The 57,671-nt window shown below is 68.6% G+C and carries 34 protein-coding genes and 3 tRNA genes (2 of these 37 only partly in view); 10 read left to right on the plus strand and 27 right to left on the minus strand.

Annotated elements, in window-relative coordinates; genetic code table 11:
- Positions 1–170, plus strand: partial view of a hypothetical protein gene (locus LZ009_RS11005; protein ID WP_275697976.1) — the 3' portion only. It extends 61 nt beyond the left edge of the window; the window shows 170 of its 231 coding nt (coding positions 62–231); the start codon falls outside the window, past its left edge; its stop codon occupies positions 168–170.
- Positions 171–194: 24 nt separating this feature from the next.
- On the opposite strand, the gene LZ009_RS11010 is transcribed toward LZ009_RS11005, so the two are convergent.
- From LZ009_RS11010 to LZ009_RS11050, 9 genes are all read right to left on the minus strand, one after another.
- Positions 195–270 (minus strand) — tRNA-Asn (locus LZ009_RS11010).
- Between the two features lie 54 nt (positions 271–324).
- Positions 325–400: transfer RNA gene (locus LZ009_RS11015), tRNA-Asn, on the minus strand.
- A gap of 56 nt (positions 401–456) precedes the next feature.
- Positions 457–1,569 carry an NAD(P)/FAD-dependent oxidoreductase gene (locus LZ009_RS11020; protein ID WP_275697977.1) on the minus strand — a complete coding sequence of 371 codons (1,113 nt, stop codon included), beginning with the start codon at positions 1,567–1,569 and terminating at the stop codon, positions 457–459.
- Between the two features lie 6 nt (positions 1,570–1,575).
- Positions 1,576–1,905 carry a ferredoxin FdxA gene (gene fdxA / locus LZ009_RS11025; RefSeq protein WP_275697978.1) on the minus strand — a complete coding sequence of 110 codons (330 nt, stop codon included), beginning with the start codon at positions 1,903–1,905 and terminating at the stop codon, positions 1,576–1,578.
- 65 nt (positions 1,906–1,970) lie between these two features.
- Complete coding sequence (locus LZ009_RS11030) at positions 1,971–3,239, minus strand: sulfate adenylyltransferase subunit 1 (protein ID WP_275697979.1); 1,269 nt, start codon at positions 3,237–3,239, stop codon at positions 1,971–1,973.
- Complete coding sequence (gene cysD, locus LZ009_RS11035; RefSeq protein ID WP_275697980.1) at positions 3,239–4,171, minus strand: sulfate adenylyltransferase subunit CysD; 933 nt, start codon at positions 4,169–4,171, stop codon at positions 3,239–3,241. Before cysD ends, LZ009_RS11030 begins: the two co-directional genes overlap by 1 nt.
- On the minus strand, positions 4,168–4,896 hold the full coding sequence (locus LZ009_RS11040; RefSeq protein ID WP_275697981.1) for a phosphoadenylyl-sulfate reductase: 729 nt from the start codon (positions 4,894–4,896) through the stop codon (positions 4,168–4,170). Before LZ009_RS11040 ends, cysD begins: the two co-directional genes overlap by 4 nt.
- 3 nt (positions 4,897–4,899) lie before the next feature.
- Positions 4,900–5,286, minus strand: coding sequence for a DUF934 domain-containing protein (locus LZ009_RS11045; RefSeq protein ID WP_430300267.1), 387 nt, complete (start codon positions 5,284–5,286; stop codon positions 4,900–4,902).
- The gene (locus LZ009_RS11050; protein WP_275697982.1) at positions 5,283–7,112 is read right to left on the minus strand and encodes a nitrite/sulfite reductase; all 1,830 of its coding nucleotides are present in this window, start codon (positions 7,110–7,112) and stop codon (positions 5,283–5,285) included. The genes LZ009_RS11045 and LZ009_RS11050 overlap by 4 nt, the downstream gene beginning before the upstream one ends.
- Before the next feature lie 225 nt (positions 7,113–7,337).
- On the opposite strand from LZ009_RS11050, the gene LZ009_RS11055 reads away from it, so the two are divergent.
- A complete protein-coding gene (locus LZ009_RS11055) occupies positions 7,338–8,072 on the plus strand; it encodes a response regulator (RefSeq protein ID WP_275697983.1) in 735 nt (244 codons plus the stop codon).
- A gap of 18 nt (positions 8,073–8,090) precedes the next feature.
- Here LZ009_RS11055 and mnmC1 read toward each other — a convergent pair whose 3' ends face one another.
- Complete coding sequence (gene mnmC1, locus LZ009_RS11060; RefSeq protein WP_275697984.1) at positions 8,091–9,191, minus strand: FAD-dependent 5-carboxymethylaminomethyl-2-thiouridine(34) oxidoreductase MnmC1; 1,101 nt, start codon at positions 9,189–9,191, stop codon at positions 8,091–8,093.
- Between the two features lie 6 nt (positions 9,192–9,197).
- The gene (locus LZ009_RS11065) at positions 9,198–9,470 is read right to left on the minus strand and encodes an oxidative damage protection protein (RefSeq protein WP_275697985.1); all 273 of its coding nucleotides are present in this window, start codon (positions 9,468–9,470) and stop codon (positions 9,198–9,200) included.
- Between the two features lie 119 nt (positions 9,471–9,589).
- On the opposite strand from LZ009_RS11065, the gene LZ009_RS11070 reads away from it, so the two are divergent.
- Together LZ009_RS11070 and LZ009_RS11075 are read left to right on the plus strand one after the other, a co-directional pair.
- Positions 9,590–10,612, plus strand: a complete 1,023-nt coding sequence (locus LZ009_RS11070) for a sulfate ABC transporter substrate-binding protein (protein ID WP_275697986.1) — start codon at positions 9,590–9,592, stop codon at positions 10,610–10,612.
- A 112-nt stretch (positions 10,613–10,724) separates the two neighbouring features.
- On the plus strand, positions 10,725–11,291 hold the full coding sequence (locus LZ009_RS11075; RefSeq protein WP_275697987.1) for an NADPH-dependent FMN reductase: 567 nt from the start codon (positions 10,725–10,727) through the stop codon (positions 11,289–11,291).
- Positions 11,292–11,403: 112 nt separating this feature from the next.
- Here the strand turns inward: LZ009_RS11075 and LZ009_RS11080 are convergent, their stop codons facing one another.
- Positions 11,404–12,054, minus strand: a complete 651-nt coding sequence (locus tag LZ009_RS11080; protein ID WP_275697988.1) for an FMN-dependent NADH-azoreductase — start codon at positions 12,052–12,054, stop codon at positions 11,404–11,406.
- 116 nt (positions 12,055–12,170) lie between these two features.
- Here LZ009_RS11080 and LZ009_RS11085 point away from each other — a divergent pair, with 116 nt between their 5' ends.
- Positions 12,171–13,082, plus strand: coding sequence for a LysR substrate-binding domain-containing protein (locus tag LZ009_RS11085; protein ID WP_275697989.1), 912 nt, complete (start codon positions 12,171–12,173; stop codon positions 13,080–13,082).
- A gap of 3 nt (positions 13,083–13,085) precedes the next feature.
- Here the strand turns inward: LZ009_RS11085 and glgA are convergent, their stop codons facing one another.
- From glgA to LZ009_RS11155, 14 genes are all read right to left on the minus strand, one after another.
- Entirely contained in the window at positions 13,086–14,543 is a 1,458-nt protein-coding gene (gene glgA / locus LZ009_RS11090) for a glycogen synthase GlgA (RefSeq protein ID WP_346730738.1), read from the minus strand.
- Positions 14,540–19,606: a malto-oligosyltrehalose synthase gene (locus LZ009_RS11095; protein WP_275697990.1), complete on the minus strand. Its 5,067-nt coding sequence runs from the start codon at positions 19,604–19,606 to the stop codon at positions 14,540–14,542. The genes glgA and LZ009_RS11095 overlap by 4 nt, the downstream gene beginning before the upstream one ends.
- Entirely contained in the window at positions 19,603–21,405 is a 1,803-nt protein-coding gene (gene treZ / locus LZ009_RS11100) for a malto-oligosyltrehalose trehalohydrolase (protein ID WP_275697991.1), read from the minus strand. Before treZ ends, LZ009_RS11095 begins: the two co-directional genes overlap by 4 nt.
- Positions 21,406–21,427: 22 nt before the next feature.
- Complete coding sequence (glgX, locus tag LZ009_RS11105) at positions 21,428–23,584, minus strand: glycogen debranching protein GlgX (RefSeq protein ID WP_275697992.1); 2,157 nt, start codon at positions 23,582–23,584, stop codon at positions 21,428–21,430.
- Positions 23,581–24,879 (minus strand): glucose-1-phosphate adenylyltransferase, encoded by a 1,299-nt coding sequence (locus LZ009_RS11110; RefSeq protein ID WP_346730739.1) that lies wholly within the window; start codon positions 24,877–24,879, stop codon positions 23,581–23,583. The genes glgX and LZ009_RS11110 overlap by 4 nt, the downstream gene beginning before the upstream one ends.
- A 24-nt stretch (positions 24,880–24,903) precedes the next feature.
- Positions 24,904–26,820 carry a 1,4-alpha-glucan branching protein GlgB gene (gene glgB, locus LZ009_RS11115; RefSeq protein ID WP_275697993.1) on the minus strand — a complete coding sequence of 639 codons (1,917 nt, stop codon included), beginning with the start codon at positions 26,818–26,820 and terminating at the stop codon, positions 24,904–24,906.
- Between the two features lie 150 nt (positions 26,821–26,970).
- Complete coding sequence (locus tag LZ009_RS11120; RefSeq protein WP_275697994.1) at positions 26,971–27,684, minus strand: ABC transporter ATP-binding protein; 714 nt, start codon at positions 27,682–27,684, stop codon at positions 26,971–26,973.
- Positions 27,677–28,435 (minus strand): ABC transporter ATP-binding protein, encoded by a 759-nt coding sequence (locus tag LZ009_RS11125; protein WP_275697995.1) that lies wholly within the window; start codon positions 28,433–28,435, stop codon positions 27,677–27,679. The genes LZ009_RS11120 and LZ009_RS11125 overlap by 8 nt, the downstream gene beginning before the upstream one ends.
- Positions 28,432–29,424, minus strand: a complete 993-nt coding sequence (locus LZ009_RS11130) for a branched-chain amino acid ABC transporter permease (RefSeq protein WP_275697996.1) — start codon at positions 29,422–29,424, stop codon at positions 28,432–28,434. The genes LZ009_RS11125 and LZ009_RS11130 overlap by 4 nt, the downstream gene beginning before the upstream one ends.
- Entirely contained in the window at positions 29,421–30,284 is an 864-nt protein-coding gene (locus LZ009_RS11135; RefSeq protein ID WP_275697997.1) for a branched-chain amino acid ABC transporter permease, read from the minus strand. Before LZ009_RS11135 ends, LZ009_RS11130 begins: the two co-directional genes overlap by 4 nt.
- A complete protein-coding gene (locus LZ009_RS11140; RefSeq protein WP_275697998.1) occupies positions 30,284–30,901 on the minus strand; it encodes a LysE family translocator in 618 nt (205 codons plus the stop codon). The genes LZ009_RS11135 and LZ009_RS11140 overlap by 1 nt, the downstream gene beginning before the upstream one ends.
- A gap of 131 nt (positions 30,902–31,032) precedes the next feature.
- Positions 31,033–32,220, minus strand: coding sequence for an ABC transporter substrate-binding protein (locus LZ009_RS11145; RefSeq protein WP_275697999.1), 1,188 nt, complete (start codon positions 32,218–32,220; stop codon positions 31,033–31,035).
- A gap of 173 nt (positions 32,221–32,393) precedes the next feature.
- Positions 32,394–33,962 (minus strand): benzoate-CoA ligase family protein, encoded by a 1,569-nt coding sequence (locus tag LZ009_RS11150; RefSeq protein ID WP_275698000.1) that lies wholly within the window; start codon positions 33,960–33,962, stop codon positions 32,394–32,396.
- A 116-nt stretch (positions 33,963–34,078) separates the two neighbouring features.
- Complete coding sequence (locus tag LZ009_RS11155) at positions 34,079–34,564, minus strand: flavodoxin domain-containing protein (RefSeq protein WP_275698001.1); 486 nt, start codon at positions 34,562–34,564, stop codon at positions 34,079–34,081.
- A 77-nt stretch (positions 34,565–34,641) separates the two neighbouring features.
- Between LZ009_RS11155 and LZ009_RS11160 the strand changes: the two genes are divergently transcribed.
- Genes LZ009_RS11160 through boxB form a run of 3 tightly spaced genes read left to right on the plus strand, consistent with a single transcriptional unit; the run spans position 34,642 to position 38,691 of the window.
- Positions 34,642–35,541: a helix-turn-helix transcriptional regulator gene (locus LZ009_RS11160; protein WP_275698002.1), complete on the plus strand. Its 900-nt coding sequence runs from the start codon at positions 34,642–34,644 to the stop codon at positions 35,539–35,541.
- 28 nt (positions 35,542–35,569) lie between these two features.
- Complete coding sequence (gene boxC / locus LZ009_RS11165) at positions 35,570–37,264, plus strand: 2,3-epoxybenzoyl-CoA dihydrolase (protein ID WP_430300272.1); 1,695 nt, start codon at positions 35,570–35,572, stop codon at positions 37,262–37,264.
- A 2-nt stretch (positions 37,265–37,266) separates the two neighbouring features.
- Positions 37,267–38,691 carry a benzoyl-CoA 2,3-epoxidase subunit BoxB gene (gene boxB / locus LZ009_RS11170; RefSeq protein WP_275698004.1) on the plus strand — a complete coding sequence of 475 codons (1,425 nt, stop codon included), beginning with the start codon at positions 37,267–37,269 and terminating at the stop codon, positions 38,689–38,691.
- Here the strand turns inward: boxB and LZ009_RS11175 are convergent.
- The gene (locus LZ009_RS11175) at positions 38,670–40,256 is read right to left on the minus strand and encodes a methyl-accepting chemotaxis protein (protein ID WP_275698005.1); all 1,587 of its coding nucleotides are present in this window, start codon (positions 40,254–40,256) and stop codon (positions 38,670–38,672) included. The genes boxB and LZ009_RS11175 overlap by 22 nt on opposite strands.
- Positions 40,257–40,416: 160 nt before the next feature.
- On the opposite strand from LZ009_RS11175, the gene LZ009_RS11180 reads away from it, so the two are divergent.
- Positions 40,417–40,493: transfer RNA gene (locus LZ009_RS11180), tRNA-Pro, on the plus strand.
- Positions 40,494–40,753: 260 nt separating this feature from the next.
- Positions 40,754–57,671, plus strand: the start of a protein-coding gene (locus tag LZ009_RS11185; protein WP_275698006.1) for an LEPR-XLL domain-containing protein. The gene runs 24,824 nt beyond the window's last position; 16,918 of the gene's 41,742 nt are visible here — the first part of the coding sequence; the start codon lies at positions 40,754–40,756; its stop codon lies beyond the right edge, outside the window.

The raw sequence follows: 57,671 nt of genomic DNA on the forward strand, positions 1-57,671 counted from the left end.
ACGACTGGGGTGGCTACCGCATCTACCTCGGGGAGCTCGAGCTGGCGAGCGGTCGCGACACCTTGAGCGCGCACGGCTCGCACCGCGCGCCGAACAAGCGCAAGGCCATCGGGGCGATGCACATCGCGAAGGAAGCGATCGAGAGCCTGCGCTTCATGCGCGAGTTCTGATCGATCGCGCGAGGCGGAAGGATTTGGCTCCCCGACCTGGGCTCGAACCAGGGACCTACGGATTAACAGTCCGGCGCTCTACCGACTGAGCTATCGGGGAATGGGTGTCGGCGATGAAAAGGCCCCGCACATTGCGTGCGAGGCCTTGTTGTTTTGGCTCCCCGACCTGGGCTCGAACCAGGGACCTACGGATTAACAGTCCGGCGCTCTACCGACTGAGCTATCGGGGAACAAGCCTTAGATTATATGCTGAATTCGGCGGGTTCCTGGCGAGCTCTGCCGTCGTTCAGTCGAAGACCGGCGTCTCCACGCCCAGCACCTTGTGCAGCTTGGGGCTGGTGGTCGTGTACTGCAGGTGGATCTTCTTGTCCGGGAAGATGAAGGGCGCGGCGGCGAAGGCAGCCAGCGCGCATTCGTGGAAGCCCGAGAGGATCAGCTTCTTCTTGCCCGGATAGGTGTTGATGTCGCCCACCGCGAAGATGCCAGGCACGTTGGTCTGGAACTTCTCGGTGTCCACCTTCAGCTGCTTGCGCTCGATGTCCAGGCCCCAGTCGGCGATGGGCCCGAGCTTGGGCGAGAGGCCGAAGAACACCAGCAGCTGGTCGGCCGGCACCACGCGCGTGACGCCGTCGCCACCGGTGACCTTCGCACCCGTGAGCACGCCGTCCTTCTCCTCGATGCCCGTGACCTGGCCGACGATGAACTGCATCTCCATCGCGTCGCACAGCTCGTGCATCTTGGCGACCGAAGCGGGCGCGGCGCGGAAGCCGTCGCGGCGGTGCACCAGGATCACGCTCTCCGCCTTGTTCGGGTTGCCGTCGTCGTTGCCGGCGCAGAAGTTCAGCGCCCAGTCGAGCGCGGAGTCGCCGCCGCCCACGATCAGCAGGTTCTTGCCCGCGAAGTCCGCCGGGTTCTTCACGCGGTACGCCAGCTGCGTGCCGTTGTACTTGTCCAGGCCTTCCACCTTGAGCTGCTTGGGCTCGAACGCGCCGACGCCGGCGGCGATGAAGATGGTCTTGGTGAGGAACTGCGTGCCCTTGGAGGTCTCGACGAAGAAGCGGCCGTCGTCCTGCTTCTGCACCACGGACACGGTCTGTCCGAGGTGGAAGGTCGCGCCGAAAGGCTCGATCTGCTTGAGCAGCGCGTCGGTCAGTTCCTTGCCGGTGCACACCGGAATGGCCGGGATGTCGTAGATCGGCTTGTCCGGATACAGCTCGATCGGCTGGCCGCCCGGATAGGCGAGCGAGTCGATGACGTGCGCCTTGATCTCCAGCAGGCCGAGCTCGAACACCTGGAACAGGCCGACGGGACCGGCGCCCACGATGACGGCGTCGGTCTCGATCGGGCCGTCATGCGCGGCGGCGGTCTTGATCACTTCTTCGTTGAGTTTGAGTTCCATAAGACTTTACTTGACCAGCTCGGACAGTTTGCCCGGCTTGTCCTTCCATTCTTCGGCGTCCGGCAGGGCCGGCTTGCGCTTGGTGATGCTCTTCCAGCCCGGCGCCTGCGCGAGCTCCACGTTGATCTTGATGAAGGCGACCTGGTCCGCCGGCACGTCTTCTTCCGCGTAGATCGCGTTGACAGGGCACTCCGGGATGCAGACCGCGCAGTCGATGCACTCGTCCGGGTCGATCACCAGCATGTTCGGACCCTCGCGGAAACAGTCCACGGGGCAGACATCCACGCAATCGGTGTATTTGCAGCGGATGCAGGATTCGGTGACGACGTGAGTCATTGTTCTACGTGAGGGTCGGGGAAACCCTTGATTTTATTTGCTTTTGCGCCCAGCGCCCGGAGAGTTCAGCGAACCAGCACCGCCCCGGAGGTTTTATGGGTCGCCGTGTCCACGAGCACCAGGGCCCCCAGCGTGCGCGAACGGGCATAGGGAAGGGTCGCCAAGGGCTCCTGCAGCGCCAGTTCGACGTGGCCGATGCCGTTGGGCTCCAGGTGGTCGGCGTCCTCTTCGGCCAGGGTATTCACGTCCAGCTTGTGCACGATGCGCTTGACCTTGGCCTTGACCCAGCGGTGGCCATGCAGCGCCCAGTAGACGCGGCCGGCCACCAGGGGCTCGTCGTCGAGCCAGGCGATGGTGGCGGAAAGTTCCCGCGACGGCGTGATCGCGCCGGGCGCCAGCAGCCAGTCGCCGCGCGAGACGTCGACTTCGCGGTCCAGGACGATGCCGGCGCTGTGGCGGGCGCCGATCTCGCCCGGCTGGCGCGCGTGATCGAGGACCTGCGCCACGGTGGCGGCCTGGCCGCTGGGCAGCACCGTGACCGGCATGCCGACCCGCGCTTCACCTGTGGCGACGCGGCCCCAGAACACGCGGCGGCCTTGCGAGGTGTCGGCGGACGACGAGAACTTCTCGACCCACTGCACCGGGAAGGCAAAGGCTTCGTCGGTCTCGGCCGGGGTCACGTCGAGTTGTTCCAGCACCTGCAGCAGCGAGGGGCCGTTGTAGGCGCACCAGCCCGGCTGGGCCTCGACCACGTTGTGGCCCTGGAGCGCGGAGATCGGCACGATGGCGCGGGCATCGACGCCGGCGGCTTCGGTGAAGGTCTCCAGCGCGGCACGGATGTTGGTAAAGGCCACGGTGGGGTCTTCCACCGCATCGAGCTTGTTGACGGCGAAGATGATGGCGGGCACGCGCAGCAGGTTGGCCAGCAGCGTGTGGCGGCGCGTCTGTGGCAGCAGTTCCAGGGCCGGGTCCTGCCACTTCAGCTTGGTCGCATCGACCAGCACCACGGCGGCGTCGGCGCTGGAGGCGGCCGTCACCATGTTGCGGGTGTACTGCTCGTGGCCGGGCGCGTCGCCGATGATGAACTTGCGCGCCGCCGTGGCGAAGTAGCGGTAGGCCACGTCGATGGTGATGCCTTGCTCGCGTTCGGCGGAAAGGCCGTCGGTGAACAGCGCCAGGTCGGCCTGGCCGGACTTCGACACCGAAGCCAGCTGGTCCTGCAGCACGGCGCGGCTGTCCACCAGCAGGCGGCCGATCAGCGTGCTCTTGCCGTCATCGACGGAGCCGCACGTGATGAACCGGAGCGCGGCGTCGTGATCCTTGGATGCGGTCATCAGAAATACCCGTCCTTCTTGCGCTTTTCCATCGAGGCTTCCGAGGTCTTGTCGTCCATGCGCGTGGCGCCGCGCTCGCTGACGTCGACGGTCAGCGTCTCGGCCACCACGTCGCTCGCATCGGCGGCGTCGCTGGCCACCGGGCAGGTGCAGGTGATGTCGCCCACCGTGCGGAAGCGCACCGTGCGCGTTTCCACCGTCTCGCCGGGCTTGGGCGGCGTGATGTCGGTCACCGGCACCAGCAGGCCGCGGCGCTCCACCACCTGCCGTTCATGGGCGTAATAGATGGACGGCAGCGCGATCCGTTCCCGCTCGATGTACTGCCACACGTCCAGCTCGGTCCAGTTGGAGATGGGGAAGACGCGGAAGTGCTCGCCCGGCTGCAGGCGCGTGTTGAACAGCGTCCACAGCTCGGGGCGCTGCGCCTTGGGCTGCCATTGGCCGAAGCTGTCGCGGTGGGAGAAGATGCGCTCCTTGGCGCGGGCCTTTTCCTCGTCGCGGCGCGCGCCGCCGATCAGCGCGTCGAAGCGGAATTCCTCGATGGCTTCCAGCAGCGTCACCGACTGGTGCACGTTGCGGCTTTCGTCGGGACGCGCCAGGCGCACCGTGCCGCGCTTCATCGAGTCTTCCACGCTGCGCACGATCAGCTCGGCGCCGAGTTCCTTCGCCCGGAAGTCGCGGAAGTCCGTGACCTCGGGGAAGTTGTGGCCGGTGTCGATCATCAGCAGCGGATACGGGATGCGGCCCTGGCCGAAGGCCTTCTCGGCGCACTTCAAGAGCACCAGCGAGTCCTTGCCGCCGGAGAACAGCAGGGTGGGGCGCTCGAAGGCGCCGGCCACTTCGCGCAGCACGAAGATGGCTTCCTCCTCCAGCGAATCCAGGTGGCGGTTGCTGATGCGCCCCAGCAGCTGGGGTTCGGTACGCGCGTTCATGCGGCGGCTTTCTCTTCGTGTTTCACGTGCAGGCCGCATTCCTTCGCGGCCTCGTCCTCCCACCACCAGCGGCCGGCGCGGAAGTCCTCGCCGAGGCTGATGGCGCGCGTGCAGGCCGCGCAGCCGATGCTGGGATAGAACTGGTCGTGCAGCGGGTTGTAGTCGACGCCGTGGGCGCCGATGTAGTGCCAGACGTCGCCCCAGGTCCAGTCGGCCAGCGGGTTGAGCTTCACGCGCTTCACGTCGCTGGTGTCGACCTGCGGCACGTCGGCGCGGGCGTTCGACTGCTCGCGGCGCAGGCCGGTGATCCAGGCCTTCTGGCCAGACAGCGCGCGCTCCAGCGGCTCCATCTTGCGGATGCCGCAGCAGGCCTTGCGCAGTTCGATGGAGCGGTACATCGCTTCCTTGCCTTCGCGGGCGACGAACTGGATCACGCTCTCGTTCACCGGGCGGTAGACCTCCACCGGCGCGCGCGACGCGGCCTGCGTGCGTTCCAGCAGCGCCAGCGTCTCGTCGTGGAGCATGCCGGTCTCGAGCACGAACACCGGGATGTCCAGCCCCAGGCTGTTGATCAGGTGCGTGATGACGACGTCCTCGGCGCCCAGGCTCGAGGCCTGCTTGACCGGCGCGAACTCGCCCGCGGCGCGGCGCAGCAGCTGCTGCGTCTGCGCCAGCTTCGCGTCGAAGTCCTTCGAAGGACGCGCGTGCAGGTCGATCGCACCCATCGCTCAGGCCCGGGCGAAGTGCGGCCGCTGTGCTTGCACGTCGGCCTGGTAGTACTCGGCAAAGCGCGCGAACTGGCGCTCGGCCTCGGCCGCGTCCTTGCCTTCCTTCAGCACGGCGCTGGAGAAGCCGGTGCGCTGCATCTGCACCAGCTGGTCGATCAGCACGTCGCCGGTGGCGCGGATGTCGCCGGCGAACTTGCGGCGGCGGCGCAGCAGGTAAGCCTGGCTGAACGCGCGGCCGTCGGTGAACTTGGGGAAATTCAGCTCGACGCGGTCCACGCCTTCGAGCTGCGCTTCCAGCACGTCGGCGTCGTTCGCGATCACCAGCACGTTCAGCTGGTCGGCCGGCACATCGGCCGCATGCAGGATCTGGATGGTGCGAACGGTCACGCGATTTCCCTTTCCACGAAGCGGGCGCCGTTGGCCGCGGCCTTGAAGGGCTCGTGGCCCACGCGCTTGAGCGTGGCGATGAAGTTTTCCAGCTTGCCGCCGGCGGCCGGCTGGCGCAGCTGGCGGTAGGTGTTGATCAGGGCCTCGATCACGCCGGCCACTTCTTCCTTGGCGAAGGACGGGCCGACGATCTTGCCGGGCGCCGCGGTGCCGCCGGCATGCGAGCCGTCGCCGCCGCCCAGCGTGATCTGGTACCACTCCTTGCCGTCCTTGTCGACGCCGAGGATGCCGATGTGGCCGGCGTGGTGGTGGCCGCAGGAGTTGATGCAGCCCGAGAAGTTGATGTCGATCTCGCCGATGTCCCATTCCTCGTCGAGGTCCTGGAAGCGCTCGGTGATGGCTTCGGCGATCGGCAGCGAGCGCGCGTTGGCCAGCGAGCAGAAGTCGCCGCCGGGGCAGGCGATCATGTCGGTCAGCAGGCCGATGTTGGCGCGCGCCAGGCCCAGCTTGCGGGCTGCGGCCCACAACTCGGGCAATTCGTCCTGGTGGACCCAGGGCAGTACCAGGTTCTGCTCGTGCGTCACGCGCGCTTCGCCGCTGGAGAAGCGCTCGGCCAGTTCGGCGATGGCGTCGAACTGGTCGGCCGTGCAGTCGCCGGGCGCCTGGCCCAGGCGCTTGAAGGACAGCACCACCGCGCGCAGTTCGGGGTTGCGGTGCGGCAGCACGTTGCGCTGCAGCCAGCGGTCGTACTGCGGGTCGGCTTCGGCGTCGGCGCGGATGATCTCGTGCACGCGGCGGGCCGCCGGGTCGCGCTGCGGGCGCGGCACCTGCGGGTCGACGAAATAGGCGGAGACGCGATCGACTTCGGCTTGCGTGATCGTGTGCGGCGCGCCGTCGATCTCGACGATCTGGCGGAATTCCTCTTCCACCTTGTCGATGTACTTCTGGCCCTCGGCCTTCACCAGGATCTTGATGCGCGCCTTCCAGACGTTGTCGCGGCGGCCGTACTGGTTGTAGACGCGGATGCAGGCTTCGAGATAGCTCAGGAGGTGCTGCCAGGGCAGGAACTGGCGCACCACGGTGCCGATGATCGGCGTGCGGCCCATGCCGCCGCCCACCATCACGCGGAAGCCCAGCTCGCCGGCTTCGTTCTTCAGCAACTGCAGGCTGATGTCGTACCAGCCTTGCGCCGCCCGGTCTTCCTGCGCGCCGTTGATGGCGATCTTGAACTTGCGCGGCAGGAAGGCGAATTCCGGGTGCAGCGCGGCCCACTGGCGCAGGATCTCGGCGAAGGGGCGGGGATCGGCGATCTCGTCGGCGGCGATGCCCGCGAGGTGGTCGGTGGTGATGTTGCGGATGGCGTTGCCGCTGGTCTGGATGCCGTGCATGCCGACGCCGGCGAGCAGCTCCATCACGTCGGCCGCCTTGGTGATCGGAATCCAGTTGAACTGCACGTTGGTGCGCGTGGTGAAGTGGCCGTAGCCGTAATTCAGCTTGGTCACCACCTGGCGATCGGTGCCGGGCACCGGGACGGGGCCCAGGGCCAGCTGCTTTTGCTGGGCTTCGGCCAGCAGTTCGGGCGTGGGCTGGTCGTACTCGCGGGCGATCTTGCCCAGCACGCGCAGCTGCGCGGCGGAAAGTTCGCCATAAGGCACCGAGATGCGGGCCATGGGCGCATAGCGCTGGATGTACCAGCCGTTCTGCAGGCGCAGGGGGCGCAGCTCGTCGTCGCTCAGGGTGCCGGCCTGCCAGCGTTCCAGCTGGTCGCGGAACTGCGCGGCCCGGGCCTGGACGAACTGGCGGTCGAATTCTGTGTATTGGTACATGGCGGCGTGAATGTGGTCGCGGGTTTTCCCTCGAGGGGGAGACTCTAGGGGGGACCCTTATGAATCCAAACGATTTTTTTCTTCACGCCTTATCTGGATAAGCTTATGCGCGAGGATTGGCGCGCCTTTCCGCCACGTTTCGCCGCCGTCGCGGATAAGCCCCTTTCGCAGCTCGGCAGGGCGCTTGCATAATGGGCAGGCAGTCACCAGCAAGAACAGGAAGGCATGGCGCAGCGGATCTACATCAAGGTCGTCGGTTTTTCCGACGAGGAGCGCCATGCGCTCAACACCTTGTTCCGCCTCTCGGAGCAGTGCCTGGTGATGTACCAGCTGTGGTCACCGACGGCCCGGGCTCCCGCCGGCATGGCCTTGCTCGATGGCGACAGCTACGAGGCGCGCCTGGAGGCCGAGTCGCCCCTGAACGGCAACATCCGGATGCTGTGGGTCGGCAGCGACGCGCCGCCGCAGGTGTGGCGCAGCCTGCCGCGTCCCTTTGCCTGGCCGGAGGTGATCGAAGCCATGGACACGGTGTTCCAGCCGGCGTCGGTGGACCTGGACCTGGACCTGCCCCCGCCGGAAGAAGACACCCGGCCGCACCGCCCGCCCAAGCTGGCGCTGATCGTCAGCCCCAGCCGCGACGAGCGCCTGTACATCCGCGCCCGGCTGGCGCTCGCGGGCCTCACGCAGGCCGACGAAGCCGAGACCGGCCAGGAGGCGGCGAACCTCGCGCGCGGCAAGCAGTACGATTTTTCGGTGGTCGATTTCCAGCTGCCGGACATGACGGGCTGGGACCTGCTGCGCCAGTTGAAGCAAGGCAAGAAGCCGATCGCGCACGTCGCATTGACCAAGTCGCAGCGCTCGTTTGCCGAGCACGTGCGGGCCTGGATGGGTGGGGCGGGGGCCTTGCTGGACAGTCCGCCGCATCCGCAGCGGCTGAACGCCTGGCTGCGGCGAATCTGACCGTGGTTCGGTGGGGCGCTATCGCGACCCCACCACCCGCCGCACATCGAGCGCAGCGGCCAGTTTTTCGTCCAGGGGCAAGGGCTCCCCTTGCACCCGCGCCGCAATCAACTCTCCGCAAAGCGCCGCGAAGGTCAAGCCGCGTGAGCCCATGGCGGTGCTCACCCACAGCCCGGGCTCCAGTTCGCCCACCAGCGGCCGGCGATCCTGCGAAGTGCAGCGCACACCGGCCCAGTCGCGCACCGCGCCGCGCTCGAATTGCGGCGCGAGGGCCTGACCCAGCCCAGGCAGCAGTTCGCGCAGCCGCACCAGGTTCGCCTCGCGATCTTCCGCGCGCGGCGTCGCATCCGCATCGCCCCGGCCATAGGTCGAGCCGCTGCACCAGGCCAGGCCCTCCGGCGTCGGCAAGCGCGGGATGAAGTGGCCGTGGCCATTGATGGCGAAAGGCGGCACGGCTTCGCTGGTGGCCGGGTCATGCAAGGACCACGAAACCTGTCCGCGCACTGGGTGCGTGGTGATGCGGCGGGCCAGCAAGGGCCCGCTCGCGTGCGCGGCAGCGACGACGACCAAGGGCGCCTGCGCCAGCAGAGTCCCGTCCGCGGTCCGCAACTCCCAGGCTTCGCCCGCACGCTCGATGGCGTCGACCGCGCAGCCGCCCCGGAAGCGCACGCCTTTCTGCGCAAGCCAGGCCCGCACCAGCGCCGCGGGGCGCACCCAGGCCGCGTTCTCGTGCCACCAGGCCGTGTCGCCGGGACCGAGCTGCGCGTGCGCGAGTTGTTCCGGGGTGGCCGCGCGCGTCCACGGCGCGAGACCCGCCTGGGCGGGCGGCGGCTTGTCGTTGCCGCGGCGGTGCTCGAGCACGCCGCAAGGCGCCCACTCACCAGGTTCCAGCAGTGCCTGGCATTCGCGCAGCGTGATGCCCACGCCGGCCCGGGTCAGGCGGGAGAGCAGGTTGTCGTCCAGGGATTGGTGCGGTGCCAGCAGTCCGGCGGGCAGGGCCGACGCGCCCGCGGCCGGAGCGTCGGCGGCATCCAGCACCTCCACCCGCCAGCCGCGCCGCGCCAGGCTTGCCGCCACGGCGGCGCCCGCCAGCCCCGCGCCGATCACCACGGCGCGCATGGCTGTTTACGCGCTGGGCGGCACGTAGCCGGCCGCGGTGTCCGCGCCGCTGCCGAAGAAGTGGTTCTCCATCTGCCGCTTCAGGTACTCGCGGGCCCGCTGGTCCGCCAGGTTCAGGCGGTTTTCGTTCACCAGCATGGTCTGCTGCTTGAGCCAGGCGGCCCAGGCTTCCTTGCTGACGTTTTCGTAAAGGCGCTTGCCCAGCTCGCCGGGGTACGGAGGGAAATCGAGGCCTTCGGCTTCGCGGCCGAGCTTGATGCAGTTGACAGTGCGCGCCATGGCGGGCTCCAGAAAGCGGTCGAAATGGGATGAGCTTATGCGGATATGCAACTGAGAACTCTGTCGTTCCCGTTGCGGCTCCGGGCTTCCAGAATGCGCCCACACCAACAGGACGCCTCATGAGCCAACGCCGCGACTTTATCAAGATTCCCCTCGCCATCGCCGTCGCCGGGGCCATGTCCCTGGCCGGCCTGCCCTCCATCGCGCAGCCGCTGCAGCTGCTCAACGTGTCCTACGACCCGACGCGCGAGCTCTACGCGGAGTTCAACCAGGCTTTCGCCAAGTACTGGAAGGGCAAGACCGGGCAGGACGTGAGCGTGCGCCAGTCGCACGGCGGCTCGGGCAAGCAGGCCCGATCCATCATCGACGGGCTGGAGGCCGACGTCGCCACTTTGGCCCTGGCCGGCGACACCGACGCGCTGGTCAAGCATGGCAACCTGCTCACGCCGGACTGGCAGAAGAAGCTGCCGCACAACGCCTCGCCCTACAACTCGACCATCGTGCTGGTGGTGCGTGCGGGCAATCCGAAGAACATCAAGGACTGGGACGACCTGGCGCGCCCCGGCGTCAGCGTGATCACGCCGAATCCCAAGACCTCGGGCGGCGCGCGCTGGAACTACCTGGCCGCCTGGGAATTCGCCAAGCGCAAGTACGGTGGCGACGCCAAGGCGAAGGAATTCGTCGCCAAGGTCTACAACAACGTGCCGGTGCTCGACACGGGCGCGCGCGGCTCGACCATCACCTTCGCGCAGCGCGCGCAGGGCGACGTGCTGATCGCCTGGGAGAACGAGGCCTTCCTGCTGGAGAAGGAGTTCGGCGCGAAGTTCGACGTGGTCGTGCCCTCGATCAGCATTCTGGCCGAGCCCGCGGTGGCCGTCGTCGACAAGGTGGTCGATCGCAAGGGCACGCGCGCGATTGCCGAGGAATACCTCAAGTACCTGTACAGCGAGGAAGGCCAGGACATCATCGGCAAGAACTTCTACCGGCCGGCCGCTTCGCAGAAGGCGCAGGCCAAGTACGCGAAGCAATTCCCCAAGTTGAACCTCTTCACCATCGACCAGGCTTTCGGCGGCTGGGCGAAGGCCGACAAGGAACACTTCGCCGACGGCGGCAGTTTCGACCAGGTCTATTCGCGGAAGTGACCATGAAGAGCTCGCCCGAGGCGGGCGTGCATGGTCATCCCCGCGCAGGCGGGGATCCAGACCCGCGCACGGCAAAAGGGAGAAGAATGTGCTTTTCCCACCGGAGAACTCCATGAGCTACAAGATCGCCGTCGTCGTCGGCAGCCTGCGCCGCGAATCGTTCAACCAGCAGCTCGCGCAGGCGCTGGCCAAGCTGGCGCCGCAGGGCTTCGAATTCGCGACCTCGCGCATCGACGACCTGCCGCTGTACAACCAGGACGACGACAAGGCGCAGGCGCCGTCGGTGATGCGGCTGAAGGGCGAGATCACCGCGGCGCAGGGTGTGCTGTTCGTGACGCCGGAATACAACCGCTCGATTCCGGGCGTGCTGAAGAACGCGATCGACCACGCTTCGCGGCCCTACGGCCAGAGCGCGTGGGCAGGCAAGCCGGCCGGCGTGATCGGGATTTCCGTCGGTGCGATCGGCACGGCGCTGGCGCAGCAGCACCTGCGCAATGTGCTGGCCTATCTCGACATGCCGACGCTGGGACAGCCGGAGATGTTCCTGCAGCACAAGACCGGCTTCTTCGCCGCCGACGGCAGCATTGCCGCCGACGACACGAAGCAGTTCCTGCAGAAATTCCTGGAGAAGTATGCGGAGTGGGTGAAGTACCACTCGGACAAGGTGGCAAACCGCTGAACCCGCGTCATTCCCGCGGGGGCGGGAATCCAGGGCTTCCAGAAGAGAAAAGCGGCCCGCGGGCCGCTTTCTTCGAACGCTCTGGGTCCCCGCCTGCGCGGGGATGACGGGGTCAGGCGCGGATCGCCGTAGCGCCTTCGTTCGCCGCCACGCCCGCATGCACGCCGATCTCGACATCGGCCGCGGCCAGCGCCTTGGCCTTCGCTTCCTCGCCCATCGCCACGCCTTCGGCACGCACGAAGCGCACGTCGGTCACGCCGAAGAAGCCGAAGACGGTCTTCAGGTAGCTTTCCTGGTGGTCCAGGCCGGACAGCGCCGGGTTGGTCGAGTACACGCCGCCGCGCGTCGACGCGACGATGATGGTCTTGCCGCCGGCCAGGCCTTGCGGGCCCTTCTCGGTGTACGTGAAGGTGCGGCCGGCTTGCGCCACGCGGTCGATCCAGGCCTTGAGCTGGCTGGGCACCGAGAAGTTGTACATGGGCGCCCCCACCACGATCACGTCGGCGGCCAGGAACTGGCTCACCAGCTTCTCGGAGATGGCGTTCTCGCGCTGCTGCACTTCGCTCAGGCCGGCGGCGTTGGGGCCCATGCGGAAGCCCAGCGAATCCTGGTTCAGGTGGGTGGGCGCCTCCAGCGCGAGGTCGAGGTGCTCGACGACGGTGCCGGGATGGCTGGCTTGCCACTGGGCGACCACGCGGCGCGTGAGTTCGCGGGAAACCGAGTTGGCGGCGAGCGGGCTGGAATCGATGTGCAGCAGTTTCAAGGTCTTCTCCTGAAGGGTGGTGCCGGATCGGCGCCATGGGAAGAATTGTGCGGCTGCAACGATGGATTGATAAGTCAGCGAAATCGGGTTAGATTGTTCTACCGATAGGACGATCCATGCAGGACCTCAACGACATGCTCTTCTTTGCCGAGGTGGTGGACCGCGGCGGTTTTGCCGCTGCGGGGCGCGCGCTCGGCCTGCCCAAGTCGCGGCTCTCGCGCCGCGTCGCCGACCTCGAAGCGCGGCTGGGCGTGCGCCTGCTGCAGCGGACCACGCGCAAGCTTTCGCTGACGCAGGCCGGCGAGATCTACCACCGGCACTGCGTCGCCATGCGCGAGCAGGCCGAGGCCGCCGACGAGGCGGTGGCGCGCGTGCAGACCGAGCCGCGCGGCACGGTGCGCATGACCTGCCCGGTCACGCTGGCGCAGACCACCATCGGCCCGATCCTGCCGCGCTTCCTGGCGGCGCACCCGCAGGTGCGCGTGGACATGCTGGTCACCAACCGCGTGATCGACCTGGTGCAGGAAGGCGTGGACATCGCGCTGCGCGTGCGCACCACGCTCGACGACAGCGGCACGCTGGTGGTGAAGAACCTGGGGCCCACGGGCGGCGCGCTGGTGGCGAGCCCGCAGCTGCTGCAGCGCTTCGGCCAGCCGGCCGCCCCGGAGGAACTCCGCAACCTGCCGACGGTGGCGATGTCGGCCGCGGACGGCCGCGCGAGCTGGCGGCTGGTCGGCCCCAAGGGCGAAGAGCACGACGTTCAGCACTTCCCGAGCTACACGGCCGACGACCTGCTGACCCTGAAGTTCGCGGTGCTGCAGGGGACGGGCATGTGCGTCCTGCCGGACTACATGTGCGCCGAGGAGTTGCGCAAGGGCGAGCTGGTGCCGGTGCTGCCGGGATGGGCCCCGCCGATGGCGCAGGTGCTGGCGGTTTTCCCTTCGCGCCGCGGGATGGTGCCGGCGATCCGGCGACTGCTCGATTTCATGGGGGAGAGCATCCGGGGCGAGAGCATCTGCCCGACGTGAGGATCACATGGCGGCGATCGCCTGTTCGTACACCGACAGGTACTCTTCCGCGCTGTCTTCCCACCCGAAGTTGCGCGACATGCCGTTCAACTGCAGCTTGCGCCACAGCGGCGGTTCCTTCCAGGTCCGCAATGCGCGCTGCAATGCATCGTCGAGGCCGGCGGCGTCGGCGGACTTCATGACGAAGCCGGTGCCGTTCGCCGGGTCTTTCGTGGCATCGGTGACCGAATCGCGCAGCCCGCCGACCGGTGCCACGATCGGCGGCGTCCCGTAAGCCTGGCTGTACATCTGGTTCAGGCCGCAGGGCTCGAAGCGCGAAGGCATGAGGAAGGCGTCGGCGCCGGCTTCGATCAGGTGCGCAAGGCCTTCGTCGAAACCCAGCGTCACCGCCACCTGCCGCGGATTCTGTTCCGCCGCCTTGCGCAAGGCCGCCTGCAGCTCCGGCTGGCCCTGGCCCAGCACCACCAGTTGCGCGCCGGCCGCCAGCAGCCTGGGCAGGGCAGCCAGCACCAGGTCGATGCCCTTCTGCTCGGTGAGCCGGCTCACGACGGCAAACAAGGGGGCACGCGGCTCCGCCGTCAGCCCGCTGCGCACCTGCAGCGCCTTCTTGTTCAAGGATTTCCCTTGCAGGCCGTCGCGCCCGAAGCGATGCGGCAGGAGCGCGTCGCTCGCGGGGTCCCAGGCTTGCGTGTCGATGCCGTTCAGGATGCCGCGCAAGCGCGCCGAGCGCGCGCGCAGGACGCCGTCGAGGCCGACGCCGTGCGCCTCGGTCTGGATCTCGCGCGCATAAGTGGGGCTGACCGCGGTGATCGCGTCGGCGAACTGCAGCCCCGCCTTCAGCATCGACAGCTGGCCCCAGAACTCCACGCCGTCCAGGCCGCGCCAGTGGTGCGGCACGCCCAGCAGGTCGGCGCTCTCCATGGGAAACACGCCCTGGAAGGCGAGGTTGTGGATCGTCATCACCGACGCCGCGGTTCGCTGCTGCAGCGGCAGCGAGCGCGCGAGCGCCAGGTAGAGCGGCGCGAGGCCGCAAGGCCAGTCGTTGCAGTGCACGACGTCCGCGGTCCACCCCGGCAACGGCGACTGCACCGTGCCCAGTTGCGCGGCCACGCGCGAGAGCAGGCCGAAGCGCAGCGCGTTGTCCCCATAGTCGTTGCCGCCCGCGTCGACGTAAGGGCCGCCGGCGCGCTGGTAGAGCGCGGGGCATGCCAGCAGCAGCAGCGTGACGCCATTGGGCGCTTTCACCGGCACCAGCTGCGCGGCGGGCCAAGGGCCATAGGCGGGCAGTTCGACGCCATCGCCGATCTCGCCGCTGACCTTCATGCCGCGGTACGCGGGCAGCAGCAGGTGGACGTCGTGGCCCAGCCTGGCGAGCGTGGCGGGCAGCGCGGCGCTGACATCGCCGAGGCCCCCGGTCTTGACGTAGGGCGCGCACTCGGGCGTCGCAAACAGGATCTTCATGCAGTCTCGGCTTGTGCCACCAGCACCAGGAAAGGAAGGCCGCCGGCGCCTTCGAAGAGCGCCTGCAGGTCCAGCGTCGCATCGGCCCCCGGCGTCGCTTCGGCGCCCGTCAGCCAGTTGCGCCAGTGGCGGAAGCGCCGCAGGTTGCCGCTTTCCAGGGCCAGCGTGAGCTGCGTGCCTTGCCAGAGCGCGGGCGACCAGCGGCTGTCCTCGCCCCGGCACAAGGTACAGGTCAGTCGCGCCGCCACCACCAGCACCGCCATGCCGTCCTGGACGCGGACATAGGCCACGGCGTGTTCGGCGGCATTGCCTTCCACCGGCACCTGCAGGTAGCCGCCTTCCCGGAACAGCAGCGCCTGCTCGCGCCGCAGCTGCAGCAGGCGCCACGTGACCAGCTGCTTGATGCGGCCGTCGGCCGCGTTGGTGTTCAGCCGGCGCCAGTCTTCGGCGCCGGGATAGCCATCGCGGTACAGCGCTTGCGCCTGCGCAAGGTCGCGCGCGAGCTGCGTGAAGTCGACGGGCCGGCGGTTGTCCGGGTCGACCAGGCTGAAGTTCCACTGCTCGCAGCCCTGGTACAGGTCCGGCACGCCGGGCGACGTCATCTTGAGCGCCAGCTGCGCGAGGCTGTTGCGGAAGCCGAAGGGCGCGACCTTGGCCGTGAACTTCTGCAGTTCGTCGGCGAAGGGACTGGGCTGGCCGGAACGCAGCACGCCGTCGACGTACTTTTCCAGCGCTTCCTCGTAGGCGCTTTCCGGGCAGACCCAGCTCGTGTTGCGCTTGGCCTCGCGCACGGCCTTGCGCATGTAGGCCTGCACGCGATCGCGCAGGGTGTCGCGCTCGGCTTCGCCCGGCGGCTGCGCCGGCCACAGGCCCACCAGCGTCTGGAACAGGAGCCAGACGTCGTTGCCGCTCGGCCAGGTGTCCTTGTGCGTGCGCGTCATGTACAGCTGCGCCCAGCCGGACATGCGCAGCAGCGTGTCCTCCCAGGCGGCGGGCAGCTCCGACAGCACGTCCAGGCGCGCGCGCAGGTCTTCGCCGCGCTTGCTGTCGTGCGTGGAGGTGCCCAGCATGCAATTCGGCCGATGCCGCTGGCGCGTGAGGTTGGCGAAGTGGAAGGCCGCCACCGACACGCCGAAGCTGCGCGGATCGCCGCCCACCTCGTTCAGCGACAGCAGCGGCACGTAGCGGTAGAAGGCGGTGTCCTCCATCGCCTTGGCCATCACCGGCGCGGTGAACTGCTGCCAGCGCGCCAGGAAGCGCTGGCGCTCGTCCTCGCGCAGGCCGGCGGCTTCGCCTTCGCCCAGCAGCACTTCGCGCAGGTGCTCCAGCACCGTCGTCTCGGAGCCGCCCAGGCGGCGCTGCGCACCTGCGATCGCCCAGTCGATGTGGCGCCTGTCCATCGCGCTGGCCGGTTCGCCGCTGCGCAGGTAGGTTCGGTAGACCGGAAAGGCGGCGGCCACCTCGGCCAGCGCCCAGCGCAGGCGGTTGCGCGTGAAGTCGCAGCGCCGGCGGCTGCCGCGCGTGAGGCCGTACAGCACGTGCGTCAGCCAGTTCAGTTCCGAATACAGCGAGGTCTCGATGATCAGCTTCTTGCACGCATAGAGAACTTCGTCGAAGTCCTCCACCTCGCCGGTGAAGGCGTGGTACGCCGCCAGCAGCGCGTTCTCGTTGCGGCCCTCGACGAACAGGCCGTTGACCAGGGTGCCGAAGCGGTAGCCGGTGTCGCCATGCACCGGCCATTCGTCCGGCAGGGGCTCGTGTTCGGCCTGGATCTTCTCGGCCACCAGGTAGAGCGCCCGCGGCGGATGGCCGTTCACCTCCGCCTGCGCCGCGTAGCGCGCCTGCAACTGCTCGAAGTAGCTGCGCGGGTCGCTCAGGCCGTCCGGGTGGTCGATCCTCAGGCCCGTGAGCAGCCCTTCCTGCAGCCAGTGCAGCACCTTGCGATGCGTGGCCTCGAACACCTCGGGCCGTTCCTGGCGCAGCGCCGCCAGCGTGTTGACGTCGAAGAAGCGCCGGTAGTTCACGTCGTCGCTGGCCACGCGCCAGTCGGCCAGGCGGTAGGCCTGCGTGGAGATCAACGCATCGAGGGCGTCGAAGCTGGCCGGGTCGCCGGGCTGGCCGTTCAGGTGCTGCACGCAGGCGGCGATCCAGCGTGCCAGCCACTCGTGGCAGGCCACCAGGCGCGCGAGCTGGCGCTTGTAGACGATGCTGTCGCGAACGCGCGCGCGCCGCAGTTGCGGGTCCGGCGTGTCGCGCGAAGGCAGGCGGCCCAGCGAGTCGAGCAGGGCGGCCACCACCGCATGGCTGTCGCCTTCGCTGTCGTCGCGCGCGGGTGGGGCCGGCAGCGTTTCCAGGATCTTCGGATAGCTGGCCGGGTCGAGCGGGAAGCGATGGTCCCAGTAATGCAGGATGAACTGCCCCGCCTCGGCCTCGAAGTGCAGCTGGATCTCGCCGGCTTCCAGCACCTTGCCGTAGTGGTCGCCCAGCACGGGCAGCAGCAGCCGCCCGACCATCTCGGGCTGCGCCGGCTTCCATTCGATGTCGAAGGTGTCCGCATGGCTGGAGGCGCGGCCGTGTTCCAGCACGTCGAGCCACCAGGCGTTGTCGGCCTCCAGCACGCCCATGTGGTTGGGCACGATGTCCAGCACCTGGCCCATGCCGCTGCGGCGCAGCGCGCGGCACAGGCGCGCATGGGCCTGCTCGTCGCCCACCTCGGGGTTCAGCTCGCCGTGGTCCACGATGTCGTAGCCGTGCGTGCTGCCTGGCCGCGCGCGCAGGTAGGGCGAGCTGTACAGGTGGCTGATGCCCAGCGCCTTCAGGTAGGGCACGGCTTCGGTCACCTGGGCAAAGGTGTTGTCCTTGTGGAACTGCACGCGGTAGGTGCCGCCGGGAATCTGCGCCGAGTCCAGCGGCGGCAGTTCGCCGGGCGACTGCGTGCCGCTGCGCGGGCCGTTGCGCTCGTCGCGCAGTACCGTGGCCAGCGAGGACCAGCGCGGGTCGCTGCCCAGCGCGTCGACGGTCACCGGCAGCTTGCGGCGCCAGTTCGGGAAACGGTCCTCGCTGGTGCCGGGCACGTTGACCTGCAGCAGCTGGCCGGTGACGTCTTCCAGCTGCACCCCGACCAGCCAGCACGGCGTGCGGGCCAGGTAGGCGTAGACGGCGTCGACGAAGGCGGGCGTCGCGTCGGGCACCGAGGTCGGCTGCACGGTGCTGCCTTCGGGCAGCAGGCCTTCTCGCTCCAGCGCCATCAGCAGCCGCGCGCGGTCCTGGGCGCGCGACAGCACCATCTGCTCGCGCGCTTCCTGGTCCGGATAGAGCTCCAGCCTGGAAGACAGCTCGATGTCCTCGCCGAGCCAGAAGCCGCGCAGCGTGGGCAGGTCGTGCGTGCTGACGACCGCCAGCGCCTTGCCCTGCCACTGCGCCGGCGGACGGAAGCCGCCGTCGTCCTCGCGTTCGAACAGCAGCGGCCGGTACGACAGCAGGCTGCCCTCGCGCATGGCTTCGCGCATCTGCGGCGCGACGTTGCCCAGGTCCTCGCCGATCACCATGCACTCGTGGCGCCGGCTTTCCAGGGCCAGCACGCCCAGCAGGTCGTCCAGCGGATAGGTGACGTAGGTGCCGCCGTCGGGGCTGTTCCAGAACAGGCGCATCAGCGCCATCACGTGGTCCAGCCGTAGCGCACCGCAATGCCGCATGTTGGCGCGCAGCGTATCGATGAAAGGCTGGTAGCGGGCCGCGCGCAGGCGCTCCGGGTTCCAGGGCGGCAGGCCCCAGTCCTGGCCGCCGGGCGCGAGCGGATCCGGCGGCGCGCCGGCATGCATGCCCAGCGCGTACATCCCGTGCTCCACCCAGGTCTCGGCGCCGCCGCCGTTGACGCCGACCGCGAGATCGCAATACAGGCCCAGTCCCATGCCGCGGGTGCGCGCATAGCGCTGGCAGGACTCCAGTTGCACCTCGGCCAGCCATTGCAGCCAGAAGCGGAAGCGCACGGCCGACGCATGCTCCTGCGCAAAGGCCTGCGCCGCGGCGCCGTCGGGGTCGCGGTATTCCTCGGGCCAGGCGGGCCAGCCCCAGACGTTGGCGTCGCGCGCGTGCAGGTGCTCCTGCAGCGCCTCGAACAAGGCGTGCTTGCCGATGGTGAACTCGCGCTCGCGCATGTAGCGCAGGAAATGCGCGCCGCGCGAGTGGCCGGCGTGCAGTTCGTGCTGCTCGAAGTGGCGCCACAGCAGGCGCAGCACTTCGTCCTTGGCGGCGGCGACGCCGGGATAGTCGACCATCTCGGCTTCGCGCAGCGCGCGCAGGCGGTCCTGGAAGGCGTCCGACTGCACCTTCTGCACCGCCTCCTCGCAGCCGCCCAGGTCCACCAGCGTCTGCACGTCCAGGTAGATCGGGTTCAGCGCCTTGCGGCTCGAAGGGCTGTAGGGGCTGGCGACGCCGGGGTTGTGCGGGAACAGCGCGTGCAGCGGGCTCAAACCGATGAAGCTCGCGCCCTGGTGGGCCGCCGTGTCGGCGAGCCGGCGCAGGTCGCCGAAATCGCCGATGCCCCAGTTGCGCGTGGAGCGCAGGGCATAGAGCTGGATGGTGCAGCCCCACCAGCGCTCGCCGTCCTGCAGCCCCGGCGCCACGTGGCACTGGCGGGGCGCGATCACGAGACGGCAGTATTCGCCGGCCGGGGCGCCTTCGAGGGCCAGCTTGTAGTAGCCCAGGGCCAGGTCGCCCGGCAGCGCGATGCGCGCCTCGCCGTGGTCGCGCTGCAGTTCGCCGGTGAGAAGGACCGGGCCGCCGCTTTCCGCGGAGAGTTGCCAGTGCGCGGCGCCATCGCCGGGAGCGGGCCAGCGCACTTCGAAAGCCGCCTGTTCCCGCGCGACATGCACCGGCGGAAGCCCGAAGTACTGTGGCGGCGCTTCGGTGCCGTCGCCGCGCATCGCTTGCACGGCGCGTCGCAGCACCGCGTCGGGCACGCGTTCCTCCTTGCCCCAGAAGCCGTGGTAGCTCTCCGCGATGCCCAGGCGGCGCGCTTCTTCCGCCAGCGCCCAGGGTTCGATCTCGCCGGGTGCGTTCACTGCGTGATCTCCGTCCCCAGCAGCCAGCGCGCGCCCCAGGCCGGCCAGGTGCCGGCTGGCGCATCGGCGGGCCAGCGGTGGCTGAAGATGCACTTGGCCTCGACGGGGCCGAGATGTTGCGCGGGCACGGCCAGCGGCTGGTCGCCCAGGTTCACTTCCAGGCCCAGCACCTGGCCATCGGCGTAGCGCCACTGCACGGCCAGGCCGCGTTCACCGATGCGCTGTGCCGTGTGCTTGCCGGTCTGCAGCTGGGCCTGGCGCGGCGTGATGTGGGCCCGGCGCGCGTGCAAGGCCGCCCGCACCTCGGCGCGCCAGGCGCGGCCCGCTTCGGTGTTGGCGCGAGCCGGATCGGGCCGGCTGGCGGCGGCGGTGTCCTCGCTGCAGGGATCGGGCAGGTCGCCGCCGGCGTGGCCGAACTCGCGCTTGCGGCCCGCGCGCACGGCGTCGCGCAGTTCCCCCTCCCAGTCGGCGAAATAGAGGAAGGGCTCGGGCGCGCCCCAGTCCTCGCCCTGGAACAGCATCGGGATCGCGGGTGTGAGCAGGGCGAGCAGCGTCGGCAGCGAAGCCGCTTGCTTGGGCACCAGCTGCGACAGGCGCTCGCCGCGGGCGCGGTTGCCGACCTGGTCGTGGTTGTGCGCGAAGTTCACCAGCGTGCCCAGGGGCTGCGCGGGCGCCGCCTCGATTACCTTGCGCGCGCCGCCCGGCTTGCGCTCCGAGCCCTCGAAGATCATGCCGTGCGTCAGGCCGCGCGCCAGCAGGTCCAGCGGTTCGGCGCCGTAGTCGTGGTAGTAGGTGTGGGTCTCGCCGGTCAGCGCCACGTGCAGCGCGTGGTGGAAATCGTCGTTCCACTGGGCTTCGAAGCGGCCCGCGGTGGGGGGCGTGGCCAGGTGGCCGTAGCCGTTGTGCTCGTTCTCCAGCACCAGGTGCACATGGCGGCCCGTGATGGCGACGTGCACGCGGCTGGAGAGTTCCTCCAGGATGTGTGGCCGGCTGCCGTCGCTGATCGCGTGCACGGCGTCCAGCCGCAGGCCGTCGAAGCGGTACTCCTGCAGCCAGTACAGCGCGTTGTGGATGAAGAACTCGCGCACCGGCTGGCTGTCCGGGCCGTCGAAGTTGATCGCCGCGCCCCAGGGACTGCCGTGGGTCTTGGAGAAGAAGCCGGGCGCATAGGCGCCGAGGTAGTTGGCGTCGGGCCCGAAGTGGTTGTAGACCACGTCCAGGAACACCATCATGTGGAGGCGGTGCGCGGCCTGCACCAGGTGCTTGAGGTCGTCGGGCTGGCCATAGGCGTGGTGCGGCGCGAACGGCAGCACGCCGTCGTAGCCCCAGCCGAAGCGGCCGGGAAAGTCCGCCACCGGCATCAGCTCGATCGCGGTGATGCCCAGCTCGGCCAGTTCGGCCAGCCGCGCTTCCGCGGCGCGAAACGTGCCTTCCTCCGTGAAGGTGCCGACATGCAGCTCGTACAGCACCGTTTCGTGCCAGGGCCGGCCCTTCCAGTCACCGTCCCACTCGAACTGGCGCGGGTCGACCACCGCGCTCGGCTGGTGCGGACCGTCGGGGTTCTGCCGCGAAGCCGGGTCCGGCACCAGCAGCTTGCCGTCGATGCGCCACTGGTAGGAGCTGCCGGCGACGGCCTCGGCGACCTCGCATTCCCACCAGCCCTCGGCATCGGCCTCGGCCGGATGCAGGGTCGCGCGGCCGGAGGCGCTGGGGGCAAAGGAGAGCTCGGCGTTCGTCGCCGCCGGCGCCCACAGGCGGAAGGTGGCGCCCTCCGCATGCAGGCGGACGCCGAAAGGCATGTCGTGTTGGCAGCGCAAAGGTTCACTCCTGCGGCTTCTGGGTCAGCAGGGCCATCGAATGGGACAGCAGCTCCAGCTTGGCGCCGGGCGCGTAGCGCCGCGCATCGGCTTCCTCGAAGTGTCCTTCGCCGGTGTAGATGCGCAAGAGCCATTCGTCTCCGTGGCCGGGCACTTCGGGCAGGGTGAAGGTGGCGTCCTCGCCGGTGGCGTTGAAGACCAGCAGCACCGACCGGTCGGACTCCTCCTGCGGATGGGCATAGCGCGAATCGAGCACCGCCGCCACGCAGCGCACCGCCGGGTTGGTCCATTCCTCCTCGGTCATCTCCAGGCCCCAGACGCTGTACCAGCCGATGTCGCGGCGGCCGTGCTCGTCGGGCTGGCCGGTGAGCCAGGCGTCGCGGCGCAGCACCGGCAGTTCGCGCCGCAGCCGCAGCATGGCGCTGGTGAAGGCGATCAGCGGGTCGTTGCGCCGTTTCTCGCTCCAGTCGAACCAGCTGATCGCGTTGTCCTGGCAATAGGCGTTGTTGTTGCCGCCCTGGCTGCGGCTCATCTCGTCGCCGCCCAGCAGCAGCGGGACGCCGCGCGAGGCGAACAAGGTGGTGAGGAAGTTGCGCTTCTGCCGTTCGCGGAAGGCCAGGATCTCGGGGTCCTCGGTCTCGCCTTCGGCGCCGCAGTTCCAGCTGCGGTTGTGGCTCTCGCCGTCGCGGTTGTCCTCGGCGTTGGCTTCGTTGTGCTTGTCGTTGTAGCTCACCAGGTCGTTGAGCGTGAAGCCGTCGTGCACCGTGATGATGTTGACGCTGGCCCGAGGTCCCCGGCGCGAGGGGCCGTAGATGTCCGCCGAGCCGCAGAGCGCCGCGGCGAAATCCGGCAGGCTGCCCTCGGTGCCGCGCCAGTAGTCGCGCACGCGGTCGCGGTACTGGCCGTTCCACTCGCACCAGCCGAGCGGGAAGCCGCCCACCTGGTAGCCGTGGTCGCCCAGGTCCCAGGGCTCGGCGATCAGCTTCACGCGCTTGAGGACCGGGTCCTGCGCCACGGCGGACAGGAAGGGCGAACGGTGCTCGAAACCGCCGGTGCCGTTGCGGGCAATCGCCGGCAGCAGGTCGAAGCGGAAGCCGTCGACGTGCATCTCTTCCACCCAGTAGCGCAGGCTGTCCATCACCAGGCGCAGCATGGCCGGATGGCTGGCATTCAGCGTGTTGCCGGTGCCGGTGAAGTCCAGGTAGTGCCGGTGGTCCTCGGTCAGGCGGTAGTAGCTGCGGTTGTCGATGCCCTTGAAGCACAGCGTGGGGCCCAGGTGGTTGCCCTCGCAGCTGTGGTTGTAGACCACGTCCAGGATCACCTCGATGCCCGCGGCGTGCAGCGCCTTCACCATGCGCTTGAATTCGGCGATGTCGCCGGCCCGCGCGAAGTAGCGCGGCTCCGGCGCGAAGAAGCCGATGCTGTTGTAGCCCCAGTAGTTGGCCAGGCCCAGCTCGATGAGGCGGCGCTCGTCGTTGAAGGCGTGCACCGGCAGCAGTTCCACCGCAGTCACGCCCAGCTTCTTCAAGTGCGCGATGGCCGGCTCCGTGCCCAGGCCGGCGTAGGTGCCGCGCAGGTTTTCCGGCACGTCCTCCATCAGCTTGGTGAAGCCGCGCACATGCACTTCGTAGAACACGCTGTCGGCCATCGGGGTGGCGGGATGCCTGTCGTCGCCCCAGTCGAAGGCGGGATCGACCACCAGGCACTTCGCCGCCTGCGCGCCGTTGTCCGTCGGGTCCGGGACCAGGTCGCGTTCCTCGCTGCCCAGCGTGTAGGCGTACTGGTGCGCGGCGCCGCGCATGGGCCGGTCGATGGCGCGCGCGTAGGGGTCGAGCAGCAGCTTGTTGGGATTGCAGCGCCAGCCGTGGAGCGGCTCGTAAGGTCCATGCACCCGCAGGCCGTAGCGCGTGCCGGGACCGAGGCCGGGCACGAAACCGTGCCAGACGTCGTCGGTGTGGCCGGGCAGGGCGATGCGCCGCTGCTCCTGCCTGCCTTCGGCGTCGAAGATGCAGATCTCGACCTTCTCGGCGGAGCTCGCATAGACGGCGAAGTTGACGCCGCCCTCGCGCAAGGTCGCGCCGAGCGGCCAGGGCTGCCCGGCCTCCGACTGTGGACTGCTGGCGCGCGGGGTGCTGGATGCGTCGACGGCTTGCGCCGTCATGCGACCGCCTCCAGCCGCGCGGGCGCCTCGGTGAAGCTGGCGGCCTCTTCGAGCTGCGCCAGGTAGGTCGAGGTGGACTTGCGGGCCGGGAAGTAGCCGGCCGGCACCACCACCACGCCGTTGGGCGTGACCGGGAAGCGCTGGCGGTCGCGCGCCAGGTCGAAGCCGATCTTCTCTTCCGGCGGCACGTCGTTGTCCTGGTCGATGATGGCGTTGCGCACGGCGGCGCCGCGGCCGATGCGGGAGCGCTCCATCACGATGCAGTGTTCGAGGCGGGCGTGCCTTTCCACCAGCACCGAGCGGCGCAGCATGGCGTGGTCGAGGGAGGCGCCGTCGACGATGCTGCCCGAGCCCACCACCGAGCGGTTGATGATGCCGTTCTCGATCTGGGCCGACTCGGCCTGGTCGGGGCTGGCGTAGATCGGCCAGTGGCGGTTGGTCATGCGGAAACGCGGCTGCGCGCCCAGGGTGTCGAAATGCGCCTGGTAATAGGCATCGATCGTGCCGACGTCGCGCCAGTAGGCGTGCTCCTCGAAGGGCTGCGTGCCGGGAATGACGTTGGTGGCGAAGTCATAGGCCACCAGTTTGTGGCTCTTCACCATCGACGGCAAGATGTGCTTGCCGAAATCGGTCTCGCCGTTCTCGTGCATGCGCTTGAGCTGGGCAAGCAGCACGTCGGCGTTGAAGATGTAGTTGCCCATGGAGGCCAGCGCCTGGGTGTGGCTGCCGGGCATGGGGCGGGCCGAGCGCGGCTTCTCCTTGAAGTCGACGATGCGGTGGTTGTCGTCGGTCTCGACGATGCCGAACTGGTCGCATTCCTGCAGCGACACCGGGATCGTCGCCACGCTCGCCTGCGCATTGTTCCTGATGTGGAAGTCGATCATCTGCCGGATGTCCATGCGGTAGATGTGATCGGCGCCGAACACCGCCACGATGTCCGGCTGCATGCTCTCGATCAGGTGGATGTTCTGGTACACCGCGTCGGCCGTGCCCTGGAACCAGGCCGGGCCGGTGCGCATCTGCGGCGGCACCACGGTGATGAACTGCTGCGGCATGAAGCGCGCCATGGTCCACGTCTGCCGCACGTGCTCGATCAGCGACTGCGACTTGTACTGCACCAGCAGGTAGGTCGAATAGATCTCGGAGTTGACCAGGTTCGAGAGCACGAAGTCGACGATGCGGTGCTTGCCGTTGAAGGGCACCGCCGGCTTGCAGCGGTTGGCCGTCAACGGGTGCAGGCGCGCGCCTTCCCCACCGGCCATGACGAAGGCGAGGACGTTTCTATTGGCGGGCATGTAAATCTCCCTGTTGGATTCGGTTCAAGGGGCGGGCCGGTTCGAGAGGATCACGACGCCCAGCGGCGGTACGGTGACGGTGGCGCTGGCAGGCCAGCCGTGCAGGGGCTCGTCCTGGCCGCGCACGCAGCCGAGGTTGCCGACGCCGCTGCCGCCGTAGACGGCGGCGTCGCTGTTCAGGAGCTCGTGCCAGTCGCCCGCTGCGGGCAGCGCGATGCGCAGCGCGGGCCGCGGTTCGGCCGTGAGGTTGCAGACCACGACAGCGAATGCATCGCCCGGGCCGCCGCGGCGCAGGAAGGTGAGGATGGTGCTTTCGGGCCGCTCGGTGGGCAGCCAGCTGAAGCCCTCGCCCTCGAAGTCGTGCACGTGCAGGGCCGGCAGGCGGCGGTACAGCGCGTTCAGGTCGGCCAGCCAGCGGGCCACGCCGGCGTGGAAGGGCCGGGCCCACAGGTGCCAGTCGAGCGTGCGTTCGTGGTGCCACTCTTCCTGCTGGCCGAACTCGCCGCCCATGAACAGCAGCTTCTTGCCGGGGTGCGCCCACATGTAGCCGTACAGGTTGCGCAGGCCCGCGAAGCGCTGCCACTCGTCGCCGGGCTGGCGGCCCAGCAGGCTGCCCTTGCCGTAGACCACTTCGTCGTGCGACAGCGGCAGCACGAAGTTCTCGTCGAAGGCGTAGACCGCGGAGAAGCGGATGTCGTCGGCATGCCAGTGGCGGTAGAAGTGCGGCCGCGAGTAGTAGCGCAGCGTGTCGTTCATCCAGCCCATGTTCCACTTCATGCCGAAGCCCAGGCCGCCGTGGTGCACGGGGCGCGACACGGCGGGCCACGCGGTGGATTCCTCGGCGATCACGTGCACGTCGGGGAAGTGGCCGTACACCGAGGCATTGAGGTCCTGCAGGAAACGCACCGCATCGTGGTTCTGGTTGCCGCCCTGCTGGTTGGGGATCCACTCGCCGGGATTGCGGGCGAAGTCCAGGTACAGCATGGACGCCACCGCATCGACGCGCAGGCCGTCGAAGTGGTACTTCTCCAGCCAGAAGACCGCGTTGGAGATCAGGAAGTCGCGGACCTCGTAGCGGCCGTAGTTGAAGATCAGGCTGTTCCACTGCGGGTGGAAGCCCAGGCGCGGGTCGTCGTGCTCGTACAGCGCGGTGCCGTCGAAGCGCGCCAGCGCATGCGGGTCGGCCGGGAAGTGCGACGGCACCCAGTCGAGGATCACGCCGATGCCGCGCTGGTGCAGCGTGTCGACGAACACCATCAGGTCCTGCGGCGTGCCGTAGCGCGCGGTCGGCGCGAAGTAGCCGGTGATCTGGTAGCCCCAGGAGCCGTAGAACGGATGCTCCGCCACCGGCATCAGCTCGACGTGCGTGAAGCCCAGGTTCTCGCAGTGCGCCGCCAGGCGCAGCGCGATGTCGCGATAGTTCAGGTAGCGGCCGTCCTCCTCGCGCTGCCACGAGCCCAGGTGCACCTCGTAGATGGACATCGGGCTGGCGTGCGACTGGCGCTGCCAGCGCGTGCGCATCCATTCCTGGTCGCCCCATTCGTGGCCCAGGTCCCAGATCTGCGAGGCGGTGCCGGGCGGATGCTCCATGCGGAAGGCATAGGGGTCGGCCTTGTCGACCCAGTGCCCCTCGGCGTTCTGCAGCCGGTACTTGTAGTGCTGGCCGGGGCGCGCGCCTTCGATGAAGCCGCTCCAGCGGCCACTGCCGTCGTCCAGCCGCTGCAGCAGTTCGCAATGCCAGCTGTTGAAGGCGCCGATGACGCCCACCGCGCTCGCGTTGGGCGCCCACACGGTGAAGGTGGTGCCGCGCTCATTGGCGTGCGCACCCATCACCTCGAACTGGCGATGATGGTGGCTGGCATGGCGCGCACCGGGCCGGTGCGGCTCGATGGCCTGCCTGCCGGTGCGCTGGGGGTCCGTCTCGGACAGTTGCGGATTCATGTCCTGGCTTCGTTGTGCGAGCCATTCTGGACAGGCGCAAGCGCAACCATTGAAGGATGCGCCGATCAAGCTGCGTAGGCTTGAACCTACAGCCGGTACGGAAGGCAGCGGTCAGCTGTCGCGCCTGCCGTGACTACGCAGAGTTGAGCCTCAGACCCCGAGGTATTGGTCGAGCAATTGCGGTTGGGCCCGCAGGTCGGCGGAGCTGCCGTGGTACACCACTTCGCCCTTGACGAGGATGACGTTGCGGTCGGTCACCTGCGTCACCTGCTTCCAGTTCTTGTCGACGATGATGCTCGAGATGCCGCTCGTGCGGATCAGGTCGCAGATGCGCCAGATCTCGCGGGCGATCAGCGGCGCAAGGCCCTCCGTGGCCTCGTCGAGGATGAGGAGATCCGGGTTGGTCATCAGCGCGCGGCCGATGGTGAGCATCTGCTGCTCGCCGCCGGAAAGCTGCTGGCCGCCGTGGCCCAGCCTTTCCTGCAGCCGCGGGAAGGTTTCCAGCACGCGCTCGTAGGTCCAGTCGCGTTGGCCCTGCGTGCCGGCGCGCGCAGCCATCACGAGGTTTTCGCGGACACTGAGGTTGCCGAAGATGCCGCGGCCTTCGGGGACGTAGGCAACGCCGAGCTGCGCGACTTCGTAAGAAGGACGGCCTACCATCTCGCGGCCCTTCACCGCGACGCTGCCGCCGCGCGGCCGCACCAGCCCCATCAGCGATTTCAGCAGCGTGCTCTTGCCCATGCCGTTGCGGCCCATGAGGCCGATGGTCTCGCCGCGGTCCACGTGGAAGTCCACGCCGCGCAGGATGTGGCTCGCGCCGTAATAAGTCTGCAAGTCGCGCGCTTCGATCAGGCGTTCAGCCATGCGCTTCCTCTTCTCCGAGATAGGCGGACTGCACGTTCGCGTCGGCGCGCACTTCGGCGGGCGTGCCGCTGGCGATCACCTGGCCGTTGACCATCACGGTGAGCCGATCGGCCAGGGCGAACACGGCGTCCATGTCGTGTTCCACCAGCATCATCGCGTGGCCCGGTTTCAGCTTGAGGAGCAGGGCGACCATGCGTTCGGCTTCGGCGGTGCCCATGCCGGCCAGCGGCTCGTCGAGCAGCAGCACCTGCGGCTCGGTGGCGAGCGTCATCGCGATTTCGAGCTGGCGTTGCTCGCCGTGGCTGATGGCGCCGGCGAGGAAATCGCGGCGTGCCTGCAGGCCCGCCAGTTCGAGCGCGCGCTCTGCGCGTTCGTTGGCGGCCGCGACGCTGGCAGCGCGCTGCAGCCAGCGCGCCGCATGCGGCGTGCGTGACTGCGCGGAGAGGCGGATGTTCTCCCACACCGTGAAGGGCAGGAAGATGTTGGTCTTCTGGTAGCTGCGGCCCAGGCCGGCGCGCGAGATGCGCTCCGGGCTCCAGCCGGTGACGTCGTGGGCGCCCAGCGTGATCCTGCCTTCGGTGGGCGCGAGGTCGCCGGAGAGCAGGTTGGTCAGTGTCGACTTGCCGGCGCCATTGGGGCCGATTACGGCGTGGATGCGGTCGCGCGCGAGGTCCAGGGTCACGCCGTTCACCGCGGCGAGGCCGCCGAAGCGCTTGGTGAGGCCCCGCGCGGCGAGCAGGATTTCGCTCATGGCGCGTCCTTCCTGCGCAGCACGCGTTCCAGCACGCCCAGCAGGCCGCGCGGGGCGAAGGTGACGACCAGCACGATGAAGAGGCCGGTCCACAGCTGCCAATGCTTGCCCGCATTGAAGCTGCCGACCTGCGGCAGGTCCTTGGCCACGTGCAGCAGGTACTCGAAGGCGAAGGCGCCGACGATGGCGCCGGCGAAGTTGCCCATGCCGCCCAGGATCACCATCATGATCGCGTGCGCGCTCATGTGGAAACCCATCAGCTCGGGATTGACGAAGCCGGTCTGCGCGCCCCACAGGTAGCCCGCCAGGCCGGCCAGCGCGCCCGAGAGCGTGAAGGCCGCGAGCTTGTAGCCGAAGGTGCCGAAGCCCATCGCGCGCATGCGGTGCTCGTTGACGCGGATGCCCGCCAGCGCCCGGCCAAAGGGGCTGAAGAGGAGGCGGCGCAGGAACAGGTACACCAGCACCAGCATCGCCAGCGTGAAGTAGTAGAAGGCCTTCTTGTTCTCCAGGTCGAACAGCAGCGCGTTCGGCTTGAAGTTGATGTAGATGCCGTCTGAGCCGCCCAGCACCTTGTTGTCGAAGAACAGGTAGAACACCATCTGCGCGAAGGCCATGGTGACCATGATGAAGTAGATGCCGTGGGTGCGGACCACGAAGAAGCCGATCACCAGGGCGGCGAGGCCGGAGGCGGCGACGGCCGCCGGCAGCGTCCACCACAGGCTGACCGCGCTGCCCTCGGGCGTGAGGAAAGCCAGTGCGTAGCCGGCCAGCCCGAAGTAGGCGGCATGCCCCAGCGACACCAGGCCCGTCACGCCTTGCAGCAGGTCGAGGCTCATCGCGAAGATGCCAAGGATCATCATGCGCGCCACCATGGCGGCGTAGAAGTCGGTGGCGACGAAGGGAAAGGCGACCAGGGCCACCAGGCACAGGGCCAGCACGAGCTGCAGGCTGCGCGGCAGCTGCTCGAGGCGCGAGGAGGCGAGGCTCATTGCTTGAACAGCCCTTCCGGCTTCCACAGCAGCACCGCTGCCATCAGCATGTAGACCAGCATCCCGGCCACGTGCGGCAGCAGCACCTTGCCGAAGGTGTCGACCAGCCCGACCAGGAGCGCCGCGATGAGTGCGCCGCGCACCGAGCCGATGCCGCCGATCACCACCACCACGAAGCACATGATCAGGACCTGCGAGCCCATGTTGGGATACACGCTGGAGATGGGCGCGGCGATCATGCCGGCAATGGTGGCCAAGCCCACGCCCAGCGCGAACACCACTGCGTGGATCAGCTTGATGTTGATGCCCAGGGCCTCCGTCATCGCGTGGTTGAAGGCGCCGGCGCGGATCTTCATGCCCAGGCGCGTCTTCGCGATCAGGTAGTAGAGCCCCAGCGCCAGCAACACGCACACGCCCGACATGAACAGGCGATAGACCGGGTAGGACAGGTTGTCGGTCAGCTGGATCGAGGCGCCGAGCAGCGCTGGCACGGGCACGCCGTGCACGTCGTCGCCCCAGAGGATGGAGCGCATCTCCTCGAAGATGTAGATCAGGCCGAAGGTGAGCAGCACCTGGTCGAGGTGGTCGCGGTGGTAGAAGTGGCGGAACAACAGCCGCTCCAGCGCGAGGCCGAAGAGAACCGACAGCGCCGTGCCCAGCACGATCGCCAGCGCCAGGCTGCCGGTCCTGGCCGCGAGCGACCAGGCGAGGTAGGCGCCCAGCATGTAGAAGCTGCCGTGCGCGAGGTTGACCACGCCCATGATGCCGAAGATCAGCGTCAGGCCGGCGGCCAGCATGAACAGCAGCAGGCCGTACTGCACGCTGTTCAGGAGCTGGATCAGGAAGTTGGCGAAATCCATCAGGCTTGGCGGCGGGCGAAGAGCAGCAGTCCGCCCAGCAGCGCGAACAGGCCGCCGCAGGTGCGGTTGACGGCGCGCACGATGTCAGCCCGGCGCAGCCAGGGCGCGAGCCGCCCGACGCCGATGGCACAGGCAGCCAGCATCAAGCCATCGCAAGCGACGAAGGTCAGCGCCAGCAGCGCGAACTGCGGCGCGAGCGGCGCCTGCGGCTGGATGAACTGCGGGAAGAAGGCGGCGAAGAAGATCAGCGCCTTCGGGTTGCTGGCGCCGACCAGCAGGCCTTGCAGGAAGAAGGAACGCGCGGCCGGGGCTTGCGCCGCGACCAGGGGCTCGCCCGCCTTGCGGAAGGTGCGGATGCCCAGCCAGACCAGGTAGGCGGCGCCGGCGAGCTTCAGCGCCGTGAAGGCCGTCTCCGAAGCCGAGAGCAAGGCGCCCAGGCCCAGCGCCGACAGCAGCATGACGCCCAGGCTGGCTGCGAGCGCACCGCCGGCCGAAGCCAGCGCTTTCGCCGGCCCCTGGTTGATGGCGTTCGTCACGCACATCAACATGGTCGGGCCCGGCGTGACGACCAGGAGGGCGACGGCGGCGAGGTAGAGGAAGTAGGAGGAAAGAGTCATCGCGATCCGGGAAGCACGTGGCGTGCCCGCAGGGGCTTGTCATCCCGGGCTCACCCCGGGATCCAGCTCCCGTGGCTGGATGGCAGCCGGCGCTGATGCCGGGTCCAGCCCGGCATGACATTCTTTTTCCCTCAGCCCATCTTGCAGCCGGCGCCCGAATCCGCCAGCGCCTTGGCCGCGATGCCGATCACCTTGTTGTCCTTGTTCTCCACACGGCGCAGGTAGATGTCCTGGATCGGGTTGTGCGACTTGCTCATCGTCCACTTGCCGCGCGGGCTGTCGATGGTCTGGGTCTCCAGCGCCTTGTACAGCGCAGCCTTGTTGCCGATGTCGCCCTTGACGGCGGCCAGGCCCTGCGCGAGCAGCAGGCCGGTGTCGTAGCCCTGCACGGCATACACATCCGGCTGCATCTTGAACTGCGTGGCGTAGGCCGTGCGGAACTGGTTGTTGCGCGGCGTGTCCAGCGAATCGGCGTAGTGCATGGTGGTCATGATGCCGTCGGCGGCCGGGCCGGCGGCGTCCAGCACGCCTTCGGTCAGGAAGCCCGAGCCCCACAGCGGGATCTTGTCCTTCAGGCCCGCGGCGGCGTAGTCGCGGATGAACTTGGCGGCGCCACCGCCGGCGAAGAAGCAGGCCACGGCGTCGGGACGCAGCGAGGCGATCTCGGTCAGCAGCGCCTGGAATTCCACGTTGGGGAAGGGCAGGCCCAGTTCCTTGACGATCGTGCCGCCGGCCTTGGTGTAGCTTTCCTTGAAGCCTTCGAAGGCCTCGTCGCCGGCCGCGTACTTCCAGGTGATCCAAACCGTCTTCTTCAGGCCCTTGTCCATCATGGGCTTGCCCAGCGCCAGCGTAGGCTGGCTGTTGGTGAAGGAGGTGCGGAAGACGTTGGGGGCGCACAGCGCGCGGGTGGCGGCATGCACGCCGGCGTTGGGGATCAGGTTCAGCACGCCGGACTCGCGCGCCACGCGCTGGATGCCCATCTGCACGCCCGAATGCACGGTGCCGATCAGGACGTCGACCTTGTCGCGCTGCACGAGGCGGTTGGCATTCTCGACGCCCTTGGACGGCTCGGATTCGTCGTCGACCTTGAACCACTCGATCTCGCGGCCGCCCAGCTTGCCGCCCTTTTCGTTGATCGCCATGCGCACGCCGTTCTCGATGGCCACGCCCAGCTGCGCGAAGGTGCCCGTGTACGGGAGCATCAGGCCGACGCGGATCTTGTTCGACTGCGCGCGGGCGATCTGGGGCAGCAGCAGGCCGGTCGACGCGGCGCCGACGATGGCGGCACCACGCGAGAGGACGAGGCGGCGAGAGGTCATGGATGCTCCTTACTTTTCAATTAGTTTAGGCCTAAAGCATTTCTACCCGATGTGCGCGAATCGTGCCACATGGGTTTCCCGCAATTTCGTCATTCCCGCGAAGGCGGGAATCCAGAGCGTTGAAGCAGCGCGCGCCGCGCGCTTCCTGGCTCCCCGCCTTCGCGGGGATGACATCAGTTCGCGGCACGCAGCTTGAAGCGCTGGATCTTGCCGGTGGCCGTCTTCGGCAGCTCCGGCACGAAGGCGATCCAGCGCGGGTACTTGTAGGGCGCGAGCAGCGACTTCACGTGCGCCTGCAGGTCCTCGGCGCTGGCCTGCTGGCCCGCCTTCAGCACCACGTAAGCCTTGGGCTTCACCAGGCCATCGCTGTCGGCCACGCCGATGACCGCGGCTTCCAGGATGGCTGCATGCGTCATCAGGCACGCTTCCACCTCGAACGGGGAGACGTAGATGCCGCCGACCTTCAGCATGTCGTCGCTGCGGCCGCCATAGGTGTAGTAGCCGTCGGCGTCGCGCGTGTACTTGTCGCCGCTGCGCGTCCACTCGCCGGCGAAGGTGTGCTTGGTCTTGGCGCGGTTGTTCCAGTACATGATCGCGGCGCTCGGGCCGCCGATCTGCAGCTCGCCGATCTCGCCGTCGCCGCACTCGCGGCCATCGTCGCCGACGATGCGCAGCTGGTAGCCCGGCACCGCCTGCCCGGTCGTGCCGTAGCGCACCTTGCCGGGACGGTTGGACAGGAAGATGTGCAGCATCTCGGTGGAGCCGATGCCGTCGAGGATCTCGCAGCCGTATTCCTCGGTCCAGCGCCTGCCGATTTCCGCGGGCAGGGCCTCGCCGGCGCTGGCGCAGACGCGCAGCTTCAGTTCCTTCTTCTGCGGCCGGCCGGCGTCGGCCAGCAGCGCGGCATAGAGCGTGGGCACGCCATAGAAGAGGGTCGGCTGGAATTTCTTCAGCAGGCCGAACACCGCGTCCGGCGTCGGCCGCGCGGGCAGCAGCACCGCGGTGGCGCCCACGCTCATGGGGAAGGTGAGGGCGTTGCCCAGGCCGTAGGCGAAGAACAGCTTGGCCGCGGAATACACGACGTCGCTCTCGCGGATGCCCAGCACCGCGCGGCCATAGAGTTCGGCGGTCTGCACCAGGTGGCTGTGCAGGTGCACCGTGCCCTTGGGCGTGCCGGTGGAGCCGCTGGAATACAGCCAGAAGCAGGCGTCGTCGCTGCAGGTGCCGGCCACTTCCTGGCCGGCGCTGCCCGACGCGACGAGATGCGCCACCGAATGTTCGCCCTGGTCGCCCGCGACGAACATGTGCTGCAGCGAGGAGATCTTGCCCACCAGCGGCTCGAAGGTGGGTAGCAGCGGCCTGGAGACGAAGAGGGCCTGCGCGCGCGAATCGCGCAGCATGAAGTCGAAGTCCTTCGCGGTGAGCAGCGTGTTGGCCGCGATGGGAACCACGCCCGCCAGGATGCAGCCGAGGAACACGACCGGCCACTCGAGCGTGTCGAGCATGGCGATCATCACGCGGGTTTCCGGCGTGAAGCCGCGCGTGCGCAGCGCGTTGGCGAAGCGGTGGGATTGCTCCGCGAGCTGGCCGTAGGTGAGCTGCTCCCCGCTGGCGGCGTCGACAAAGGCGACCTTGTCGTAGCGGGCGGCATTGCGCTGCAGCAGGTCGTGCGCGGCGTTGTAGTCGCGGGGGATCTCGATGCGGGGCGGACTGGTGCTGTGGTCGGCGTGGCTCAGGTGCATGTTGTCTCCTCGGGGCGCCGGATGGTTTGTCATTGCGGGCTCGACTCGCAATCCAGCTCCCGGGGTCGTCCGCGCACCGGGGCTGGATCCCGGGTCAGGCCCGGGATGACGTGCGTTTATGCAGGCTGCTTGTCCTTCGTCATCGCCGGAATCGCTTCCTTCTCCAGCCATTCGCGGCACCACACCGTGCCGAGTTCTTCGGGCAGCGTGCCCGCGCTCGCATCGTGGCACCAGACTTCGCCGATGCGCTGGGCGCCCAGGCCTTGCAGGCGCTCGTCGAACTTCTTGCCGCCGAAGCAGAAGGTCTGCGAATAGGTGCGGTCGCCCAGGGCGATCACGCCGTAGCGGACGTGGCCGAGGAACTTGGGTTGCAGGTCCAGCGAGTCGTAGAGCGCGCGGGCGTTGTCGGGAACGTCGCCGGAGCCGTAGGTGCTGGAACAAATGAGATATAGCGCATCCGGATCGTCGAAGGCCGTGATGTCCAGGTTGTCCATCAGCGTCACTTCGATGGCCTCGACCAGGTCGGCGCAATCCATCTGGATGGCCTGCGCCACGTAATCGGCGGTGCTGGTCATGGTGCCGACGAGGATCTTGAGCTTCATGCGGGCCTCACATGCAGTAAACTGCTTGACATTCGAGTTGAAGGAAGTATACTGCAATCTTGATCTAGCGCAAGTCCATGCAAACCAGCACCCCCGAAGCCCTTGACAACCGCGCCACGCTGGCGGAGCTTGGCGCGCGCGTGCGGGCCTGGCGCGCGCGCCGCGGCATGACGCGCAAGCAGCTGGCCGCCGACTCCGGTCTTTCCGAGCGCTTCCTCGCCGACGTCGAGGGCGGCAAGGGCAACGTCTCGATCAACTCGCTGGAAGCCGCGGCCCGCGCGCTCAACATCACCATCCTCGACCTGCTGCAGGACGCGCCGCGGCCGGTGCTGGCCCGCGCGACGGGACTGCTCGGCCGCCTGGACGACACGCAGCTGGAGCAGGCGTACACGCTGCTGGCCGCGAGCTTCGGCCTGGCCGATGCGCAGGGCCGCGAGCAGCGCATCGCGCTGGTCGGCCTGCGCGGTGCCGGCAAGTCCACGCTGGGCGCGCAGCTTGCGGCCGACCGCGGCGTTCCCTTCATCGAACTCGATCGCGAGATCGAGCGCGAGGCCGGCACCAGCATGAACGAGATCCTCCTGCTGCACGGCCAGGCCGGCTACCGCCGCTACGAAAGGCGCGCGCTGCTGCGCATCGCCGAGGAGCATGCGCAAGGCGTGGTGATGACCACCGGCGGCAGCATCGTCAGCGAGCGCGAGACCTTCGAGCTGCTGCAAAGCCATTTCTATTGCGTCTGGGTCAAGGCCAGCCCCGAAGAGCACATGAGCCGCGTGGTGGCGCAGGGCGACCTGCGCCCTTTCAATGCCAGCGGCAGCGACGACAGCCACGCGATGGGCGAGGCGCTGGACGACATCCGGCGCATCCTGGCCAGCCGTGAAGCCCTCTATGCCCGCGCCGACGCCGTGGTTGACACGGCGGCCCGCAGCGTGAAGCAATCCCTGAAAGACCTGCAGCGGGCCGTGCCCGCTGTCGCCTGAGAGCCCTGGAGACAGACGAATGAATGCCATGACCGAACCGCTGCTGTTCAAGCAGACCCTGGCCGGCGAGGAGCGCGAGCTGGTGAGCTTTGCCACCGATCCTTCGCGCTACCGCCACTGGACCCTGGCCGTCGACGGCGAGGTCGCCCGCCTGAAGCTGGACATCGACGAGGACGGCGGCATCAAGCCCGGCTACAAGCTCAAGCTGAATAGCTACGACTTGGGCGTCGACATCGAACTGCACGACGCCCTCAACCGCATCCGCTTCGAGCACCCGGCCGTCAAGGTGGTGGTGTTCGAAAGCGGCAAGGACCGCATCTGGTGCTCCGGCGCCAACATCTACATGCTGGGCCTGTCCACCCACGCCTGGAAGGTGAACTTCTGCAAGTTCACCAACGAGACGCGCAACGGCCTGGAAGACTCGTCGCGCAATGAAGGCCTGAAGGCGGTGGCCGCCGTGACCGGCGCCTGCGCGGGCGGCGGCTACGAACTGGCCCTGGCCTGCGACCGCATCGTGATGGTGGACGACCACTCGTCCACCGTCAGCCTGCCCGAAGTGCCGCTGCTGGGCGTGCTGCCCGGCACCGGCGGCCTGACGCGCGTGACCGACAAGCGCAAGGTGCGGCGCGACCTGGCCGACATCTTCTGCACCACCAGTGAAGGCGTGCGCGCCGACCGCGCCAAGGACTGGAAGCTGATCGACGGCCATGCCAAGCCGCAGGCTTTCGGCGCGCTGGTCGACCACGAGGTCGCGGCGCTGCGCGCGCAGTCGAAGCGCAGTGGGCCCCCGCAGGGCATCGCGCTGACGCCGGTGCAGCGGAAGATCGACGAGCAGGGCTACCACTACGGCGTGGTAGACGTGCAGGTCGACCGCGCCACCCGCATCGCCACCTTCACCGTCCAGGCCCCGGCCAAGGCGATCGAGGGCACGCCCGACGCCATCGTCGCCGCCGGCGTGAACTGGTGGCCGCTGCAGTTCGCCCGTGAACTGGACGACGCGATCCTGAACCTGCGCACCAACGAGCTCGAGATCGGCACCTGGGTGCTCAAGACCCGCGGCGACGCCAACCTGGTGATGCAGGCCGACTCGGTGCTGGAGCAGCAACAGGACCACTGGCTGGTGCGCGAGACCATCGGCGCGCTGCGCCGCACGCTGGCCCGCCTGGACGTCACGAGCCGCTCGCTGATCGCACTGGTGGACGAGGGCTCCTGCTTTGCCGGCACCTTCTACGAACTGGCGCTGGCCTGCGACCGCATCTACATGCTGGACCTGCCCGATGCGCCCGACGCCGCGCCGGCGCTGCGCCTGAACGAAGCCAACTTCGGCCGCTACCCCGTCGTGAACGGCCTCACGCGCCTGCAGACCCGCTTCAACGAAGACCAGGCGACGGTGGAACAGTTGCATGGCCTGCAGGACAGCGCCCTGCGCGCCGACCAGGCGCTCGGCCTCGGTCTGGTCACGCTGACGCCGGACGACATCGACTGGGACGACGAGATCCGGCTGATGCTGGAGGAGCGTGCCTCGCTCTCGCCCGATGCGCTGACCGGCATGGAAGCCTCGCTGCGCTTCCCGGGCAAGGAGACGATGGAGACGCGGGTGTTCGGGCGGCTGAGCGCCTGGCAGAACTGGATCTTCATCCGGCCCAACGCGGTCGGTGAAGAAGGTGCACTGAAATTGTTCGGAACGGGCAAGAAAGCCAAGTTCGACTGGAAAAGGGTTTAACCATGAGCACGATCGACCTGCAAGCCAAGATCCCCAACAACGTTGCGCTGGGCGACAACCGCCAGCTGCAACGCGCCCTGGAGCACTGGCAGCCCGCCTTCCTCAACTGGTGGGACGAGATGGGGCCGAGCGACTTCAAGGCCAAGGAGGTGTACCTGCGCACCGCCGTGGGCGTCGACGCCCAGGGCTGGGCCCAGTACGGCTACACGCCCATGCCCGACTACCGCTGGGGCATCTTCCTGGCGGACAAGGAGGCGGACCGCAAGATCGGCTTCGGCGACCACATGGGCGAGGAGGTCTGGCAGGACGTGCCCGGCGAATACCGCTCCACCTTCCGCCGCCTGATCGTGACGCAGGGCGACACCGAGCCGGCCTCGGTGGAACAGCAGCGCCTGCTGGGCCACACCGCGCCTTCGCTGTACGACCTGCGCAACCTGTTCCAGGTGAACGTGGAAGAGGGCCGCCACCTGTGGGCCATGGTCTACCTGCTGCACGCGCACTTCGGCCGCGATGGCCGCGAAGAGGCGGAAGAACTGCTGATGCGTCACAGCGGCGACGCCGACAAGCCGCGCATCCTGGGCACCTTCAACGAGCCCATGGACAACTGGCTGTCCTTCTTCATGTTCACCTACTTCACCGACCGCGACGGCAAGTTCCAGCTCAAGTCCTTTGCCGAGAGCGCGTTCGACCCGCTGGCCCGAACGACCAAGTTCATGCTGACCGAGGAAGCGCACCACATGTTCGTGGGCGAGACCGGGGTCGGCCGCGTCATCAAGCGCAGCCTGGAAGTGATGAAGGAGCTGGACACCGACGACTGGAAGAAGGTGCGCGAGGCCGGCGCCATCGACCTGCCCACTATCCAGAAGTTCATGAACTTCTGGTTCACCAGCTCGCTCGACCTGTTCGGCTCCGAAGCCTCGTCGAACGCCGCGAACTACTTCGCCAACGGCATCAAGGGCCGGCCGGACGAAGCCAAGTTCGCCGACCACCGCGAAGTCGACACCTCCATGACCATCAAGGTGCCGGACGGCCAGGGCGGCCTGAAGGACGAGTCCATCAGCGTGCGCAACGGCATCAACGAGGTGACGCGCCTGGAGTACGTGAAGGACTGCAATGTCGGCGTGACGCGCTGGAACATGGCGATCAAGCGCGCCGGCGTGCCGTTCGAGCTGAAGCTGCCGTCCACGCGCTTCCGCCGCAACGTCGGCGTCTGGGCCGGCGTGCCCACCACGCCCGAAGGCCAGCCGATCACGCAGGCCGAGTTCGACGCCAAGAAGAACGACTGGCTGCCGACGCCGGAGGACATCGCCTTCGTCAAGAGCCTGATGCAGCGCGTGACCGAGCCGGGCAAGATGGCCGGCTGGATCGCGCCGCCCGACCGCGGCATCAACGCCAACGCCGTCGACTACGAATACGTCAAGCTCTGAGGCGCCGGGGCGAACGGCAGGTTCGCCTCGACCCGGAAGGCCGACACCGCGCGCACCAGCATCTCGGCCTGGCGGCTGAGGCTCTCGGCGGCGGCGGCCGCTTCCTCGACGAGGGAAGCATTGCTCTGGGTGACGTGGTCCATCTGCGTCACCGCGTGGCTCACCTCGGCCACGCCCTTGTTCTGCTCCTGTGTCGCGCTGCTGATCTCGGCCAGCAGCGCCGTCATTTCCTCGGCCTGGCGCACCACCGCGCCCATGCTGCTGCCGGCATGGGCCGCCTGGCGCTCGCCCGCGCCGACCTTCTCCACGCTGGCGCCGATCAGGCCCTTGATCTCCTTGGCCGCCGCGGCGCTGCGCTGCGCCAGGGTGCGCACTTCCGCCGCCACCACGGCAAAGCCCCGGCCCTGGTCGCCCGCACGCGCCGCCTCGACGGCGGCGTTCAGCGCGAGGATGTTGGTCTGGAAGGCGATGCCGTCGATCACGCCGGTGATCTCGCTGATGCGGCGGCTGGCGGCCGTTATGTCTTCCATCGTCGCCACCAGGTCGGCGACGGCGGCGCCGCTGACGCGCGCGGCCTGGCTGGTCGCCGCGGCCATGTCGCTGGCGGTGCGGGTGGTGTCCGCGTTGGCGCGCACGGTAGCGCTGATCTGCTCCATCGAGGCGGCCGTCTGCTGCAGGTTGCTGGCCTGTTCCTCGGTGCGCTGGCTCAGGTCCTGGTTGCCGTTCGCGATCTGCACGCTGCCGCTGGCGATGCCTTCGCTGCTCTGGCGCACCGTGCCCACCAGGCGGACCAGGTTGTCGTTCATGCGCGCGAGGGCTGCCAGCAGCTGCGCGGTTTCGTCGTTGCCTTCCACCACGATGTGCGAGGTGAGGTCGCCCTGGGCCACCGTCTGCGCCACGCGCACGGCTTCGCCGATGCGGCGCACGATGGAGCGGCTGATCGTCCAGCTCACGAGCAGGAGCACGAGGGCGGCGAGCACCGTGCCGATGCCGACCACCAGGCCGGTCAGTTCCGAAGTCGCGCGGCTCTGCGCTTCCGCCTCGCGCGCGTTGGCGGCGATCAGGTCGCCAAGGGCGGCCATCTCCTGCGCCAGCTGTTCGAAGCTGGCGCCGAAGGCGGGCAGCTGCCCCTGGGCCGCCAGCCGGTCGGTGTAGGCCAGGCCGGCCAGCGCGTTCGCCTGCGCCACGTAGGCTTCCAGCGTGGGGCGGACCTTCGCCACAGCGGCGCGGGCGGCGGGGCCGATGTCCAGGGTTTCCAGCTTGCGCATGGATTGCGTGAGTTCGGCGGCATCCGCCTGCACGGACTTGCGCACCGCCTTCACCTCATTCGGGTCGATCTCCTTGGCGCTGAGCATCGCGGACAGCACGTCGCCCCGCAGCGCGTCATGCGCCTGGTCCGCCGCGGCCTGGGCCCGCAGGGCTTCCTGCGCCAGCAGCACGCGGTCGGCGCCCACCGTGAGGTAGTGGCGGGCCACGAGGCCGGCGAACCCGGAGGCTGCCAGGCAGGCGACGGCAACGATGCTGAGCCCGATCAGTTTGCGGGCAATGGTCAGTTGGAACTTCATCAGGGAGGGCGTGGCGCGGGCAAAGCCTTTGAAGTTAGCACGCGGCCGGTGCGCGGGGCAATTCGCGGCGCCCGCTTTGCGGCGGGCGCGCCACCAACTTCTTCACGGGATGGATGAGTTCGGCGCTGCGAGCGGGCTGCCCGCTAGAATGGAGCCTTGTCGGAGCGTAGCGCAGTCTGGTAGCGCATCTGGTTTGGGACCAGAGGGTCGTAGGTTCGAATCCTATCGCTCCGACCATCTTCCACACGCCACTTCGGTCCCGCAATGGGACACCGCACCGCATGCATGCCATGGCGAGTGCGACACCGTCGTTACACACTGTGTGCATTTGAAAAGCCGCTAGGCCGGCCTAGGCCGTTGCCCTATAACGGCTGACGCCGAGGCTGTTAACGGCGAAACATCGAATAGCCGGTACTCCAAAAGTACTCAAGACCGGGGGAGATTCGACCCGACGAATGAGTCTGGGCAGGCGCCATGCCTGTCCGAGGGGCTGCCGCATGTCAAACGTTCGCTCGCTGCGCGACGTGTTCGCGCGTTCGTGGATCGCTACGCAGATCCGCAAGGTCTTCGGCTCCGAAGCACCTGTCCTGCCTTCCAGGCGCGAGGAAGCGCGCCGGGCGAGGGAACACAAGCAGGACGCGCATCGCCAGCGCGCCCAGGTGCAGTTCCGGCGCTCGCGGCGGCCGATGCACCGGCGCCAGGCCTTCGGCCTCGAGCCGATGGAGCCGCGGCTGCTGCTGTCGGCGGACATCACCTACGTCGATCCGGCCTCCGGCATGCAGGCAAGCCTCGGCGAACCCGGGTCGATCTCCGACGCCACGGACACGTCCGATGCGGGGTCCGTCCTCACGACGCCCAGCGTCGTGATCAGTGCCAATGCCGCCGGCGCACAGGACACCAATGCCCCGCGTCCGCAGCTGTTCTTCCTGGACGTCGACGGCGCCGACGACGTCGACTACCACGGGCCGGTGCAGGTCGAGGACATCGATGTCGCCGCGTACGCCGCGCCGACGTCCCTCGCAGGCCAGGAAAGCGCCATCCTCACCCGCTTGGTCGACACCCTCGACGACATGTTCGCCGAGTGGGGGGCGCTGTTCACGACGGACCGCCCGGACGACGGCGCGTACTCGACGATCTACCTGGGCGGCGACGGCTCCTGGGCGTCTGCGTGGGGTGACTACTTCGGCGTGGCCGAGAAGGTCGACGTTGGCAACCTCGATGCGCGCGACACCGCGTTCGTGTTCACCGACACCTTCGCGGGCGCCGACAACTACCTGGACCTGCTCGTCGACGTGGTGTCCCACGAGGCCGGGCACCTGCTGGGCGGACAGCACCAGGTGCAGGCCGGCCGCGGACCGCTGGCGGCGGTCGCCTTCGACCCGAAGGTCCACGTCGAGATCGGCAAGGATGCGGTCGCGGACGCGATCGCCGACGGCAAGGTCACCATCAACATCGGCGGGGTCGACCAGGAATTCGTCGTCCATCCCAAGCTGGTCGCGGCATTCCAGAACTGGATGCCTTACTACAACGCAGGTGCGGTCGGCGGCGACGGCTTCCCCGACGTGGTGATGGGGCAGTTCGGCATCCACCCCATCGAGCACGCCACCTGGCTCACGCGCGTGCTCGACATGGCCTGGGCGGCGCAGGACGACCCCTGGTACACGGACCAGGAGAAGGGCCAGATCCTGGCGTGGTCGTACGGCCTGCTCACGCACTCCGCGGGCGACCATTTCGCGCACACGCTGGTGAACGAATTCGCCGAAGGCGTGGCGCCCGGCTTCGTCCTGGCCGGCGAGTCGATCACCACCGACCAGCGCGACCTCGGCAACATGCTGCGCCACTTCATGACGGAGGCTTACATCGCCGACGCGATGGAGGGCGTCGACACGAACGACGACATCACGCAGGTCGTGGCGCCCCCTGGCGACAACTACACCGTGAGCGGCGACTACAGCAGCGTCAGCACGCCCGGCATCGAGTTCGCCGCGCCGACCCGCTTCATCTACGAAGCCCTGCTGCGCCCGTTCGCGGCCGACCCGACCGCCATCGCCGAGATGAAGTGGGAGAAGGGGACGCTGGAGATCAAGAACGGCAACCAGCTGGTCCGCAGCGACACCGATGCGAAGTGGGGCGAGCCAGCGGAGCTTTTCGCCAAGGGCGACGGGTTCAAGGTCGGCCAGAAGATCACGGTCAGCGGTTTCTCCAATGCGGCGAACAACGGCACCTTCATCGTGAAGGCCGTGACGGACAGCGTGCTGACGCTGGATACCACCACGCTGGTGGACGAACAGGCGAGCGGCGACGAGAAAGTCCGTGTGTTCGTGCCGCACACCGAGGCGACGACCATCACGGTCAACGACGCCGACAACACCTTCACCCGCGCCACCGGCAGCTTCAAGTCCGACGGCTTCGTCGAAGGCCAGCGCTTCACCGTCTACGGATTGCACAACTACCAGGGCTACTACCTGGTCAAGTCGGTTTCCGAAGACGGCAAGACATTGACGGTCCTGCAGAACCTCAACAGCGGCTACGAGGTCGGCAACGGCGACGAGACGCTCGTCGTGCTGGGCAGCCGCGGCGCGGTGGTCGACGCCATCTACAAGCTCCGCGACTTTCTCGAGAAGAAGGCGATCGACAGCGGCCCGCGCCAGGACTTCGGGCTGCTGCTGCTGCAATGGGCCGCGGCGACGGCGGGCGACCCGCTCGTCACCAAGCCGACGACCGACCAGCTGGCGGGCGCCTACCTCTACAACTGGATCGAGGACATCGACGCGGGCATCGAGAACTGGGCCGAGGTCGGCCTGGCCTTCACCAAGGCGATGTGGGATCCGCAGAGCAAGCGCGACCTGCAGAACTCGGTGGCGGACGAGGACAACCCGAGCATCACCGACTCCGTCCTTGGCGGGGATCCCAGCAGCGGCAACTACATCCTGCGCCGCGACTCGGAAGCCAGCGTCGGCGTGCTCGACGTCTTCGTCAAGGAACTCGACGACCCCAACAACGACGACGACACCAATGACGGCTACATCGACCGGTACCTGCTGCCGATGGTGGGCCTGCCCGATTTCACGGGCGACGTCCGCGAGGCGCTCGCCGACGTGGGCGAGGCGATCGACGAGTTCCTGGCGCCCATCCTCGACCCGATCAAGGAGGCGATCCTGCCCATCAAGGCCGGCATCGCCGAAATCCAGGAGTTCGTCAACGACTTCCTGAAAGACCAGTTCAAGCAATACACGGGCGTCGATTTCGAGATCTTCGACTTCCTGCGGGGGCTGAACACGAAGATGGACATGGCGTCGCTCACGGTCGGCGCCGGCCTGCCGGACGAAGTCGTCATTCCGCTGTTCAAGCCGGGCGACCACGCGCGGCTCGATGCGTACCTCGGGCTGGACGACCCGCACCACGAGCCCGCGCCGGGCGGCACGCAGTACCTCGATCCGGGCCTCGGCATCAGCATCCAGTTCTACGCCGGCCCGGAAGACGGCACGAACCCGGACGGCCAGCTCAGCGACGACGCGGCCTTCGTGAAGGACGAATTCGCGGCCTACAAGAACGCGGTGATCGTCACGAAGCTGATGTACCTGATGGAGACGCCGCCGGACGGCGAAACCACCAGTGCCGGCCAGCTTAGCGCGCTCTACTCCGCCCTCAGCGGCACGACGTACAACTTCACCAAGCTCAACATGCATGGTGCCCACGGCGGCAACATCCTCACCACCACGCTGCCGGGCGTTGCGGGGGACAGGCCGTGGATGGACTCGATCGACGCCGACAACGTCTGGCGGGCCGACAGCCAGACCGCCACGACGGCGCTGTTCCGCGTCAACATCAAGAACGACCAGGCCCAACCGGCCGTCTTCGAGAAGACGGGGCTGGCGGCCGGCCAGTACAAGGTCTACGCCACCTGGGCGGCGAACGTCACGCAGGACGTGCCCGACCAGGAGAACCCGGGCTTTCCGAACAACAAGATGCTGCCGGCCAAGGAGGCTCAGTACCAGGTGTTCGACGGGGCAGCTCCCGAAGGCTCGGCGGTGGTCAAGGACCAGCGCGTCTTCGCCAACGACTTCGAGCACGACGGCCTGGGCTTCGCCGAACTCGGTACCTTCGACATCACCAGCGGCACGCTGCGCATCGAGCTCCGCAACGCCGTGGGCGCGTTCGACAACCTCATCGCCGGCCCGATCCTCGTGGTGCCCGTGGCCAGCCCGGGATCCGCCTTCCGCATCCAGAACGACCGCGACCCGAGCACGCTCGCGCCGCTTCCTGGCAGCGGCTACAGCGAGACCGGTTCCGGTGCCTGGACCGACCTGGCCTACCCCACGAGCCCGGGGAACAACCCGCTGTGGGAAAGCGCGCTGCTGCGCGATGGCTTCCGGGCCCTGTTCACCGACTGGCGCAACGGCGCCCTGAGCTTCCCCGACCTGGGCGACCCGACCTCGCCCGATCCCAACACCGTCCCCATCGCGAAGACGCAGCGCGCATCGCACGTGACGCGCTTCCAGGAGTTCACGCCCACCGCCGACATCGAGCACGAACTGCCCTTGTTCGGGTCGAACCTGACGCTGCGCTTCATCGAGAAGACGCCCGGTGGCGCCGACTGGCTCCAGCTCATCGACAACGACGACGGCGGCGCCGTGCTTGCCGAGTACGACATCGGCACCGACACGGTGCTTGCGGTCGACATCAAGCCCTACTCGCTGCTCGGCGTCGAGATCGGCGGCCAGGGCGAGGACATCCTCACGGTGGACCTCGCCTTCAACGGAACGCCGGACCATGCCCAGCGCCCGGCGCTGCACATCACGTTCAACGGCGCCGACGAGATCCTGCCGAACGACCTGACCTCGGTGAGCGACCTGCTGATCCTGCGGTCCGACGACGCCACCCCTTACACCCTCAGCGCGCTCGACATCGACAGCACGGAATCGGTGCGGGTCGAGGGCAGCGGCAACATCATCGTTGCCCAGGACATGTCCATCGACGTGCGGGCCACGGACCGCGCGCAGTATTCGTCCCTGGTCGACCTCGTGTGGGCCAACTCCGGCGCGAACATCGACGTCGTGAGCGGATCGATCACCGCCGGGGAGTTCTTCCTCACGGCGGTGTCCACGCAGATCCTGGACGTGGCGGGCTTCGAGCTCGGCGGCTTCCAGGTCGGCGTGCTGAACTCGATCTCCAACGCGCGGATCGACGTGGGCGGCACCACTTCGATCACCACGACGACGGGCGGCATCAACATCGGCGCGAGTTCGGCCATCCTGGCGCACAACGTGCTGGCGGCCAACCCGGGCGGCGATGCGGACACCGACGCGGCGGTGGCCAGCACCACGATCTTCACCAAGGCGTATGCCCGGGTGCACGACTCCGTCACCCTGGACTCGGCCGGGGAACTGATCATCACCGCCGGCAACTCCGCCGACCTCAAGGCGATCGCCGACGGCTCGGCCGGCGGCGCCGGGGCGAGCCTCGGCTTCGGCCTGGTCCTCGCGGACACCGAGGCGTCGATCGCCGGTGACGCCACGGCGGCAGTCGACGGCGCCACCACGCTGGCCGCCAACGCGGACTTCGTGCTCGAAGTCATGTCCAAGGCCACGGAAGACGGCGTGAGCGCGCCCGTCAAGTTCGACGGCAGCGATGCGGCCAAGGTCGACGTGGCCGCCGACACCATCGACCTCGGCGCCGGCCACGGGCTCGCGACCGGCGACCGGGTCGTCTACAGCCACGGCAAGGACGGCACCGACGTCGGCGGCCTCCAGGACGGCAAGGCTTATTTCGTCAGCATGACGGACAGCAAGGCCAAGTTCTACGACACCAAGGAACATGCGGATGCGGGCGGCACCGACGGCCTGGTCGACCTCACCGCCGTCGGCACGGGCAAGGCCCACACCGTCCAGAAGCAGAACGCCGCCCCGATCAAGTTCAACGCTACGACGGCCGGCGTCGTCGACACCGGCGCCGACTCCATCGATGTCGGTGCCGACCACGGCCTGAAGACCGGCGACCGGGTCACCTACAACCACGGCGACGGCGGCACCGACGTCGGCGGCCTGCAGGACGGCAAGGCCTATTTCGTCCGCATGTCGGGCAACGAGGCCAAGTTCTTCGACACCAAGGAACACGCGCTCGACCCGGACGGCGGCACCGCCGGCCTGCGCGACCTCACGGCGGCGGGCACGGGCACGGCCCACACCCTGACCAAGTCCACCAAGACCGAGAGCGCGCTGGCCGACCCGAACCAGGACGGCGACACCAAGGACGCCGCCAAGACGAGCGACGGCGAGGTCAAGTACGCCGCCGCGCTGGCGGGTGCCGGCCTCGAAAGCGGCACGCGCGCGTTCCTGGCGTCCACCGGGGACATCACGACCGTGGGCGCCCTGACGATCACTTCGGATTCGGTGGCCGCGGTCAGCGCCAAGGCCGACGGCAGTTCGAAGATCGAGAGCGCGGACGATACCAACCTCGGCATCGCCGTGGGCGTGAGCGTCGGCGTGCTCACCACGGAAGCGTCCATCGGTGGAACCGGCGCCGTGAGCGCCACTTCGGTCACGCTGAAGGCGGACCTGAAGGGCGCCGATACCTTCGTGGCCGAGGCAACCTCGGGCGCCAGCGGCGGCGACACCGGCGTGGCCGGCGCCCTGGCCGTCAACGTCGTGACCAGCCGCGTCGAGGCGAAGATCGCCGACGGCGCCACGGTGCACGTCTCCGGCGACGTGAGCATCAGCGCGAAGAACGAGATTTCGAGCGCGATCAAGTCCACGGGCAAGCAGGAAGGCGGCGGCAAGACCGGCGTGGGCGCGTCGGTGGCACTGAACATCATCGACATGGACACCCTGGCCCTGCTGGGCGAGGGCGCGATCGTCACCGGGGCGAAGGACCTGAGCCTGGCGGCCAGCTCGAAGAACGACGTAGCGACCACCGCCAAGGGTGGCTCGGAGGGCGGGACCTCGGTGACCCCGGTGGTCGCCGTCGCCCTGGTGTTCGACGACACCGCGGCAGAGATCCGTGCCGGCGACCTGTTGACGCTGACCGGTGCGCTGAAGGCCGAGGCCACGCAGGGCGGCGACATCAGGACCGAGGCCGAGGGCGAAGCCGAAGGCACGAAGACGGCGGTCGGTGCGTCGCTCGGGCTCACGATCGCCGATGGAGCGGCGGCCGCCGCGCTGATGCGCGACGTCACGGCGACCGGCGCCATCGCCGTCCAGTCGCACGGCAGCATGCGCTCGCGCAGCAACGCCAAGGCCGGCGCCGCGGGAGCCAAGGAAGAAGACACCGCCCCCGAGGCGACGCAGGACGACGACAAGGTCAACAAGCAGACCCAGAAGCAGGCGGATTTCGCGACCGACCAGAAGAACGACCGGACCGGCAGCAACGACGCGAAGACGACCACGCCGGATGCCTCCACGTCGGACGGCAAGATCAGCGTCGCTGCCGCCATCGCGCTGAACATCAGCACCGCCTCCGCGACCGCCACGGTCGGGGACGGCGTGACGCTGAACGCGGGCGGCGCCGTCACGGTGCGCAGCGCGGCCAACCACGACGGCGTGTCGGACGCCGACGGCAGCGCCACCACCCTGGCCGACGGCAAGGCCATCGGTGCCGCCGTGGCGCTGAGCGTGACCAACACGACGAACACCGCGACCGTCGGCGCGTCGACCACGATCACCGCCGACGGGCTCACCGTCGAAGCGGCCATGCTCGCCCGCGAGGTCAAGGTCAAGCCCACCCAGTCGCCCATCGTGGACGTGGACAAGAACACGATCTTCATCGACGACGACGAGGTCAAGGGACTTTCCACCGGCGACGAGGTCGTCTATTTCGACGGCGACCTCCTCAACGACCACAGCATCGGCGGGCTGAGCGACGGCACCACCTATTACCTGATCGTCGTCGGCGAGGGCAAGATCAAGCTGGCGACCTCCAAGGCCAATGCGGAGGCCGGCACCGCGATCGACCTCACCTCCCAGGGCTCGGGGACCGGCCACACGCTCAGCCGGATCACCTTCAGCGACCTCGGGAAGCTCATCGATCTCAACCCGATCGACCTGCTGATGAAGGTGGGCAACCCGCTCATCACGTTCGACGCGACGGGCAACCACTACGAGATGGAACTCGGTGACGCCACCGGCCTGAATACCGGCGACGTGGTCACCTACAACAAGGGCGCTGCCGGCAACACCGCGATCGGCGGCCTTGTGGATGGCCAGAGCTACTTCGCGATCGTCGAAGACAACGGCAAGCTGAAAGTGGCCGCGACGTACGCCGATGCCATCGCGGGCAAGAAGATCACGCTCACCGGCAAGGGCACCGGCGACGGGCACAAGTTCAGCGAGTCCACGCACAGCTCCGCCGCATTCGCGACCTCGGGGGCCAGCGGTGGCAAGATCGGCGTGGCCGGATCGGTCGCCATCAACTACTCGGCGGGGACGACCGCGGCGACCGTGGGCAGCGGTTCGACCATCACCCTGGTCGACGGCGTCGACGCCGGCACGGACAAGCCCGATGCCGTGCTGAACGCGGACTCGAGCAGCAACAACCTGGCCAAGGCCGATCCCAAGCGCACGACGGCCGGCAAGAGCGTGGGCGTGGGCCTTTCCTTCGCGATCGACATCGGCCTGCACGATGCCAATGCGATCCTCGCCGACACGGCGACGCTGAGCGGCGCCAAGGATGTGAGCGTGACGGCCGACGGCGTCCACACGATGGACACCGAGGCCAAGGCAGGTGCGGGCGCGCCCAAGGAAGGCAAGGCCGTCGGCGGCTCGATCGCGCTATCCGTTTCCGACAACGACAGCATGGCCATCGTCGGGACGGGGTCCGAGCTCGATGCGGATGGCAACCTCGTCATCCACGGCTTGAGCGGCAACACCCAGATCACCAAGGGCGATGCCGACACCGAGGGCGGCGCCACCGGCGTGGGGGTCGCCATCGCACTCGGCTGGGTCGACGACGACGTCACCGCCCGGCTCGCCCGCGATGTGGCGACCGGCGCGGCCACCGCGAACGACGTGACGGTCGAAGCCAAGGCGACGGTCAGCGTCACGACGGCCGCTTCCGCCAGCGCAATGGGCGAGAAGAACGCCGAAGAAGGCGGCAAGACCGCCGAGGAGAAGACGGGTTCGCAGACGGACTTCGCCAAGGACCGCAGTGGCAAGGACCTGGCCAAGCCGGCGCCGCAGACCCAGGTGGCGAAGGCCAACAACGACGCGCAGAGCCAGACCAGCGATCCGGGCGGGCAGGGCAACGAAAACGCCACCCAGGGCTCCACCCAGACCTCCGGCGGCGTGCTGCGCATCGCCGCTTCGATCGGCGGCTCGGTGGTCGTCTCGGACGTGTCGGCAGAGATCACCAACGGTCTCACGATCGACGCGAGCGGAAACCTGTCCGTCAAGGCGATCAGCGACGTCGACGCCAAGACCGAGGCGGTCAGCATCGCCTTCACGCAGAGCGAATCCGAATCGGACAACGTGAGCGCCGCCGTGGCGTTCAACGTCGGCCTGCTGGATGCCGCGGCCTCGCTGGGCAACGGCACGACCGGCGCCGGCTCGGTGACCGTCGAGGCGGGCACCACCGCCGGCCAGATGAACGAGTTCAAGGCCATGGCCGTGTCGGGCGCGGGCTCGAAGCAGAGCAGCAAGGGCGGCAATACCTCGGGCGGCACCGACGCCCAGGGGACCGGCGGCACCGGCGGTGGCGGTACCGGGGGCGGTACCGGCGGCGGGACCGGCAGCGGCGCCGGCACGGGTGGCGACAGTTCCAGCCTCGGCATCGCCGGGGCCGTCGCCTTCACCATCTACGGCTCTCCGGCCACCGACGATCCGAACCGGGTCAGCGCCTCGATCGCCGACGGGGCCACGGTGACGGCCAGTTCAGGCGACGTCTCGGTGATCGCGCGGCAGGACGTCGGCATGCAGAACGTCGCCGGCGGCGCGGCGCTCACGATTTCCTCCAGCGGTAGTGGCGGTGGCGGCGGTGGTGGCGGCGGTGGCGGCGGTGGTGGGGGCGGCAGCAGCTCCGACACTTCGGTCGGTGCGGCCCTGGTCATCGGCGTGGCGGACTTCGACACCCTGGCCCGGATCGGCAGCGGGGCCCACGTCGACGCCGCGGGCAACGTGGACGTCAGCGCCTCGAGCTCGCTCAAGCCGCTCGAGATCGTCGCCCCGATCGTCGACGTCGAAACCGGCCTCGACGTCACCTCGCTGGCGATCGGCGCGGCCATCGGCTCCGGCGGCGATGCCGGCGCGGGTTCGGCCACCATCAACATCATCAGCCCGACGACGCGCGCAAGCATCGGCTCGGGCGCCGACATCGACGCCGACGGGAATGTTTCGGTCCTGGCGGCCAGCGACGTCGAGATGGTCGATGTCGCGGGATCCCTCGGCGTCACCATCGGGACGGGCAAGGAGAGCGGCAGCGGCGTCGGCATCGGGCTCAATGTCGGCGTGCACATGGCGACCACCGAAGCCGTGATCGAGGGCGGTTCGAGCACCGCCACGACGGTGAACGCCGGCGGCAACGTGACCGTCGAGGCGGATGCCTCCGACGACTTCTTCCAGCTCGCCGTCAACGCGGGCGCGGGTGCGAGCACTTCGGGCGCGGGCTCCCTCAACGTGCTGGTGAACATCACCCACACGCGGGCGCTGGTGAATGACGACCTGAACGACGCGACCTCGGGCCAGGCGGCGATCACGGCCACCGGCAGCACCGAAGTGGCCGCCGTGTCGAAGACCGACATCGGCAGCTACGCGGGTTCCCTCGGCGGGTCGCTGAGCGAGTCCGCGGTGGGAATCTCGGTGGGCGTGGTGGTCGACCTCGACGACACCCTGGCGCTGGTCGGCGACGGCACCGACGTGGCCGCGCTGGGGCAGGGCACCGCGATCGACGTGGCCTCGGGCGATTTCGACGGCGATGGCGCGTCCGTCGACACGGCGGCACGCGGCCTCGCGGTCACGGCCACGAGCCACGACGACATCTTCATGCTGGCGATCGCAGCCTCGGCGTCGCTGGGCCAGGACAACCAGGGCCAGACCGGCCAGCAAGGCGGCGGTGGCAGCACGCAAGGCGACGGCTCGGGTGGCACCAAGGTCGGCATAGCGGGCGCGGTGACGGTGGGCGTCATCCACGGCCAGACGAAGGCGGTGCTCGGCAACGACGTGGATGTCAACGTCGACAACACCGGCGCGCACGGCGACCAGGGCATCCTGGTGCGTGCCACTGACGAGACGGACATCACGAACGTCGCGGGCGGCCTGAGCTTCGCCCTGAACGGCGACGCCGGCGTGACCGGCTCGGTCGCGGTCAACGACGTGGAGAGCACGACCTGGGCGCGGGCGCTGGGCGGCAACACGCTGAATTCGCGCGCCGGCGGCGTCACTTTCGACGCCAGCGGCAAGAACGACATCGACGCCATCGCGATCGCGGTGGCGGGCGTGGTCGACACCGGCTCGTCCAGTTCGTCCAAGAACAACAACAACTCGAGCAGCGTCAAGTTCGCCGGCGCCGGCGCGGTCATCGTCGACATCGTCGATTCCGAGGTGCTCGCGCAGGTCGCCGCAGGCAGCGCAATCGGCACCTCCGGTGCGCTCGTGGTGAACGCCGAGGACAACTCCGACATCGTGGCCGATTCGGGCGGCCTCGCGTTCGCGGTTTCGACCGGCCAGTCGCAAGGCGGCACGACCTCCGGGTCGGTGGGCGCCTCCGTGGCGGTGAACGACATCACGCAGACCATCCGCGCGACGGTCACCGACACGCCGATCACGGCAGCCGCCGTCGACATCGACGCCAGCAACAAGTCCTCGATCGACACGCTGACGATCGCCGGCTCGGGCTCGTTCTCGAACAGCTCCCAGGCGCTGGCCGGCGCCGGCGCCGGGTCGGGCAACTACATCGATGCCACGACGCAAGCCGGCATCACCAACCCCTCGGGCGTCCAGGTAGTGAACGCTGCCGGTGGCGCCGTCTCGGTGAACGCGCTGGACGACAGCCGCGTCAACGCCGATGCCGGCTCGGGCGCGGTCGCCGTCACGACGGCCAGCGGCGGCAACAGCAGCAACCTCGGCGCGGTGGCCATCGGCGCCTCGGTCGCGGTCAACCACATCACCAAGGCCACGACGGCCACCGTCGACCAGGCCGACGTCCAGTCCGCGGCCTTCACGGTCGAGGCCGAGTCCACCTCGGACATCGACGCCTTCACCTTCGGCCTTTCCGGCTCGGTCTCCTCGGGCAGCGGCACGCTGGCGCTCGCGGGAGCCGGCTCGGGCTCGGGCAACGAGATCACGTCGAACGTCGGCGCCACCGTCTCCAGGAGCACGATCACGGCGACGGGCCCCGTGACGGTCAACGCATCGGACGCCTCGACCATCGACGCCACCACCGGGTCGGTGGCGGTCGCCATCAATGCCGGCAGCGGCAGCGGATCGAAGGTCGGCGTGGCGCTGGGCGCGGCGGTCACGATCAACAAGGTCAACGCATCCGCCATCGCCAAGGTCGACGACACGACGATCACGGCGACGGGGCAGGACGTCGAGATCACGGCATCCAACACGGCCTCGATCGAAGCGACGGCCTTCGGCGTCGGCCTGACGGTGTCGTCCTCGGAAAGCGGTGCCGCCGTCGGCGTGAGCGCGAACGTCGCGATCACGCTCAACGATATCGACCTGACCACCCGCGCACTCCTCACGGACAGCGACAGCGTGGGCGACCAGGACGAGATCGTCGCCGCGAGGAACCTGGTCGTGAGCGCGACCGACAGCGGCAACATCACGGCCAACGCCGTCTCGGCGGCGCTCACGGTGTCGTCCTCCAGCGGCAGCAACGTCTCCGTCGCCGGCACGGTCAACGTATCGGCTTCCGACAACGTCATCAAGGCGAAGACGGAAGCCCTCGTCGACGACGTCGACGCCACGCTGACGGGCGTGGTGGACATGGATGCCAGCTCCGACAAGGCCATCAGCGCCGTCGTCGTGGCGGCTTCGGTCTCGGTCAGCGCTGCCAGCGGCAGCGGCGCGTCCGTCGGCCTGAGCGGCGCCGGCACGCGGTCGTACAACGAGACCGAGAACTCGGTCCTGGCCGTGATCCGTGCCGCCGATGTCCAGGCGGCCGGCGACGTGACGCTGGACGCGGTGGACTCCACCGCGATCAGCGCGACGCTCGTTGCGGTGGCGGCGTCCGTCGGCGTCAGCGGCAGCGGCGCTTCCGGCACGCTCACCGTCGCGGTGAGCGACGCCGACAACGACGTCACCAATACCACCCGCGCGGTGATCGAGGGCGGCTCGTCGGTCACTTCCACCGGCGGCAACCTGGGCCTGAACGCCTCGTCGGACGGTTCGATCACGGCGACGGCCGTCGCCGCCTCGGTCGGCGTCGGCGTCGGCGGTGGCCAGGTCTCGTTGAGCGGCACCGGGGCGGGCTCCAACGCGACCAATGCCATCACGAACACGATCGAGGCCGGCGTGATCGGCGGCTCGGCGGTCGACGCGGACGGCGATGCCGTCATCAGCGCCACCGACTCGGCCAGCATAGACGCCAACGTCGCAACCGCATCGGTGAGCGTGACCGCGGGCAGTTCGACGGTCTCCCTGAGCCTGGCCGCCGCGGTGTCCGTGGCGAGCAACACGATAGACAACGATGTCCAGGCGCACGTGCTGGATTCGTCGCTGGACGCGGGCGGGGCTCTCGACATCACGGCAAGCTCCGACAAGGACATCGACGCCCTGGGCCTGGCCGCGAGCGTGGCGGTGACTGCCGGCAGCGGCACGGTCTCCATCAGCGGCGCTTTCGGCGCGGTGATCGCGACGAACACCATCGGCGGCACGGTCGAGGCAGTGATCGGCGACGCCGACGTCAGTGCCGGCGGCTCCATCGCCTTGCTGGCCGACAACGACAGCACCATTGACGCCACACTGGCAACGCTGGCGGCCTCGGTGTCCATCGGTTCGGGCACGGTCAACCTGGCGCTGTCCGGCGCTGTGTCGGTCACCACGAACACCATCACCACCGCGACGCTGGCCAGCATCGACCCCTCCGACGTCGACAGCGGCGGGGCCGTCTCCATCATCGCCAATGCCGGCAGCGAGATCCATGCCAACACGATCGCCGTCGCGGCGAGCGTGGCGGCCGGCAGTGGCACGGTCACCCTGGCCGGCGGCTTTGCCGCGGCTTCGGCCACCAACACCGTCGGCGGCTCCACGCAGGCCCTGGTGGCGGACGGCAGCACGCTGGACGCGGTGGGCAACATAGCCGTCCGCGTCAACGACTCGGCGGAGATCACCTCGAACGTGATCGCGGCCGCGGTGGCGGTGTCCGCCTCCAGCGGCTCGGTCTCCGGATCGCTGGCGCTGGCCGTGTCGCTGGCCCAGAACACCATATCCGGCGCAAGTCGGGCGTCGATCGACGACTCGACGGTCACATCGAGTGGTGGTGACGTGAGCGTCCGGGCCCTGGCCGACAACCGCATCGACGCCGTCGCGGCGGCCGCCGGCATCAGCGTGGCGGCCAGCACCAGCGTCGGCGTGTCGATTGCCGGCGCGGGCGCGTGGGCGAAGAACGTCATGACGAACGAGGTCGAGGCCTCGATCCTGAACAGCGTGGTGGACGCCGATGGCGCACTGGACGTCCTGGCGGTGGACAGCTCGTCGATCAGCGCCGTGCTGGTGTCGATCAGCACGTCCGTCGCGGTCGGCAGCACGGGCGCCGTGGGCGTGGGCCTGTCGCTCGCACTGGCGGAGAACCAGATCGCCGGCACCACGAAGGCGACGATCACCGACTCCGATGTCACCGCGGGCGGCGCCGTCAGCGTGCTCGCCAACGATGGCGGCATCCTCGCGCTGAGCCTGAATCCGTGGACCAGCGGCGGCAGCGCGCTGGTCGTCGACGGCGACCGGCGCTACGCCGACCTGAAGGCGTCCGACCAACCGGTGGACCTGAAGGCGGCGAACCCCTGGAGCAGCGGCACGACGACGCTCGGCGGCGTGACCCTCGATGGCAGCGTCCGGGTGGACACCACCACGGACGCGATTTCCATCGGCGGCGCCACGGTCGATCTCTCCGCTTCGGCCAACTGGTCCTCCGGCAAGAGCTCGCTCACCAACAACAAGGGCACCAAGCTCGAACTGGTGACCGGTACCGATGCCACCGTCACGGTGAACTCCGGCGCCGACACGCTGGCCTTCACGACCGCCCACGGATTCTCGACGGGCGACCTGGCGACATACCAGAGCGACCTGCAGACCGATGCGAGCGGCCTCGCGTCCGGGACGAAGTACCGCGTCGTCGTGGTGAATGCGACGACCATCCGCCTGCAGGCTGGCCATACCTTCACCGACGACCAGCTCGTCACCTACGACACCACCTTGCCCGGCGACACCAGCGGCCTGGTCGACGGTGCGAAGTACACCGTGCAGGTGGTCGACGAGTTCAACATCAAGCTGAAGCCGCAGGTGCCCATCTGGGCGAGCGGCACCAACTCGCTGGCGATCAGCGGTGGCGGCACGGTGGCGCTGAATGCCAACGTGGCCGTGGATCCGAATGCCGACACGATCACCTTCGGTTCGGTGGCCAACCTTTCGGGCGCGGCCAACTTCTGGGCCGCCAGCAGCGCCAGTTCGCTCACGCCGCGCACCGGCGTCGCACTGGCGCTGGATGGCACGGTGAGCCTCGCCGCCGGCGCCGATACGGTGACCTTCGGCGCCGAGCACGGGTTCGCCGACGGCGACCTCGTCACCTACCACAGCGACCTGGCGGGCAACGGTCTCGTGGACGGCCAGCGCTATCGCGTGGTGGTGGTGGACGAATTCACGATCAAGCTGCAGACAGGCCATGCGTTCACCGACGGGGCCATCGTCACCTACAACAGCAGCCTGCCGGGCGACGGCAGCGGGCTGGTCAACGGCGCGAAGTATCAAGTCGTCGTGGTGGACGAATTCAGCGTCAAGCTGAAGGACTACAAGGTTCTGGACGGCGCCACGACCAGCGTCCTGAACGACACCATCAGCTTCGGCACGGCGCACCAGTTCCAGGACGGCGACATCGTCCAGTACCACAGTGGCCTGGGAAGCGACACCAGCGGCCTCGTCGACGGCGGGCGCTACCGCGTCACGGTGATCGATGCCGACACCATCCAGCTGAGCGACTCGCGCATCATCGATTCGCTGGCCATCTCGGCCGCCGTGGCGGTGGCCGTCAGCGGCAGCGTTTCCGTGGGCGTGGCCGCCGCGGGCGCCGTGGCGCACAACACCATCGAAGGCGGTTTCGAGGCGTCCGTCATCCGGAGCGACGTCGACGCGGGGGGCGACGTCGCCGTCGTGGCCCAGGACAGCTCGGCCATCCGGTCCATGTTGTTCTCGGCCGCCGTATCGGTTTCCGCCAGCGGCTCCGCCGCGGTGGGCGTGGCCATGTCGGTCGCCGAGGCCGAGAACCTCATCGACAGCGACACGCTGGCGACGATCCAGGATTCGACCGTCGACACCACGGCCGGCGACGTGACCGTCCAGGCGACGTCCGAGGTGGGCATCCAGGCCTTCGGCATCGCCGCGGCCATTTCCGCCGGCGGCGCGGGCGCCGTGTCGGTGCAGGTGGCAGCGGCGGGCGTGGTCGCCTTCAACACCACGACCGGCTCGGTCGAGGCCAGCATCGAGGACACCGGGCCTGCCGGCTACGCCACCGCCGTCCACGCGACGGGCGACGTGGATGTGCTGGCACGGGAGGAGTCCAACATCCTGGCGGTGCTGGGCGCGGTGTCCGTGGCCGCGGGCGGATCCGGCTCGGCCTCCATCAACGTCAGCCTGGCGGCGACGTATGCCGAGAACATCATCGGCGGCAGCGTGACGGCCACCATAGACGACGCCGTCGTGGTCAGCAGCGGCGGCGCAGTCGACGTAGCCGCGTTCGCGGACGATGACATCTTCGCGCTGGGCCTTGCGGTGGGCGTTTCTGCCGGCGGTTCCGGCGGCGTGTCCATCAACGTGGCGCTCAGCGCCGTGGCGGCGACCAACCTGATCGGCAATGCGGTCGAGGCCAGCATCCGCGACGGCAGCGTGGTCACCGCCAACCATGCCGCCAATGGCGAGGTGACGGTGGAGGCGACGGACCTGTCCGACATCTTTGCCGTGCTTGCCTCGGCTTCGGTGGCGGCCGGCGGCGCCGGCGCGGTGTCGGTGAACGTGGCTGCGGCCTTCGTGTACGCCAGCAACGCGCTTTCGGCGAGCACCGACTTCGACTGGAACGGCGACGGCGTCAAGGACGCGAAGGACCTGCACGACGGTGTCGCCATCCTCAACCGGCTGAACGAACTGCAGGCCGGGCCGAACGGCATCCTCGGCGACCTGGAGGGCGATCCCACCACGGGCGACGACGACTTGTCGACCGACGCGGCGATCGATGCCTACATCGCGCAGAACCCCGGAACGGGTTACCTCGCGGCGC

It is taken from the genome of Ramlibacter paludis (assembly GCF_022012305.1).
GTDB classification, from domain to species: domain Bacteria; phylum Pseudomonadota; class Gammaproteobacteria; order Burkholderiales; family Burkholderiaceae_C; genus Ramlibacter; species Ramlibacter paludis.

Coding starts and splice junctions, on each gene's coding strand:
- LZ009_RS11020 (WP_275697977.1), bottom strand. CDS start 1,569: ATGGAACTCAAACTCAACGAAGAAGTGATCAAGACCGCCGCCGCGCAT.
- fdxA (WP_275697978.1), bottom strand. CDS start 1,905: ATGACTCACGTCGTCACCGAATCCTGCATCCGCTGCAAATACACCGAT.
- LZ009_RS11030 (WP_275697979.1), bottom strand. CDS start 3,239: ATGACCGCATCCAAGGATCACGACGCCGCGCTCCGGTTCATCACGTGC.
- cysD (WP_275697980.1), bottom strand. CDS start 4,171: ATGAACGCGCGTACCGAACCCCAGCTGCTGGGGCGCATCAGCAACCGC.
- LZ009_RS11040 (WP_275697981.1), bottom strand. CDS start 4,896: ATGGGTGCGATCGACCTGCACGCGCGTCCTTCGAAGGACTTCGACGCG.
- LZ009_RS11050 (WP_275697982.1), bottom strand. CDS start 7,112: ATGTACCAATACACAGAATTCGACCGCCAGTTCGTCCAGGCCCGGGCC.
- LZ009_RS11055 (WP_275697983.1), top strand. CDS start 7,338: ATGGCGCAGCGGATCTACATCAAGGTCGTCGGTTTTTCCGACGAGGAG.
- mnmC1 (WP_275697984.1), bottom strand. CDS start 9,191: ATGCGCGCCGTGGTGATCGGCGCGGGGCTGGCGGGCGCCGCCGTGGCG.
- LZ009_RS11065 (WP_275697985.1), bottom strand. CDS start 9,470: ATGGCGCGCACTGTCAACTGCATCAAGCTCGGCCGCGAAGCCGAAGGC.
- LZ009_RS11070 (WP_275697986.1), top strand. CDS start 9,590: ATGAGCCAACGCCGCGACTTTATCAAGATTCCCCTCGCCATCGCCGTC.
- LZ009_RS11075 (WP_275697987.1), top strand. CDS start 10,725: ATGAGCTACAAGATCGCCGTCGTCGTCGGCAGCCTGCGCCGCGAATCG.
- LZ009_RS11085 (WP_275697989.1), top strand. CDS start 12,171: ATGCAGGACCTCAACGACATGCTCTTCTTTGCCGAGGTGGTGGACCGC.
- glgA (WP_346730738.1), bottom strand. CDS start 14,543: ATGAAGATCCTGTTTGCGACGCCCGAGTGCGCGCCCTACGTCAAGACC.
- treZ (WP_275697991.1), bottom strand. CDS start 21,405: ATGCCTTTCGGCGTCCGCCTGCATGCGGAGGGCGCCACCTTCCGCCTG.
- glgX (WP_275697992.1), bottom strand. CDS start 23,584: ATGACGGCGCAAGCCGTCGACGCATCCAGCACCCCGCGCGCCAGCAGT.
- LZ009_RS11110 (WP_346730739.1), bottom strand. CDS start 24,879: ATGCCCGCCAATAGAAACGTCCTCGCCTTCGTCATGGCCGGTGGGGAA.
- glgB (WP_275697993.1), bottom strand. CDS start 26,820: ATGAATCCGCAACTGTCCGAGACGGACCCCCAGCGCACCGGCAGGCAG.
- LZ009_RS11120 (WP_275697994.1), bottom strand. CDS start 27,684: ATGGCTGAACGCCTGATCGAAGCGCGCGACTTGCAGACTTATTACGGC.
- LZ009_RS11125 (WP_275697995.1), bottom strand. CDS start 28,435: ATGAGCGAAATCCTGCTCGCCGCGCGGGGCCTCACCAAGCGCTTCGGC.
- LZ009_RS11130 (WP_275697996.1), bottom strand. CDS start 29,424: ATGAGCCTCGCCTCCTCGCGCCTCGAGCAGCTGCCGCGCAGCCTGCAG.
- LZ009_RS11135 (WP_275697997.1), bottom strand. CDS start 30,284: ATGGATTTCGCCAACTTCCTGATCCAGCTCCTGAACAGCGTGCAGTAC.
- LZ009_RS11140 (WP_275697998.1), bottom strand. CDS start 30,901: ATGACTCTTTCCTCCTACTTCCTCTACCTCGCCGCCGTCGCCCTCCTG.
- LZ009_RS11145 (WP_275697999.1), bottom strand. CDS start 32,220: ATGACCTCTCGCCGCCTCGTCCTCTCGCGTGGTGCCGCCATCGTCGGC.
- LZ009_RS11150 (WP_275698000.1), bottom strand. CDS start 33,962: ATGCACCTGAGCCACGCCGACCACAGCACCAGTCCGCCCCGCATCGAG.
- LZ009_RS11155 (WP_275698001.1), bottom strand. CDS start 34,564: ATGAAGCTCAAGATCCTCGTCGGCACCATGACCAGCACCGCCGATTAC.
- LZ009_RS11160 (WP_275698002.1), top strand. CDS start 34,642: ATGCAAACCAGCACCCCCGAAGCCCTTGACAACCGCGCCACGCTGGCG.
- boxC (WP_430300272.1), top strand. CDS start 35,570: ATGACCGAACCGCTGCTGTTCAAGCAGACCCTGGCCGGCGAGGAGCGC.
- boxB (WP_275698004.1), top strand. CDS start 37,267: ATGAGCACGATCGACCTGCAAGCCAAGATCCCCAACAACGTTGCGCTG.
- LZ009_RS11175 (WP_275698005.1), bottom strand. CDS start 40,256: ATGAAGTTCCAACTGACCATTGCCCGCAAACTGATCGGGCTCAGCATC.